A 47577-nucleotide genomic window follows, 5' to 3' on the forward strand; every position below is an offset into this window, starting at 1 on the left:
AGCCACTCGGTGCAACGGACGCACGCCAATTCGTCCCGGAGTACGATCCGGAGACAGCCATCACGGCGTGGTCGATTTACGGCGGCACTCCGTACTACCTGCAGACGATCGACCCCGACCAGCCGCTCGGAGCGAACGTCCAGGGGGCGATCCTCTCCGAGCGCGGTCTCCTGTACTCCGAACCCGAGTTCCTGCTCCGTACCGAACTCCGACAACCGAACACGTACTTCAGCATCCTCCGTGCGCTCGCTCACGGCCGGCGTACCCCAAACGAGATCGCTGGCATGGCCGGGGTGGAGTCCGGATCGCTCAGCACGTATCTCCAGAAGCTCCGCCGGCTCCGACTCGTCGAGCGTCACATCCCCGTGACGGAATCAGCAACCTCGTCGAAGCGCGGCCGATACCGCATCGCCGCACCGCTGTTCCGATTCTGGTTCCGGTTCGTGTACGGCAACCAGGACCAGCTTCGCATACTCGGCGACGGCGCATACGACGAACTCGTAGCACCCGAACTCGCGGACTACGTGAGCCCGCTGTTCGAACGACTCTGCCAACGGGCGTTGCCGACCCTCGTCGATCGGCAGTTCCGGGATGTGGGCCAGTGGTGGTTCAGGGAACACGAACTGGACGTTCTCGGCCTTACTGACGACGGACTCGTCGCTGGGGAGTGTAAGTTCACGTCCCGTCCCGTGAGCGAAGGGGTTCTTGCCGATCTCGAACGCACAACGGCGGAGGTCCGCTGGTCAGGGGAACCGGCAGACGGAGAAACGCTATACGTTCTCTTCAGCCGCTCCGGATATTCCGATGACCTCGAACACGTTGCGGAAACGCGTGACGATGTTCTCCTCTTCGAGTTGTCCGATCTGCTCACCGCCGATAATCACCGGAGCGACCGTCCTCGGTAGGTCACGGACTCACGGTTCCAGCCATGCCCCTCCCTTCTGAAAGGACGTCGTCGAGTTCCTCCTGACGGCAGATTCCCGTTGCTGACCGGAATGCGGGCACTCTGTGAAACTATTCCGCGTTGGTGCGGTATGATATCCGCTCAGAATGGGGACATGGGGGCGGGTGAGATACTCGGAAGGACCGCGATGAGTTAACCAACAGCAGGTCTCTGCCCCGGGAATCTGTTGGTTAACACCTGCGGTCTACCGAGTGCCACTGCGGAAAATCCACTCACACAGCCCCCGTAGAACGGTCACTCCCACTCGATCTGGGGTAGACTGGTGACCACCTGTGTTGTTTCGGAGATGATTCCTGTGTAAGATGTCTGTTTCACACCGCTCACAGTTCGTGACGAATGGTAGCAGCGATCTCTTGATTCGTGGGCTTCGAGGAGTCGTCAGGAGTCCAGTGGAGGGTGACCTCGTCGTCCGCATACCGTGGGACAACATGGACGTGTGCGTGGAACACTTCTTGGCCAGCTGCGGCCCCATTTGACTGGATGATGTTCACGCCGTCCGGGTCATACGCCGATTCAATCGCGTCGGCGACACGGCGAACAGTTTGGAAGACACTGGCCACAAGCGAATCCGCCATCTCGGTCAGCGTCTCGTGATGTGCTGTTGGAATCACCAGTGTGTGGCCGGGATTTGCCGGCGCGACATCAAGAAACGCAAGCGTCCGTTCATCCTCGTAAATCCGGTGTACCTGCCCCTCGCCAGTACCTATCTGGCAAAAGATGCAGTCAGACATGGCTGAAACTACACACCAGCTTCCCAAAAGTCCATCTCTGAGTGACACGTTCACTTCCCTCCCGGATAAGAGATTCACCGTCAGGTATATCGAAAACTGCCGCTGACTCAGGTGGTCTTCGACAGACGGTACTGGGAGAGTGGTAGATACAGGAATGCACGAGCCGGTAGATCCGGCATTTTCTTCAATAGCCTACGAGGGGTTCTCTGTGTGACCTACATCGTTCACGTCCTCTCACGAGCGGACTGGGAGACGTTCCGGGATCAAGGGGAATACCGCCCTCGATCGATCGATGAAGAGGGGTTCGTTCATTGTTCGAAACTCGGCCAGGTCGGACTCGTCGCCGATTACAACCACGCTGACGACGACGAATTGGTGCTCGTTCTATTGGATGAGTCTCGCCTTGATGCACCGGTTCGATACGAGACAGACGGCGAAGACGGCAAAAGCGCATTTCCGCACGTCTACGGGCCCCTGACTATGGACGCGGTTATCGAAACAGTTCCGTTTGAACAAGATGAAACTGGCTTCCGACTGCCCGAAAACCTACTGAATAACAAACTCACCACCCATAATTCGGAATGAATAATCCGCCTTTATCGAATACGACACACCGCTTTTCGTCGCTACGAGGGGACAAGTGAAAGTAGAATCCGCACAGACCCCTCGTCAAGAGTTGCAATGAACAGCGACTGCAACGGTTCAAACTATCACGAACTAATCGTATTTTCGTCCAACAAAGTTGTTATTCAAACCTGACATTATCTTATATTTCTACAGCAACTACCAAGGATGAATACCACGGTTATGGCCTATCAACCACGCACCCCCAGTAGGCTTATATTCTCGTTACACCCCTAGTGTTTATATGTCGAATATAGACGGATCGATGATGTGTCTTTCTGAAGACTACGTGGTCCTCCACGTAGATGATGATCCCTCTATTACCGAACTCACGTCTGATGCGCTCGAACGCGAAGACGAACGAATGACCGTTCTCACGGAGACAAGTCCCCGTAATGGGCTGGCTCGCCTCGAAGACGAGGATATCGATTGTGTTATTAGCGATTACCGGATGCCGGGCATGAATGGGATAGAGTTTCTCGAAGCGGTCCGAACCAAGTTTCCGGAACTACCGTTTATTCTATTCACTGGAAAAGGGACGGAGGAAGTCGCTAGCGATGCTATCTCGAAGGGGGCAACGGACTACCTCAAGAAGGAACTCGACACGGACCAATATACGCTGCTGGCGAACCGGGTGCGAAATGCGATAGAAGCCGCAGCGATGCGTCGGCAGGGGGATCGTCATCTCAAGGCGATCGAAACTGCACAGGAAGGGATTAGCATCCTCAACGATGTAGGGAGGTTTAGCTTCGTCAACGAGGCGTATGCGGATCTCTACGGCTATGACCCGGAAGAACTGCTCGGCGAGCGCTGGGACCTACTGTATCCGAAAGCCGAAATCCAGTTCGTTCGTGACGAAGTTCTCCCCGCGGTCGAAGCACACGGGTCGTGGCACGGGTATACGACGGGGGTCAAAGCTGATGGAAGTACATTCACCGAAGACCACGCCCTCTCGAAAACGGCGGAGGGCGATCTCATCTGTACGGTCAGTAAGGCCGACGAATCCGCGGAGTACAACAAAACGCTTCGAAAGTACGAGACACTCGTTCAGGGCATGGACGATCAGGTCTTCCTGCTGGACGAGAACCTGGTTTGTACGTTCGTCAACGACGCGGCCGTGGAGAATTCGCCGTATTCGTTTGACGACCTCGTCGGAACGAATCCGAAGGATCTGGTCGATAACGAGATAGTCGCGGATCCCCAACAGGTTGAGCGCTGCGAATCCTTACTCACGCAAATCATCGACGGCGAACGCGAGACGGCAACTCAGAAGATCACGTTATCGCTGCCCGAGGGGAACCGAGTCACCAGCGTCCGGATGTCCGGAGTCGAATCACAGGCGGGCGAAGTGATCGGGGCCGTTCTGGTGGCCCGGAACGTAACGGATCGGGAACGGCACCGCCAGAAGTTGGAAGCCCGGACGGAAGCGATCGAAGCGGCGAAAGAGGGGATCGCGATCCTCGACGAGACGGGGGAATATCGCTACGTCAATCGAGCCCACGCGTCCACCTACGGATACGATAGCTCCGACCCCTTCATCGGAAATACGTGGGAGATCTGCTACGAGGCCGAGGAAGCCACGCGACTCGAAGAGGAAGTGATACCGATCGTGAACGAGACCGGGGATTGGCGGGGAGAAGTCGTCGGCATGCGGCAAGACGGGAGTACGTTCCCCCAGGAACTCTCGCTTACCCACCTTAGCGACGGTGGTCTGATATGTGTCGTGAGGGATATCACCGAGCAGAAAGAGCATGAACAGCAACTTCAAGAGACGAATCAGCAGCTCGAAGCCGTACTGAACACGGTCGACGCCGCGATATTCATCAAAGACACGGAGCATCGATACAAGCTCATGAACGAAGAGTGCCGTCGACTGCTGGGGGTGGCTTCCGGCGAAGAACTCGACGGACAGACGGACCACGACTTCTTCCCGGCGGACGTCGCTAATCAATTGCAAGCTGATGACCAGCGCGTGCTCGACACCGAGCAATCGATCAGAGTCGAGGAAGAGATACTGACGCCGAACGGAACGCAGACGAACCTGACGATCAAATCGCCGGTCTACGATGACGGTGGAGAGCTATCAGGCCTGTGTGCTGTCTCGACGGATATCACCGAACGGAAGCGACAGGAGAAGAAGTTAGAGCGCAAAAACGTTCGTCTGGACAACTTCGCCAGTGTGGTGTCCCACGACCTCCGCAACCCCTTGAACCTCGCTCAGGGCCGCCTGGAGCTTGTCGAACAGGAGTGTGACAGTGTCCATCTTGACCAGATCGGGGACGCGCTCGAACGAATGGGACGGATCATCGACGACGTCCTGTGGCTGGCTCGGGAAGGAAAAGACATCGGTAGTACTGTCTCCGTGGATCTTCGGGAGAGCGTCGATGCTGCGTGGCAAGTAGTGGCCAATAAGGATGCTGCAGCCGAACTCGTCTACCACTCCCCTGAAGACGACCACCAGTATCTCATAAAGGCTGATCCGGATCGGTTCCGCCAAATGCTCGAAAACCTCTTTCGGAACGCTATCGAACACGGCGGCCCGGACGTAACGGTCCACACAACGCCCATAGTGGACGGATTCGCAGTTGCAGACGATGGACCCGGGATCCCGCCCGATGAACGCGACCGGATATTCGAAGCCGGGTATTCGTCAGCGGACAGAGGCACCGGATTGGGGCTGCATATCGTGAAACAGGTGGCCGACGCTCACGGTTGGAACATAGACGTGACCGAGAGCTCGACAGACGGAACACGGTTCGAAATCACCGGTGTGACCAGGCCAAAGCACTGATCTGCCCACCGCTGCAGCAGTGGATAGCTCAATCGACGACGACAGCGCCTTTCATACCGATTCCCTCGTGTGGCACACAGACGTACAGCACGTCCCCAGACTCGTCGAAGGTCCGCTCGTATGTCGCGCCTTCCTCGGATTTCTGTTCGCTCGAGAAGTCGGCACCGTGCTGTGCCACGACGTTGTGGGTGCTCCCCTGCCCGGTCCACTCCCAGGTAACCGTCGTCCCAGTGTCGATTCGGATCGCCGCCGGCCCGAACCCGTAGTATGCGCCGTTGGCCTCGACTCCGACGTCGACGGTGACGGAGTCGGAGCCGGTCTCGTCGACGACACCGTCGTAGTTGTCCGTTTCCGAGAGGAACTCCTCGACCGAGGGCGAACCCTGCGTCTCCTCCGGAGTTTCTGTGTCCGTCAACCCCGCGGTCGTCCGGCTGTCTTCGGGTTGGTCCGTGTCTTCGGTCGACGAACCGCCGTCACTGCAGCCGGCAACAGCGCTTGCAACCGCAACCCCCGAAGCGCGGAGGAGCGTTCGCCGACTAAATCCACTGGTCATGAGTAACATCATGCACAAACGAGGGCAGTACAATATGCATTTTGATGTCTAGGTTATACTATGAGACGAGTGTTTGCCTCTATATTAGATTGTGAGTTGGGGGACTCGGACTGATCACCGGGGAAAACGCTCGGATTCGGTGTTTGCGTTCCGAGCTACGGTCCAATTTGATGCGGTCGAGCAGAGTCGAAACCAGCATCTGTGCTGGGCCGTTTCCCGACGCTCGTCGGTATCTCGCGTAGGAAGTCGTTGCGCGAAGTGAGACGGGGAGTTTGAATATCACCCAAATACATAAGTGGCATCTAATATCATAATGTGTTAGACCATGACAAACGAGGGAATTACTGACAAGATCAAGCAAACGAGCCGGCGGCAGTTCATCGGAGCGATGAGTGTCGCGGCCGGTGTTTCGCTCGCCGGCTGTAATTCGGGCAGCGACGACGGCACGGAGACGGACACGACGACGTCCGACTCCACCACGACAACCGGAGAGACAACGACGACGCAGGAAGAGGAAGAAGAGCCGTCGGATCCGCCCGAACCGGGCGAACGAATCACCTCGGCCCGACGTGTGGGTCCCCGCGACGTGAGCGATTTCGGCTTTCAGGAGCTCTGGAGCTATCGAAAGCGCCAGGCGATCGAAGCGCTCGTCGCTGATCCCCGGGTCAACGACGTCGCCAGTAATTGGGTCGCCTCCTTTGAGGCGTACGACCCGCTGACGAACCGACTCGATGCCGTCAGCGTTCAGGGAACCACCGGGATGACCGTCGACGGCGGCCCCGACAACACGCCGTTCGAAGTCACTGCCGAGGAACGGCAGGTCGCCTACGGGCTCGTCGATCGAGTGACCGACGAACTCGTCGGGCTGAAAATCACCGAACCCACCGACGTAACCTGGACCAGGGGTGACTGGAACGAAACCCAGCGGGCGCGCCACGAGAAGATGCTGGACAAGGAGGAGATCTGGCAGCATCTCGAAGGCAACGAGTGGTACCCGATGGTCAAGGCCGCGGAGATCATCACCAGCTACGGGGATTACGCCCACGGCGAAGCCTCGAACCTCGCGTACTTCGTCATGGACGGGGGCGAACTGAAAGTCGTCAGCGGCTTCATGGACGTCACTGGCGACGAGGCGGAGTTGATCGACCTCCACATCGTCAACGACTTCGCTGAGCATCCGTCACACAGGATGGCCCAGAACACCGCGACCACGGGCGAGACCGCGCTCGGCGAGGTGCCGGAACCGCCGATGATGCAGCGGCCACAGATCACCGCGCCCAACGGCTACCACCGCATCGAAGAGCCGCCCGAGGAGTTCGAGCAGAACGGGTGGAGCATCAGTTGGAGCGGCCCCCGGACGGTCGGCGCGGAGGTGAGCGCCGACTTCAACGGGAAACCCGTGTTCTCGCTGACCGCTCCGTACTCCACGTCGACGTGTTACGATATGCCCGAGCGCAACGGGCGGAACACCCGGGAGTGGATGTTCCCCGACGACGAACCGGTCATCAGCGGCGAACTCATCTACTGGGACATCCACAGTCTCACGCTCGGCGGTCCCGGCATCCTCGGCAAGACGGAGTACCCCTCGAACCAGAGCCGTCCGGGCGGGTTCAACATCCGGACCCACTTCCACACCGGCGCGGTCCAGAACGCCCGCGACTTCCACTCCGGGCACCGCTTCGCGCCGTACAACTACTACATCAACTACCAGTTCTACGAGGACGGCGTCTTCATGCCCGTCTTCCAGCGGCACGGGCCCGGCTACGTCAACGAGTTCTACGAGTACCGGGAGCGTGAGAACGACGGGCCAGCCCAGTATTACCTCGAAAACTGGCTGACGAAGCCGACGCCGGGGACGACCGACGGCGTCGAGACGCGGGTATTCGACGGCAACGAGTGGCAGACGCCCGACTCCGAGTTCTACCTCGGAAGCGACGAGGTGAGCGAGGAGATGCAGGTTCGGTTCACCAACCCCGACGGACCCGAGACCATCGACATCCCGCTCGACAACATGAAAGAGGTCGTGGTCGTTCGACCGAAGGACGGCGAAATCGGGGAGGTCATCCGTGCGAACCCGGAAAACCCGGTCCCGGAGCTTGAGTTCTACCACCCCGCACAGTACGTCGACGACGAGCCGATCCAGGGCGAAGAAGTGTTCTTCTGGTTGCTGATGGAGGCTCCCACCGACGAAGTGCCCCACGCCTCGGGCATCACGTCCTACACGCAACTGGGCGAGTTCAACCTCAGCGGTTACTGACCCTCGCCCAGGTCCATCGTTATCGACTTCGTCTGGGTGTACTCCCGGAGCGTCTCCAGGGCGCCTTCCCGGCCGATGCCGGACTGTTTGTAGCCCCCGAAGGGCTGGCCCGCTGGCAGTCGGTTGAACGTGTTGACCCAGATATTCCCGGCCTTGATATCGTCGGCGATACGGTGCGCGAACGAGAGGTCGTCGGTCACTACCCCGGCGGCCAGCCCGTAGTCGACACCGTTTGCGCGGGCGATCATTCCGTCGTAGTCGTCCCACTCGATGATGACTTCGACCGGTCCGAAGATCTCCTGCTTTACGACCGCGCTGTCGGGGTCGACGTTCGCGACGACAGTCGGTTCCACGAAACAGCCTTCGGCGAGGATACCCTCTTCACCGATCCCCCCGCCCCGCAAGATGGTTGCATCGGAATGCTGGGCTATCCCGATGTAGTGGAGCGTCTTCTCGACTTCCGCACGGCTGATCTGGGGGCCGATATCGGTCGTTTCCGCCAGCGGGTCACCCAGCCGGAGGGACCCGATCTCCTCGAGGAACGCGTCGGTGAACGCATCCGCGATGCCGTCGTGGACGAACAGCCGCGTCCCGGCGCTACAGCACTCGCCGCCGTTGAAAAACATCGCGTCGACAGCGATCTCGGCCGCGTCGGTCGGGTCCGCGTCGGGTGCGATGACGAGGGGGCTTTTCCCGCCGAGTTCGAGTGTGATGTCGCTGAGGTTGTTCGCGGCGGCTTTCATGACGCCCTGACCGACTTCCGTCGATCCGGTGAACGCCACCTTCGGGATGCGCTCGTGGGAGACCAGCGGCGCGCCGGCTTCCGGGCCGAACCCGGTGGTAACGTTGACTACCCCGTCGGGCAACACGTCCGAGATCTCCCGCATAAACACGAGCACGGAGAGCGGGGTCTGCTCGGCCGGTTTGAGGACGACCGTATTGCCCGCGGCAAGCGCCGGGGCCAGTTTCCAGGTGGCGAGCAACAGCGGGAAGTTCCAGGGGACGATCTGTCCGACGACGCCGTAGGGTTCCCGTCTCGTCTTGATCTCCAGTTCCCCGTGTGGAACCGTTCGTCCCTCGATGGTACGGGCCGCGCCCGCGAAGTAGCGGAGGTGGTCGACGGCGAGTTCGATGTCCTGACGAGCCTCCGTGATCGGTTTCCCGTTGTCGAGGACCTCGATACGCGCAAAGTCCTCCGCACGCGCATCGAGTCGGTCGGCCATCGTCTGGAGTACCTGCTGTCGCTCCGCCGGCGTAGTCCCCGCCCAGCGCTTCTCGTATGCGTCCCAAGCGGCTTCGACCGCGCGGTCGACCTCGTCTTTCGTCCCCTCGTAGATGCTTACTAGCGGGTCTCCCGTCGTCGGATCGATCGACTGGAAGGTATCGGCGTCGCTCCCGGATATCCACTCCCCACCGACGAAGTGTTCCAGCGGTCCCGACGGGAGTAACGAATCAGCGAGGTCCGCGTGACGCCGCTTGATTCGGGGCGTGTCCGTCTCTGGTTGTGATGTCATTTTCCCCTACTCGGAGTGTCTGCTATGGTATCGCAGGACACTCTGTGAGAGCAACGGGGATAAGTGTTTCACTGGTTTACCGAAATCCGGTCGGTGTCCTCCCGTTCCAGCGCCTCCCGCTCGGCGGTCTCGGCGTACTCCTCGCCGCCCATCTCACGGAGCAGGTCGTCGAAAACGGCAGCGGCCGTCTCGAACTTGTGGACCGTCGGGAACGCCGTTTTGTCTATCTGCGCGATGAAGTCCCCGTACTCCCTGACGAACTCGTGTCGCCACGCCTCGCTCTGTTCCGGGGAGGCGAACTGCGCGACGAACTGCCACTCGTGGTAGTCGTCGGCGCTACAGAAGAGCATCACGTGGGGGTCGTCGAGCAGTCGCTTGTAACACCGTTCCCAGTTCTCGTCGAAGTTCGAATAATGGAAGGACACTTGGAAGAGGTAGTATTCGAAGATGTTCTGGTTCGGGACCGCACGCATCGAGAACACGCCCTCGTCACGCATCTCGTTCAAGATCTCGTTGACGCGATTATGAGAGAGTGAGATATCGAACTCCTCCTCTAAGATATCCCGAAGTTTACTGACGGGCTTGTCGGGATATTTCACTCTCGCCTTGAGAATAGCTGCGTCGCGTGGCGAGAGATCGAAGTTGAAATCGTTCCCATCGTGCATTGTGTTATGTTGTATTCCGGTCCGTTCGCTATCACAATAAGCGTTCTCCACCCATACTGTGTCAGTTTATACCGATATTCCGGGGAAATTCGATAGCCCGTCCCTCACCGGGTGAAATACTGTGCCGACACCTCCGTGGGGATCTGATTGAACGGCTACTCCCTATCCAACTCCGGTTCCGTAATGATAGAACCCTGTTTAGCGGGGCATATATGTTATTGTATCATCGTTATTCCTTCTATAGAGTGACGTATAATATAGTTTCAATTAATTATTTACAATGCCATGTCAAAGACTGCCATTGTCATCCCATGAGTACAGCTAGCGACGATTCCACAGGTACCGACAGCGAGATCAAACAACGGCACCGTGACGCCGCCGCCGACGTCGTCCCGGACAGCCTGAACCACTACATCGGCGGGGAGTTCGTGAGTGGGAACGGTCACGAAACAATCGAGACGCGGGACCCGACGACCGGCGAAGTGCTCGGTGAAGTACCGGCTGGCAACGCCGCCGACATCGACGACGCCGTCGAAGCGGCCCAGCGGGCGTTCGACGAGAACTGGAAAGGCGCCTCGCCGGGCGAGCGCCAGCGCGTCCTTTCGGAGATGGCCGCCACCGTCGAGGAGCATCAGGAGACCCTCGCCACGCTCGAAGTGCTTGACACCGGAAAGACGATCACCGAAGCGATGGGCGACATGGGGCTGGTCGTCGACCACCTCACGTACTACGCCGCCGCCGCCCGTAACGTCAACGGGGAGACGCGCCAGACGAACGACCTCTTCGACCGCGAGAAGCAGGTGTTCACCCTCAAGGAGCCCTACGGCGTCGTCGGTGCGATCGTCCCGTGGAATTTCCCGCTGCTCATTTCCATCTGGAAACTCGGTCCGGCACTCGCCGCGGGGAACTCCGTCGTCCTCAAGCCGTCCGAGGAGACGCCGCTGTCGATCCTGAAGCTGATGGAACTCGTCGACGACATCGTCCCCGATGGCGTCATCAACGTCGTCACGGGCTACGGCGAGGACGCCGGTGAACCCCTCTCGAAACACGAGGGAGTGCCAAAGATCTCCTTTACCGGGTCGACGGAAGTCGGCAAGGAGATCATCCGGAACTCGGCGGAGGATATCAAGAAGACGACGCTCGAACTCGGGGGCAAGAGCCCGGTCATCGTGTATCCGGACGCCGACCTCGAAGAGGCGGTCGAGGCGGCGATGATGGCTATCTTCTTCAACAAAGGGGAGTGCTGTGCCGCCGGCTCCCGCCTGTTCCTCCACGAGGAGATCAAAGAGGAGTTCCTCGAAGCGTTCACCAACGCTGCAGCGGGGATGACTGTCGGCGACCCCTTGCTCGAAGAGACGGACATGGGGCCGAAAGTCTCCGACGAGCAGGTCGAGCGGACACACGGCTTTGTCGAGGCCGCTCGCGAGAGCGGCGCGACGATCCGGACGGGCGGTGGGGTGCCGGACAACGATTCACTGGCCGGCGGTGCGTTCTACGAACCGACCATCATCGACGATATCGACCACGACCATCGATCGGTTCAGGAGGAGATCTTCGGGCCCGTCATGGAGACGTTCTCGTGGAGCGACGAGGACGAGGCTGTCAGGTTGGCGAACGATGTCGACTACGGGCTCGCCGCCGGCGTCATCGCCGGCGACGTGACCAAGGCGCTCCGGACCGCTCGACGGCTTGAGGCCGGCGTCGTTTGGGTAAACCACTACAACGACGTGTCGGCAGGCCAGCCCTTCGGCGGGTACAAGCAGTCCGGAACCGGGCGGGAGAACGCCATGGAAGCCATCGAGGAGTTCACCCAGACCAAAGCTATCAACGTCAACCTCGGCTGAAAGTAGGGGTTCTTCAGAAATCCTGTAGAACCTCTCGGGGGATTACTCGGTCACGAACTCGACACCGGAGATCTCGAATCGCGCCCCGCCCTCTGTACCGGTGGTCACTCGCACCCCCCAGTCGTGTGCCTCAGCGACCTGCTTTACGATCGCCAGTCCGAACCCGGTCCCATCCTCGGCCGTCGAGTAGCCCGTCTCGAATACCTCCTGGCGCGCGTCCTCGGCGATGCCAGGCCCGTTGTCTTCGATGTAGAACCCGTCATCCAGCTCTCCGACCGTGACCACGACATCGTCGCCGCCGTGTTCGACCGCGTTTCGCATGAGGTTCTCCAGGAGTTGCTGGAGCCGAGTTCCGTCGGCCCGAATTCGCCGGTCGAGGTCGGTTCGCAGGGACGTCTCGGCGGTCGCTACGTTCTGCCAGCAGTTCTGGACGAGCGTCCCGAGATCGACTGACTCGACGTCGCCCGTCCCCACGCCTTCCCGTGCCAGCGTGAGGAGATCAGTGATCAGCGTGTCCATGCGTCCGTGCGCCTGAGCAACAGCGTCCAGGTGGTCACTGTCGCACTCCTCCCGGGCCAGTTCTACGTGCCCCTCCGCGACGTTCAACGGGTTCCTGAGGTCGTGGGACACGATACTCGCGAACTCCTCCAAGCGCTCGTTTTGTCGCCTGAGCGTTCGCGCTTGGTCACGTTGGGCGGTGATATCGGAGATCGCGGTAACGACCTGTTCGTTCCCCGCCGTATCAGCTGTGAGCGGGGCCGCATTGACCGACAGCCATCGTTCCGTCCCGTCGGGCCACACGATCCCGTGTTCGTAGTCGAGAACCGTCTCACCGGTCCGTTCCACCCGCGCGAACGGGAGTTCGTCGTTCGGGATCGGCTCGCCGTCCTCGTCAACGATCTGCCACGCCAGATCGTCATACGTTCGCTCCGTGATCTCAGCTTCAGTGAGCCCGAGTACTTCCTCCCCGCGCTGATTCGCCTGCATGATTTCGCCATCGGAGTTGAGGATCGTAACGCCGACTGGAAGCGTCTCGAACAGCGTCGAGAGGAGCGTGTTCGCCGCTTCGAGTTCCTGTTCGCGGAACCGGAGCTGCTCGGTCCGTTCGGTCTGCTCGAACGCCGCGGCGATGGCATCCGCCAGGATCTCACTGAAGGCGATATCCTGCCGATCGAACGCCTCAGGGGTCTCCGACCCGGCCATGAGGATGCCGTAGTCGCCAAGCGGGACGATAAGCTCGCTACGAACCGGCGTTTCCGGGTTGTAGATGTCGGGGTCGTCGCGGACGTCGTCGAGCGCAAGCGTCTCCCCTCGGTCGTAGACACGCCCGGCGATGCTGTCCCCTCTCCTGAATGTCGGAATGTCGCCGACGAGATCGCGGGCGTAGTCCGTTGCCGCGATGGGGACGAGCGCGTCCGCCTCGCCGTCAAAGACGTGGATCGTACTCGCGTCCAATCCCAGGATCGTGGCTGCGGCTTCGACCCCGATCTCGCCGATCTCCTCACGCGTGTCGGCGGTCATCAGGGAGTGCGTGGTCTCGTTGAGGGCTGTGAGACTCGTCTCGCGTTGCTTGCGTTCGGTGATGTCACGGTCGGAGATGAGCAGCGACACGACCTCACCCGCATCGTCTGTGACTGGCCTGATCACTCCCTCGATGGTGTAGGGTTCGCCACTCGGGCGTACGAGGTCGGCTTCGAACTCGACGTACTCGCCGCGTGCGGCGCGGTCGATCCAGTCCCGGACGTCGTCCTGGAGCGATTCGGAGTGTGCGAACCAGGGGGTTTTCCAGAACGGCATGCCGGTGACCTCGTCGGGCGTTGCATCGACGTACGCCATGGCTGTCCGGTTGATGTTGAGGACGTTGCCGTCGGTGTCGATCAGTCCGACGAGGATGTTCGGGTCGTTGAACACGGCCTGATAGCGGCGCTCCTTCCGGCGGAGTTCCTGCTCCCGCTGTTTCCGCTCCGTGATGTCCCGGTTGTTCGTGATGATGCTCCCGATCGGCGGGTTTTCGAGGTGGTTCGTCCCACGGATCTCGAGCCAGCGCCACTCGCCGTCGGCCGTTCGGAACCGGGTTTCCTCGGTTATCGTCCCCCCGGGATTCCCAATGAGTTCGGTAAACGACTCGTAGGTATCATTCAGATCGTCGGGGTGGATGTAATCGAAGCCGTTTTCGCCGAGTAGCTCCCCGGGTTCGTATCCCAGAATCCGCGTGAGTGACGGGCTCTGGTATTTCACAGTCCCGTCCTCACCGAGGACTGTGATGATATCCGTCGATCCTTCGAGGTAGGCCTCGTATCGCTCCAACTCGCGTTCCCGTTCTATGCGCTCGGTCACATCGGTGCCGACTCCGAGAACCGCCCGTCTGTCGGTTCCGTGGAGTTCGTAGGGGAGAACCCGTGGCTCGATGACGTGGGGCTCCCCACGGGAATCCGGGATTTCAACCTCGTCGTACCGCGTCCGCTCCTCGGACGCGAGTACGTCGTGTATCCTCGCCTGAAACCGGTCGGCAATATCCCCATCGAGCAGGTCGGCGACGTGTGCTCCCTCGATCTCCTGGACCATCATATCGTGAAAGTCGGCGAGGGCCTCGTTCGCGAGCAGGTACCGGCCGTCTTCGTCAACGACGTACAGGAACTGCGGGAGCGCGTCAATGATCTCCCTGAGTTGCTCCTCGCTCCGCTCGATCATCTGCTGGGAGTGATAGTGTTCGATAGCGTTCCCGACGCGATTGGCCAGCACCGAGTACTGGTCCGTTCCGCCTTCCTTCTGGAGGTAGTCGGTCACCCCGGCGGAGATCGCGTCACTGGCGACTTCCTCCGACCCCTTGCCGGTAAAGAGGATGAAGGGGAGATCCGGATGGTCTTCGCGGACGGCTTGGAGGAACTCGATGCCGTTCCGCCCGGGCATGTCGTAGTCCGAGATGATGCAGTCGTAGTCCGTCTCGGCAAGGAGTTCCAATCCCTCGGTGGCGTTGCTGGCCGTTTCGACGGAGAGCGTGTCCCGTTCGCGTTCGAGGAACGTCGCGGTCAAGTCCGCGAGTCCGGGCTCGTCGTCGACGTGCAGGACCCTTTTCGTCTCCGTCGCGGTGTCTGCGAGCGGTGAGAGGACGCTCATCGGGCGTCCCCTTTGGCTGGCGTGATGCCAAGCCGGCCGTTGTCGGTCGTCACACGTACAGCGTCGTCTGTCGGGAACGGGAACTGCGAATCGGTGCCGAGCCGTGCGGGGATCGTCGCGCACAGCGTGGGAGCGTCGCCGCGTTCGAACATGCGGCTTGGGTGCGTGGTTACCATGGGTGTGAAGCTTTGGACACGGATGTGAACGCGGTTAGGAACTGCTGGTGTCTGAGAGAAACGGGCCCCGCGCATCCACAGCGTGTTCGAGTAGTACCGTATATAGCACCCCACGTGACATAGCTCTGTTGGGATAGAGGTTGTCACAATCTCACGGTTTTCGGACGATATCTGATCGCCGTACACGTGCCCGCTATTCGGCAAACGCCTCCGATTCGACGGTACTGTGTTCCATGCAACTAATGTAACTAGCTGATGATTGGTTGCCGGCTTGAATGCCGAACTGATCCACACCTTGGCCGCTCGGTGGATTGTCGGTCCCAGTGTCGGATTCTGGGGACCTATTCCCCTCTCAACACGGTGTCCCGGCGAGCCCTCAAGGTCCGATTGACTCGATCAGGCTGAGGATGTAGGGGCGAGTTTGTGGAAAGACGAGCAGGCTGTGCGCAAGGACAATCACGCCAGTAATCCGACTTTCCCCGCCGGTATTGAGCATCCCGACCCCCACGACGACAATCAGGAACCCCACCCCATAGACTACCGCCAGTACGACCCAGTCACGGGTCGTCGGAGCTAACATTCCCACGCCGGCCGCGCTACAACGTTCTGCGTGGTAAGAATGGTCCGATTACCGGCGTCGAACGCCCGGGACCTGTAGAATCACAGTCTATCCGAGTTTATTCGCGCAGCACTGTTTCGGACAGTATCGCTGGTCGGTGGACCCCCCTATTCGTCAACTGAACCGGAAGACAGCCCATTGACCGTGTTCGCATAGTCCTGAAGCACTGCCCACGTGAATTGGTCGTCCGGATACACACTGACGCTCGCGTTCCATTGCTCCGGGTCATCGACCGGATCAGTCGCGAAATCAAACGGGATCATGAACGTCCAGTTGAGCGCCCCGTTCACGTCGTGGGCCAGGAACTCGTCGAATATCTCGCGGTACTTGTCGGCCCGCTTCTCGTCTTGGGCTTTCCAGTCGTCGTCCCGACGATCGACCCGGAACTCCCCGTCGTCGTTACTCGGCGCGACCTCACCCGCATACAGCGGCTTTTCGAGGGTTTCGTGCGCATCGCTGGCGTGGTTCTCGACCCACGTTTTCCATCGCGGGACACCGTCCTCGTCTTCGGCCAGCAGCCCGTTTTTGTTGAGATACATGTGGAACGTGGCCGCGTCGATCGCATCGGGCTGGTGATTCTCGATGAAGTCCATCCCCTGATCCGATTTCCCCGGCAGGCTCTTGTCCCTCGATTCCTCGTAGTAGCCGATCTCCCCGGTCGAGAGAAGGTGATTCCCGTCGATGGATTTGATGAACGGTGCCATCTCCTCGATCCAGTCCTGCATGATCGACGTCGCTCCGTCGTTGTCCAGGAGGTCGGGTTCGTTCACGAGTTCCCACATCATGATCCCGGGGTCGTTGCGATATTCACGGCCGGTGAAGACGTTCACCCGCGTCAGCACCGCCTCGACGTACTCCTTGTAGAGCGCCCGGCAGTTGGGGTCGGTGTAGAAGTCGTCGTGACTCGACGCCGATGCGGTGTAGTGAACGAAATCGGTGATGCCGGTGTGGCTGTCGGTGTTGCTCAGGAGCGGCAGAACCAATCGAACGCCGGTTTCGTTTGCCTTGTAGATGGCGTAGTCCAACTTCCGCATCACGGTTTCGTTGAGCGGCGGCAACGACTCGACGGCGTCCGAACCGTCATCAGCGGGTTCGGGAAGTACTTTGTTGTTATTCCCTTTACAGGCGCCGACGAAGCACTTGCCGGCGTACACCCACGTCCGAAGTGCCGTTAGCCCGAGGTCGGACGCCTCGGCAAACACCCTGTCGACGTACCACTGGGGCGCTCGTCGGACCATGTCGTTGTTCCCGCCGCTGAAATAGAACGGTTCCCCGTCCCGGACGAAGTTCCGGCCCTCAGTCTGAATGAAGTGGTCGAGTTTTGGAACCTCGCCTCCGACTTCCAGATCACCACGAACCGCTTGGCCGTTCTCGCCCGCCTGGATGGTGAACGGATGGGTGCCGGCCACGAGACCGCCATCGATCGTAAAGGAGAGTGTCGCTGTCTCGCCCGGGTCGAGGTCGACCGGCTTCGAGTGTTCGGTTTCACCGAGGGCCAGCGAGACAGTGCTTGACCCGGCGCTCTCACCCGAATTCGTTACTGGCGTGCGGATCTCGAACGTCTCACCGGGAGCAATATCGGCGGGGTAGGTAGGCTGTCCGAACACGAATTCAGCGTCCGCGGGGGCTGTCGTTGTCGTCGACGTACTTCTCGTCGTATCAGTCTGGGTCGTCGTGTCCTCGTCCGTTTCCGTGTCGGGATTGGACTCACATCCCGCTAAAAGACTCGTAGAGAGAGTTGCAACCGCGAGGAACCGACGTCGCTTCATAGCGTATCTATCAAATCGAGGGTACAAATAATCTCGGTCAGTCGGGAGATCGGTCGGATCTTATATCGGCGTCAGAACCAGCCTGTCAGGTATATTCGGTGGGAATCACGTAACAGAAAGGCGGGGGACATCCGACCCGAGGCCAGTGAGGTCTGGTCACATCACCTTTCGGACAGACTGTGCCAGTTAGACGTATGGATCGAACATCTCCACCACGACCCACTATTAGCAATCGAGGGGGTTGCAAATCTGCTTGGGAGAATTCCCACTGTCGGCTTTTGATCTGCAACTAGTCGGCTACCGAATGGCAACGATGCAGAACCAGCTGTGACGTACGTTCATGAGTATTGCAGTTGGACTGGAATATCGTCAGATGAATTCCTTGGATAGCGGTCCGTCGGCACCGGCCCGAAATAGAAACGCAACGATCGCGGGGGTTTGCATGGTGCTGGCTGGGTTCATCGCGTTTATGGGAATCACCACCGCCGAAGTGCTCTACCCCGAGTATTCGACGAGACAGGACATCAGTGACTTGGGATCGACGATACCACCGAATCCGATCATCCACGAGCCGTCAGCGACGATATTCAACACGACGATGCTGGTAACAGGGGGACTCCTGCTGATTGGGGCGTTCTTCAGTTACCGGTTCGTGGATGGGCGTAGCTTCCCCGTGGCACTCACTCTGTTCGGATTTGGGGCGTTCGGCGTCGGGGTTTTCCCGGGCAATATCACTCCCTGGCATGGGTTGTTTGCCTTGCTTACCTTCTTCACCGGCGGCATTACTGTCGTGCTCTCCTCGCAAGTCGTGACCGGACCGTTCTCCGTTCTCTGTTGGCTCTTCGGCGGTATCTCCCTGCTCACGCTGACCAGTGTCTTCGTCTACGGGCTGGTTATCGGTGCCCCGCATCCACTCGCATTTCTCGGCTCCGGTGGCATCGAGCGCTGGGTGGCGTATCCGCTCATCATCTGGGTACTCGCTTTCGGTGGCTATCTGTTGGCAAGCCCGATCGCAACTGGCGAACTTTCTACGGAGTGAACTCGTGTTTCCCTGGTAAATAGTCCTCAAAGAGTAACGCTTTGTATCGTGCGACGGATTCAGGCGAACTACCGAATGAATCCGACTCGGTCGCAACTTCTCTCTCAGTTACGCCGCATGGACGAATACGACTTCGAGGAGTTGGTCGCTGACATCTGGGCGGAACGGGGCTGGCAGACAACCGTGACAACGGGCTCTAGCGACCGGGGGATCGACGTGATCGCCCGGAAACAGAGCCCGTTCAGGCAAAAACAGCTCATTCAAGCGAAGCGGTACGCCGCCGACAACAAGATCGGGAGTCCCGACATTCAGCAGTACAGCAGTCTCAAACGGCAGGAAGACGACGTCGATGCAGTCATCGTCATCACCACGAGTTCGTTTACGTCCCAGGCCGAGCGGACAGCGAACGACCTGAACGTGAAACTCATCGATGGCCCGGATCTCGCGGACGTGATTGCTGACCTCGATTCCGACGGGATCGTGTCTGCGTACTTTGGCGATCAGACGAAGACACCCCGTTCGAGTAGTGCCACTACGACAGACAAGTCTGAGGGGTCGTCCACAGACCAGAATTCACGCGCATCGCGGTCGGCCACTAGTAGCACGGACGCTACGGGAAGTAGTACATCGGCCGATCCGTCGGCGTTGCCCGACCGATTCGAGAAGGACGAACGGACGACCAAATTAGGAAAGAGCTGTCCGTACTGCAGCAGTTATAGATCGATCTGGAAGGGGAAAACCGCGAACACGGATCCACTGCTCGTCTGTGAAGACTGCGGGACGAAGTGGGTGAAGAAGACGGGGATCATCGCCTCGACGAAGTGGAATGCACTCGGCAAAGACGAGAAAAAGACGGCCTCGGAGTGGAAGAGCTGACTTTCCCTATCTTATCGAGGACAACGTAGAAGCCTCTCGAGGCCGATCTTTGCAATATGGGGTTCACAGCGTATTACGACGATCACGAGGAACTTGTCCAAACCGGTCTCGCGGTTGTGTTGGCGATTGTCGCGATCAGTTCCTTCCGGAAGGGGAAGCGATTGCGCGGGTTACTGGCGGGGCTCGGTGCTATCGGCGTCAGCTATCGGATGCAGGGCGAGTCCGAGACGTTGGGGGAGACTTTCGATATCAGTTCCTCCGAGACTGGTTCTCCGGGTGACGAATCCGGGGAAGGCGAATTGACCTGTGCTGCCTGTGGTGAACCGATCCACGTGGGGCAAGGGCGGGGTCCAAACGAGAACGACGAAATCGTCCACGATACCTGCAAGCAACCGTCTGAATAATTGATCCCATCCGACTCTGACCCGGGGCTTGGACAAGACAGGACTATCGAACGCCCGTCTCTCAGACTTCCCACTTTATCGCCGTCTCATCCGACCTAATATGCAGAATCACCTTATTACCGCCTTCGAGAAAATTCTCGTCTATGGAGATATCGCTGGACGCCGCTTCTGTGTCGTCGACGTGGACTTCGAAGTGATAGTTTCCAGGGTCGGATATGCCCGTGTCGACGGTCACATCCTCGTCAGGTTCTAAGACGTCGGAAAACACCTCTTCCGAATCCACCAATACCTTCACTTTGGCATCATTCGACCGGCTTTGATCCACTAACAGTTCAACGTGATTTCCAGAGCTAGTCTTAGCTGTCTCACCAGCCGTTCCGCTATCATCAAACAAACAACCGGATAGAGCCGTTGCCCCCACCACACTGGCCCCAATGAAGCTCCGTCGATTCACATCATGGCTTGACAGGGTCGAATTAAATTCTTTCTGTGTGATTCCGTCCATTACAAAATTCGATCTGGGCCTCTCGGAGTACTCGTCTGTCTTGGTGTTTGACCGGACTAGCCACTCAGTCATCACTTCTGTTGGTTCCTTCCTCGTTTTCTAGCACGGAGTACTGCACCGTCAAAATGTAGTAGAGGACACTTACGATCAAGCCACCGATGACCGACAGAAGCCAAACCTGAACTCAAGATCCGGGGTCATGAATGACGCCATCCGACATGATGATCGTATCGGTAGTATTGTGGAACGGAGCAACCATCGTTTCGGAAGAAACGGAAACACCCCCATTCCGTTTATGTCGCCCGACACGGATGACGGAGGTATGATACAGGATGCTCGGGTTCTCCAGCAGGAGTTCATCCCCAAGGAGATCGAGCACCGCCACGCCGAGATGAACCGGCTCTCGGACGCGCTCCGGCCGATCCTGGACGGCCAGCAACCGGACAACGTCTTTATCTTCGGCCCCACTGGAGCGGGCAAGACCTGTGTCGCACGATACTCGCTGGAGAAACTGCGCGAAGAACTGCTGGATATCCAGTACCAGTACATCAACTGCTGGCAGGACTACAACCGCTTTCGCGTACTCTATCGGATGCTCGAAGGCATCGACAGCACGCTCGACATTCACCGGCAGAGCACGCCACGGGACGAACTGTTCGAGCGCCTCCGGGAGTACGACGACATGCCGTACGTGGTCATTCTCGACGAGGTCGACCAACTCGAAGATATGGACGTCCTCTACGACCTCTACACGCTCCGGAACATCACGATGATCATGATCGCAAACGAGGAACTGGAGCTGTTCGCCGGCATGGACCAGCGGGTGAACAGCCGCCTCCAGAGCAGCCACCGGCTCCAGTTCGACGCCTACTCGAACGACGAACTGGTCGGGATCCTCAGCGACCGCGTGGAGTGGGGGTTCACGCACGACGCCATCAGCACGCGGCAGCTCGAAACGATCGCCGACGCCGCGGCAGGCGACGCCCGTGTTGCCATCGGAATTCTGCGGTCGGCGGCCCGGCAGGCCGAACAGGACGGTGCTGACTCCATCGCCGATACCACTATCACGCAAGCTATCCCGGCAGCACGGTCGGAACTCCACCAGCAGAACATCGAGAAGCTCAACGAGCATCAACAGACCGTCTACGACATCGTCGCGGACGCCGAAGTCATCACGCCGGGGGAGTTGTACGACCGCTACGAGGGGGCGGTTTCGGATCCGAAAACGAAGCGGACCGTCCGAAACTATCTGCAGAAGATGGTTCACTACGACCTCATTGAGTCTGAGGGCGAAAAGCGCGGACGGGAGTACAGGCTCAACACGCAGTGAGCTATCGAGCAGGACGCGCTCACGGCCACATGACGGTGTGAGTCCTCGGAAACGGAAGTTCCGGAAACACCACACCTCCGCTTTTGCACGGTGTCGCGTTTGGTTCCCGTATGGGATTTCGACAACCAGCCAACCGTTCCACGGACGTCCAGCTCCCCGACCAGGTACCGGATCTCAAGCCAGGCGTGACGCTTCTCGATGGCCCCGCGGACCGGTCGGTCGCACTCCACCAGCTCGTCCTGACTGACTTCGCGGACGAATCCGGGAACGCATACTGGATCGATGCCCGAAACAACGCCACGACGTACGCGTTCTACGAACTCGCGGGTGACCGAACCGACCTGTCCGGTCTCCGGATCGCTCGTGCGTTCACCGCGTATCAGCACCACTCGCTGGTCCGGCGGACCGCTCGCGTCGTCACGCCGAACACGGCAGCCGTCGCAGTGCCCTGCCTCCCGTCGCTGTATCGCGACGACGATGTGCCCGACCACGAAGCGGCGGATCTACTCGAATCGGCGCTCGCGATCCTGGCAGAACTCGCCGAGACGCTCGACATCCCCGTCGTCATCACTGCCAATACTGGGAGCGATCACGGCGAACTCGTCGCCGAGTACGTCGACCACGAGATCAACTGCCGCAAGACGGGACTCGGGCTCCAGTACTCCAGCGAGGACTTCACGACGGACGTCTACTGGCACGACGGCTTCTGGCAGACGACGATCCCCTACTGGGTCGACCTGTTCGGTGCCGTCTCGGAGACGGACACGGTTCGGCCGCGCCCCGAGACGCCGATTACGGAACTGGAGGTGGTCTGATGGGGCGCACGAACCCCACCTTCCGCGATTTCCTGCAGACGTTTCGATCGCAGTGGCAACCGTTCCGCCGAGGGTTGCGACGACAGGACAAACCACACTTCGACCGCCTGTTCGAGCACGCCGAGTCCCACGCGGACGCGGCAGGCTACATGAACGCGACCGACCCGGAGGTCGCGATCATCCTGTCGATGCTCCTCGCACAGGAACGTGAGATCCGGGAACTCCGAACGCAACTCGACGAGGCGCAGCGATGACGTTCAAAGTCGAGTTTCGGAACGGGACGTGTGTCGAGTGGGATCGGACTGCTGACGGTGTCAGCCGCACTGAGAACGAACGATACACGCCATCACTGTACATCGACGGTCCGGAGACGCCGCTAGCGGACCTTCGGACTGCATTGGAGCGTGATCCGAAGGTCACGGCCACCGCTATCGAACGCTGGTACACGAGCCTGCAAGACACCGCAAAAACGGACGTCCTTCGCGTCGATGTCGACCACGTCGCTGACGTCCGATCCGTGGCTACCGAGGTGCGAGGGGTTCACGAACGGGATAGCTACGCTCCGGGGACGTTCCGGCTCTACAACGTCGACCTGTCGCCACAGTTCCGATACTGCGTAGAGACTGGCACGGACCCGACGCCGGACCATGCGCTGTCGACCTTGTCGCTGCGGATCGGCGACCAGGCACTCGCCACAAAGGACGTGTCGTCGCTGACGGTCGACGGTGACGAGATCACAGGCTCACCGGCGGCCGTGCTTCAAGCAGTCTACAACCGTGTCCGGACGACCGACCCCGATGTCCTCATCGTCTCTCACGGGGACCTCGTGCCGGTTCTCTATGAGCAGGCCGACGAAGTCGGACTCTCGGAGTTTCAACTGGGCCGTGAGACCGGGTGGGACAAACTCGCTGGCGAGAGTACCTACGTGAGCTACGGCCAGGTGGGTCACTCGCCCGCTCGCTACGACGTGCCCGGCCGTGTCCTGCTCAATACCTCGAACAGTTTCCTCTGGGCGGAAACCAGCCTCAACGGTCTCGTCGACCTCGTCAGCCGGTCGTGGAAACCCCTGCAGGAGCTGGGGTGGGCGAGCATCGGAACAGTGCTGACGGCGATCCAGATCCGGGAAGCGCTCGAACGGGACGTCCTGATCCCGTGGGACAAGTGGGAACCGGAGGAGTTCAAAGATGTCCGGACGCTCCACGCGGCCGACCGCGGTGGATTCACGTTCGCTCCGCAGGTGGGGCTGCACGAGAACGTGTACGAAGTGGACTTCTCGTCGCTGTATCCCCGGATCATCTGCGAGTGGAACATCAGCCCCGATACGATCCGCTGCGACTGTCACAGTGACCGTACCGATATCCCGGAACTCGGCTATAACGTCTGTGACGACGACGGCTTCCTCCCGGCGGTGTTGCAACCGCTGTTGGACGACAGAGCTGCGATCAAACAGCAACTCCGCGAAACGGACGACCCGGAACGGGAAGCGGAACTCAACTCCCGTTCGGCGGCGATCAAGTGGATCCTCGTCTCCTGTTTCGGCTATCAGGGCTACCGCAATGCGAAGTTCGGCCGGATCGAATGCCACGAAGCCATCAACGCCGTCGCTCGCGATATCCTGCTTCGATCGAAAGAACGGCTGGAAGCCAACGGCTGGGAGATCGTCCACGGTATCGTCGACAGCCTCTGGGTGACGCCGATGGACAACACGGAGACGACACCGCTCTCGTCGGTCACCGATGCGATCTCCGACGATATCGGGATCACTCTCGAACGTGAGAGCAGGTACGACTGGGTGTGTTTCGTCCCGAAGCGGACGTCGAATGCCGGCGCTCTCACGAAGTATTTCGGGAAAGTAGCCGACACAGACGAGTACAAACTCCGGGGGATCGAAGCCAGACAGCGAAGTACCCCACCGTACATCGAAGCAGTCCAACGTGACCTGATTCGGATCGTCGAGACCGAGCGAAATCCAGAAGCGGTCTGCGATCGATTGCAGCGGTCGCTAACTGAACTTCGAGCCGGAGATGTTCCACCCGAGGAACTCGTCATCACGAAGCGGGCGTCCAAAGCACCCGAAGCGTACACGCAGCGGACCCAGACGGTTGCCGCGCTCGAACGTGCTCGGATGAAGGGACTCGATCCACAGCCCGGTGAGTCCCTCCAGTACGTGGTCGTAAACGACGACACTCGATCGCGGGACCGCGTCAGATTACAGTTCGAGGATATTTCGGAGTACGATACGGGATTCTACAGGGGCCAACTCGTCCGTGCGGCGGAAAGTATTGTCTCCCCGTTTGGGTGGGATGCGGAGCGGATCGAAACGTACCTGAACGATATCGACGACGTGAGCCTCGCCGCGTTTTAGACCCGTACGGACGGCAATGATACTGGCCATTGACGAAGGACTCGTTGGGACGGAGAACATCGACCCCGGGCCTGAAGGCGATATCTCGACGGCCCGGCTGCTAAGTGAAGGATTCAAATCCATCACCGAAAACGGCGTCCTCGGTGATCCAGCGAAGGCAACAACCGACGCAGGAGAAGTGAAATCCAGAACGTCGTGGAGACGTACGTCGAGCATATCAAACCCGAACGCGAGGCAGTCTGGTTGAGCGACGAGTGGTCAGCACATTACTGCCCGAGGCGAAGGAACCGTGCGCTGTCGAGGGCGGCAGTGGACTGGCCGGTGTCGAACAGCACGTCGTCGATCGCGGCTACGAAGCCCCACTCGCCGCTGAGTCCTGGCGCTGACAACACACGGCATATACCTCATGCCGTGAGCGACGATATCACCCGGTGAGAAAACAATACTACTGGGTTACGTTGCGGTCGATGGTAGACGCGACTCCGACGGAAGGGGCGAACCGATCGTCTGACGTAACTGGCTCGAGTGGGGGGCTTAGCCGACGCCGGTACCTCGCGCTCACCGGCGTCGTCACGGTGGGCACAGCGGCCGGGTGTATCAGCGGCTCCGGCGGCGGCGACGGTAATGGGGCCACCAGCGGCGGTGCCGGGAACGCCGACAGCGGCCCTGACCCGTTCAGTTCGGTGGAAGCTGACAACCAGAGGATAACCGCGACGATGGCCCAGGACAAGACTGCCGATGCGGTCAAGGTAGTCGACCCGAGCGGACAGGACCGCATGGAGGTCGAGGTGACGCGCGGGAGCGCGGAGATACCGGTGTCGACGGTCGGGGACTGCGGGTCCTGCGAGGAGTTTACGGTACATCTCCCGGGCGGCGAGTACGAACTCGTCGCGATCCGGATCCCCGAAGACGACGCCGAGAGACCGACCGAGGTCGGTCGGCGGCCGGTGACGGTCGAACGAAGTGCCGAGATCACTGCCGTGGATATAGCGGACGGAGAGGTGGCCGTAACCGTACGAAACACGGGCCAGTTCCTGATCCGCGCACGGGCGCTCCGGTACGAGCCGACCGACCCCGCGACGACCGCTGCGAGCGAGTTCTACTCCAGGAAACAGTTGCGGAAAAGAATTGGGATAGAGCGAACCGATACGCCGGACCACGAACTCCGCAAGACGGAGAGCAGGCCGGTCCTCGAACATATCGTGGTGCCGGGGTCGACCGGGACGTTCACGATGGGTTCCACGCGTCTCTATCGATCCGAGGAGTTGACGGAGGAGACCGCCTGCACCGGCCAGTCGGTCGACTTTCGGTTCGAGTTCCTCGGCCAAAGCGAGGATATGCGTGCCGCGGCGACGGGGACGATGAGGTTTAACGGCGGCGTCGAGACGGCGGATGACGAGTCGTTCGCTTGTAAGGAATCACGGATCGATAACGTCAGTTCGGTCGAGACGCAGGAGACGTCGTGATCACGGCCGACCAAACCGGGGCGTGACCCACCATCAGCCCTGAACCACGATGAAGCGTTGGCCCTCTCACGGGACGTTCCACCCGTCCAAGACGAATGTCGCGAACCCTATCATTAAGGGGACGTCCTCTCATTCCGAAGGCATGGACGCGGACGAGGTGCCGTGGATAGCCCTCGTCGAGGAACGGTTGGCGTTTCTCGATCGGCTGTCGGAGTCGCCCGCTCACAAGCCTCAACTGGAGACGGACCTCGACTGTTCGCGGTCGACCGTCGACCGCGCAATTCGACGCCTAGAAGCCGCGGGTCTGGTCGACCGGGTCGGCGACGGCTACGTCACGACGCCGACCGGGCGGGTAGCGGCCCACCGATATCGGTCCTACGTCGCCGACCAGCGGACCGTCGACGACGCACAAGCGGTGCTCTCCGTCCTCCCGCCGGACTGCGACGTTCCGCCGGAACTCGTCGCCGGGGGAACGGTCGCCACGGCCGACGACCGCCCCCACCGTTTGTTCGAACGCCTCGCTCGACACCTCCGCACGGCCGATCGCTATCAGGTCGCGCTGCCAACGCTTGCGGATTCGCGACACCTCCGCTTGCTCCACGCGCGGGTCCTTTCCGATGGACTGGACGCCGATCTGTTGGTCGCGCCCGCGCTAGCCGACCGCCTCAGAGAGGAGTTCCCCTCGCTGATCGGCGACCTATTCGCCACGGAGTCGTGTACGATCCGGCGCGCCGATGTCCCGCCGTTCGTGGTCGCCCTTTCGACGAGTGACCCGCCGACGGCGGATCCAGCGGCGGCATCGACGCGGGACGGCGGCGCGACAGCCATCGTCGCTACCCACGACGAAGGGGCGCTGGCGGGGACCATCGAAAACGACGCCGACGCTGCGATCGACCGAGCGCGCACGCTGTTCGCTTCCCTCGGAGAGAACGCCAGATCCCTCGTGAGTCCTCCCGCCGATCGTGATACAAGCACTCCGCTCCCGGCCGACGACATGCAGACCCACCGCGCCCTCGCCGACGCCGGTATGACCCGCCTCGACCGCGCGTATTTCACGGAGTGCACGCCCGGCGAACCCGAGACAGCCTGGAGACTGGGGTTCGACCTCGTCGACGCCTACTACGGGTACGCTGTCGGGCGGGTCGACCCATCTCTGGACGAAGGCAAGTCGAACGGCGACGCGGCCTCGAAACGGTTGCGAGACCCCGGCGACTTGGACGGCGAGTTCTCCCCATCCGAAACCGAGGCCGGTCTCGAAGCAGGCAGCGACTGGTCGCTACCGACCCCACCTGATGTCCCGCAGTCAGACCGAGCCGAATTCGAGGACGGCGTCGCTATCGGCGTCGGAAGCGAGAACGGGGAGACAAGCGGGGGCGAAGGCGATGGTGAACCCGACAAACCCCGGGCGAGTTCGAGCGGTTCGGTCGTGTCCTCGGTACTGGTCGACCGTCTGGCGGCCGGTGACGACCACGTCGTATTGGGTCCGCCGGGGTCCGGGAAGAGCACGGTCTGTCGCCGCGTCGCCTGCCGATGGGTGGAGGCCGGTCACGGCCCCGTCTTCTACCGAGAGGGGGACACGTCCGGTAGCGACTTGTCGGGCCTGAAACGAGTCGTGACAGCCGCGGAGGGCCACGCGCTCGTCGTCGTCGAGGACGCCGCCGGCCCGGTAACGGAGCCAACGCTCGAATTCCTGCGGACAGTACGGGACGACCCGGAGGTGACCGTCCTCCTCGAGGGGCGTGAAGGGGCGTGGCGCGGTGCTGTCGACGATGTCTCCGACCCCCGGTTGCGCGATCTCGCCCGGCGTGTGCTGAGGACTCACCGGCTCCCGGACGTCGACGAGAGGACGTGTCTCCGCGCGATCGCGGCGTTCGAGGCCGCGACCGGACTGGAAGTCCCGCTCTCCCCGGCCGCGCTCTACGACCGGGTGACGACCGAAGACGGGATCGGCGAGATGTACGTGCTGAGCCACCAGATCGTCGCTCACGCCATCTCGGCGCCGTGGCTCGACGACGCAACGGCGCCATCGGCGCTCGAGGGCGACGTCAGGGCCGTTTACGACGCGCTCGCACCTCCCGAGGGAGCCGCCGAGAAGGACTACGAGACGCTTCCGCTCGAGGTTGGGCTCCTCGTGGCTGTGCTTACCGCCGCCGAGCGGTCCGTCACGCCGGGGCTCGTCCACGCGGTCGCAGCCGAGCGCGCCGACGCCGAGCGCGCCGACCGGGCCCACCGTCGCGTCGAGGAAGTGCTCGACGACCTCGACGGCCGATTGCTCCTCCGACGCGAGGACTCGGACACTTACCGGACCCAACACCCGCGGTGGGCTATCCGGTTTCTCGAACATGCGACCGACCGGGCCGAACGTGAAACCGTCGCGCTGTTCGAACGTGCGATCAACGCCGTGCTCGCGCTCGCTGACGACCCCGAAAGGCGAGAACACGTCAGCGATTGGCTCGGTTTCGAACCGCCGTCAGTCAGTCGGCTGGCGGAGACCGAATCGGTCGACGAACTCGTCGAATCGCTCTTCGGGCTCGCGTTCTCCCACTCGACGCTCGCGCCGCTTTTCGGGACGACCAAACACTCGGGCATCGACCTGCCGGACGCCTGTTCGACGGCGGCCCGCCTCGAGTCGATCTCCTGTCGCGGGAAGATGTGGTACGACCACGGCGACGCCGACCGCGGCGAGACCGAACTGTCGATACTCTGTGACCGCGCGGCGGAGGCGACCGACGAGGGGACGCGCTCGACGTATCTCGCGGAGGGGTACCGGGGACTGGGGGAGGTCGTGGTCGACCGCGGCGAGACCGAGACCGCACGCGAGTTCCTCGACCGCAGCCTGGCGGCCGCCCGCGACGGGGACGACCCCCGGCACGAGGTCGGCGCACTGAACTCCCTGGCGTGGGTCGCGATGACCGACGACGATTACGAGCGCGCACAGGAGCACCTCGACGAGGCGCTCGCTGTCGCCGAGGACCTCGGGCCCTGCGGCGACTACTCGGACACGCTGTACTATCTGGCGCGTCTCGAACGCTCCCGCGGCGATCTGGCCAGCGCCGAGGAGCGACTCACCGAAACCATCGCCCTCGATCGCGCGATTGGCAACCGACAGAACATCTCGTCGTCACTCAAACTGCTCGCCGAAATCGCCGCCAAGCAGGGCGGCGATGACCGCGCCGAGCGCTACTACCGTCGAAGTATCGAACTCAAACGCGAAGTCGGCGACCGCCCGGGGTTGGCGAAGGCCCTCTACGGGTACGGTGACCTCGTCCGATCCGGCGGCGATACCGACGCCGCCGAGAGGGCCTTCGAACGGAGCCTGGAGCTCGCACAGGAGAACAATATGCGCCGTCACGAGGGGCGTGTCCTCGGTGGACTGGGCCGTCTCGCCCTCGACCGTGCGGACCTCGACGCCGCTGCCGATCGGTTCCGCGACCAGCGGGCGATCCACGCGGATCTCGGCTACCGGCGCGGCGTCGCGGACGCGACCGCCGGGCTGGGTGACGTCGCGACCGAACGAGACGCGCTCGAACGGGCGCGTGAACGCTATCGCGAGAGCGTCGGGGAGTATCGCGAGGTCGGCGACCGGCGTCGCGCCGCGGAGCGGATGGACGACCTGATCGAGGTCTGTCGGGCGACCGGCGACGAGGCCGCCGCTCTAGAGTGGGCCGAAACCGCCGTTGCACTCTGTTCCGAGGCGGAACTGCCAGACCTGACGGAGACGTTTCGTGACCACCGCGACGCTTGCGCTCCCGAGAGTGGGCAGGACGACTGAGACCAGCGGACAGGGACTGGCTATCGTCGTAGCAAAGTCACCTGGTTCGCTCTCAGCTCCCAAAGCTGGACGGTTCCGGCGAGTGACGAGACCAAGGCGGCCACCCGTCGTGAACAGCAGTGTGAATTTTGATTAACTGAATTTCTGCCCCTGCCTCGTTGCGTCCCATTATCGGAACACCCGTCGACCAAGCCACTACAACCCGAGGTCCCAGCGCTGACTTGTATGCCGCTTCAACTCGTCGCTCGCGCGGTCGGAGATACGATACGTCCGACCCTGCTCGACGACGGCGCCCGCCCGCTCTAGATGTTCGAGGTGAGCGTACGCCTCGCCCGGCCCATGGAGGATGTGAATGCCGTCCAGATCCCCGAACAACTCGGCGCTAACCTCCCACGTGTCGAGCGGGCCCGATCCTTCGAGCACCTGCAGCACGCGCAGCGCCCGTTCCTCGTGATGGTGGATGATGTGTTCGGCCCGGGCGGTCGGATCGTCGATGGGGTCACGATGGCCGGGCCATGCGCGAGCGTATTCCGCGTCCGCGATGGCCCGGAGTGCGCGAAGATACTTTTCGAGCGGTTCGTCCACCCGTACGTCAGCACCGCCGACGTTCGGTGTGTACTCGGGGAGCAGTGCGTCCCCCGTGAAGACGACGTCGGCCCCGTCGAGGGTCGTCTCGAACAGGCACAACCCCGCAGCGTGCCCCGACGTGTGGACGACGCGCAGGTCGTGGCCGTTGACGGCGAACGTATCGCCGTCCTCCATCGGAGTCACCTCCGGTGAGTCATCCATCGACGGCAGGGCCATCCGTTCCCGGAGCGTGGCCTGTTCGGGGTCCGGGATCCCCCACTCGTCGAAATACCGCTCCTGCATTCCGTGTAAGGCTTCCCACTCCTCCACGTCCCCGGCGACGAGCGGAGCGTCGTCGGCGTGTACGTACACTTCCGCGCCACTTCGCGATTGGATCGCTCCGGCCAGGCCGGTGTGGTCGGGGTGCCAGTGGGTCAGGAAGATCCGGTCGATATCCTCGATGGCGACCCCGTGGTCGGATAATGCCTCTTCCAACTGCGCTCGTGTCGCATCCATCCAGTCGCCCGTATCGATGAGCACCGTTTCGGGCCCGTCGTCGAAGAGGTACGCGTTGTTGTTTCCCTCGAACGCGGAGTTCGACAGCGTGATACGGTCCATACCAACCGTAACCAACCCCTGGGTTTTGGTTGTATCGTCGGAGCCAGGTGACCCTCGTCACGACGACCAGTGTGGATTGATGTCCCCTACTGAGATGGGCCGGTATAGCGAAACGAACCGGGTTTGAAACGAAATCATTCACCGGATCGATACTAACGGTAAGTACGTTTCAAACTGTCTCGGGAAAATCAGCTGATGGATAAGGTGGTAAACTGAACACCACAAACCTGCGCGAATGAAGCCTTTCTGTATAGGGATTCTACATAATCCCGGATGTGAGTGAGAATGTCTCCTAATAACGATCCCGCTGACGAGTCAGGAGAACAGTCACTAACTGATATCCCCTTATCCCTTGACGCGATTCTCGACATTCTGGCGAATCACCGTCGTCGATTCCTCTTGGAATATCTGTGGGACCAGCCCGAGAATGTCGGGTCCTTTGAGGAAGCAACTAAATATACAGTGCTGAAAATGGGGCGAAAGCAAGGTGTACAACCAAATCACGACGACGTTCAGGTTGATCTCCAGCATCACCACCTACCAAAGATGGCTGACGCTGGCGTCATTGAGTACGATATCCGGAGTCAAACGATCCGCTATCACGAAAACGAACGCCTCGAGACGGCCTACGAACGAGTGAACGAGCTTACCGTGACCTGACCTTCGAACCGTTGCCCGTCTACTCTATTCTTCCGGCTTTTCGACACAGACGGAGCCGTCACCGCTGACGTTGACTACGTATCCATTGTAGGAGAAGGACAAGTGTCCACGTCTTCGTTCGTTGGACGGCGTGGGGGCAAAGACTCTGTCTATGGCATCCGGGTCGATTACTTCGTACAACGGGGGAGTAAGTTCCATCGGGTCGACGCTCTCTGCTTTGGCCATCGCTTCAACTACCGATTCGCTAAGATTCCCGGCCTCTGCTGTTGCGGTCTGAACCTGGTTCATTGAACCACCGTACGCCATCCCCCTTCTTGAACCTGTCGTCTATTGTACATTTCGCAGACTGGCTTAAGAGCGACTGCGAATTACCCAGTGTCCCCCTCGGTCGTGTACTCCTTTCCCAGATCGTCAAAAGGCTGGGTCCGTTCCCGCTTCATCATCTCTATCCGTTCAATAGTAACACCAAGTTCTTTCAGTTCGTCGAGGGCTGACTCGATATACTTCCGTGAGTAGCCCACCAGTTCGATAGCGACGTTCTGTTTGTTGGTCAGCAGTTCCCGAATGCTCACTACCCCCGACACCGCAAGAATCTGTTTGCCCAGTGTCCCCCGACGCCCGTACGGAACTGTGCCGATGGCGAGCAGGTGGTGGTCCAGCCCAGCCTTCTCATAGTTGACGGTAGGGTGATATCCAGTTATAACACCGTTTTCCTCCAGCTTCTGGATCCGATTCCCGACCGTACTGGAGGAGACACCTACCTTCTCAGCTATACCAGCCGTCGTATTGTCCCGGGCATTCTGCTGGAGAAGATACAGAATGCCTTTGTCGACGTTGTCGAGTTTATCCAGAACCATTGCTAAACTTCACAGGCCGCATTCTGAAGTGCTTTGGCCCCACCCTGCCCTACAGCCATTACACGAGTGCCATTTTCTATCGATGCATCATCTGTACAGGGTTATTGAGATACGCCCTCTGTTATCGGAGGTGACCGTACTCTCCGATAAGTTCCAAGCTCCCCTGTCGAATCTCCTTGGACCAGGGAGAGGGGAGCGGACGAACGGCAGTGGGGCGGCCCGGTCTCAGATTCGTCGCGCTGACGTACCTTCTCGGCCAGCGATGCAACCACGAACCTGCGCCGGGCGTTGGCGAGGAGTTCGAAGAGGGCGTCCGTTTCTACGTCGAGTTTCCTAGGAACGAATAGTCAGTTTTCGTGTGTTCTTTCACCACCTGCTTCTATGCCGCCACGCTGAAACGGGAACTCAGTAGATCGACCAGCGGCGGCTATATCAGTTGTCCTTCCAGATAAGCCCGTAAATCATCGCGTCCAGCACTACGTCCTCGGCTTCGTTCTCACAGGTAACGTCCCACGTCAACTCGAAGCGGTCGTCCCGTTCGACGACGGTCTCGTAGGTCGCATAACAGACGACTCGCTCACCCGTGTACACTGGTTGGTGGAACTCGAACTCCATTTCCGTCGCCAGCACCTCGTGGTCACCACCTAACTTGGTGGGCATCGTTGCCGTCAGGAGGCCCTGAACCATCACTCGGCCGTCGTCGTCCGGTTCGACGTGTCGGGGCTGGTCATCACCGGAGAGAGACGCAAACTGTTGGACCTCTTCGACGGTGAACGTCCGTTCGTACGTGATGGTCCGTCCCTGCTTGGGTTCCTCCATCGTCCGAATCTCGGGGCTCCCGAGGTTAAAATATCCGGAGACAGGCGTCGTCCGCAGCCCCTGTCAACCCCGCCCCCAGCGATCCCCCGCCGCCCTCGCTCTTGTGACCAGACCTTGTCAGCAACCGCCGGATGCGTGGAATTGGGTTGGTCCTGTGAGCGGTTAGACCCTCTTTGGGGAGTTAGCGGTCCGGGGCATCACTCACCGCTGTCACCAGCAGTTTCCGGGGCTTCACCGGGGATACGATCCCGACTCGTAGAGTGCGCTCCGCCGGCGTTTCTGTGGAAGAGAGAATTGAAAGTGGGTGTCGTGGGGCAGCGGCACGAACGACTTGGAGTCGGTCCGCTTTCGCGCCGGGCATGGCCGTATCACACGGTTGGACAAGCCGCGCCAGAGCCCGGGTCGACGCCTGTCTCGTACGTGCCGTTAGAGGGTACGTCGACGGAAGAGATATAGATTCGGCTGGTAACAATGTTCATCAACGAACTACCATAGTAGAACCCGACTGCTCCCGAGAATTATCAGTATCCTATCCGAATCCGGTGCCGTGCGTCGCCGCAAGCATCTCGCCCTCACAGCCGGCTTGGCTGCCATGGCCGACTGCTCGGAGGACGGGCCACCCGCCCCGGCGTCGTTCGAAGTCGCCAGCCTGGATGCGCCGGCGACGATCGACACGCAGTCTGAAGCGGCGGCCACGGTGTCCGTCGGATCCTTTCTCCCGTTGCTGTAGTGGCGGAGACGTTGGTCTATTCCGAAACGACTTCGCGTTGAACACATGGCCACACCGTTGTACGTGGTGAGTACGCGAATCCAACTCGCAAATAGCTATATCCGAGTGCATCAACCAGGGCGAGTTAGCCATTATCTGCCATACAAAACGCCACGGTGAGTCGGTTGGATCTCCGGTGACAGTATCGACGAATCCCCCAGAGGGAACTGTATCGGTCGGGGGCGAGCCCCGAATCACGAGGCGACCATGCAGATCAGACATGAGCATAATCGCTGAGCTTACGATCCCGACATCGGAGTTCGCGCTTGGGCAGACACTACAGGCGATACCCGACATCACAGTCGAGTTCGAGCGGGTCGTCACCCATAGCCAGGAGTGGGTAATGCCGTTCCTCTGGGTGAAAACGGACGATATGGAAACCGTACACCGCGAGATCACCGCCGATCCCACGGTAGAAGAGGCCACCGTCGCCGACCAGTTCGACGGGGTCGTTCTCTACCAGATCCGCTGGAGTGCGGAGATCCGAGAGTTGATCAACGCGATCTTCGACCAGTCCGGCGTCCTGATAGAGGGGACTGCCAACGCGTCCAACTGGGACATACTGGTGCAGTTCGACAATCACCAGAGCCTCGGCAAGATCAAGGAGTACTTCCAGCCGGGACGGACTGCATTCACGCTGGAGCGACTCTATTCGCCCGAGACACCACGGGAGGTGGAGTTCAATCTCACGGCTGCCCAGCGGGATACGCTCGTCATGGCGATCGAACGGGGCTTCTTCGAGGTTCCCCGGGAAACGACGCTAGAGGACCTCGCCTCGGAGCTGGATATCACCAGCACCGCCGTCTCGGAGCGTCTCCGCCGGGCGATCTGCACGCTGGGGAAGAACGCGCTGAGTATCGAGGACGAGATCGAGTAGGGACGGTCAGGCCGACCGGATAAACCCCTTGAGTGAGACGGCCACGGACTGTTCGCTACGGAGGGTGTACTGCAGACCGTAGTAATGGCCCGCAAGAACGACCCTGTAGAGATCAGTAGCCTCGCCCCGACGGGAGAATCCAGTGCTGAGCACCGTATCGAGTGTACCGACGACGCGTGTCTGTACCGTCTTTCCGACACGGAGAAGCCGAGTGAGGGAGTCGCCACCGCGGTCAACACCCACCTCGAACGCACCGGGCTTGATCTATCGCTCGCTGAGCAGACGCCGCTCTACGACGCTATCGACCCCGACGCGTTGAATAGCCTCTTTTCGCCCCGCGACGCCCCAACGCAACAGATCTCGTTTTCCTATCACGGGTATAAAGTAAGGGTCACCGGTGACGGAGTGATCTTTCTGGACAGAGGGGACGACATCGGAAGTAGACGGTAGGGATATCGCCCCTTCTTCCGGATCGTATCTCTCACTGGACTAGCCGTGTGCGGAGGCTTCTCAACGAACACCTGACTCGACGGGGCCGTTACGCTCGCACCATCCGAACTGGAGATTCGGATCCATTACCGGATCGTCACCCACGAACTCGCTGAAATCATCCGGCTGGGCGTCATCCCTGCCGGTTGGATTGCTGTTCGGAGAAGCCTGCTTGTGATACGACCGTGCCGATGATACTTGGATCGGGAGAATGGAACCGGAGGGAGTCTATCAAGCCGAAGACCCATTCGGACTGTTGACGAGAACCCATTTATCACTACGGATTCAACCCGTTAGCTATGGCGGAAACGCTCACAGCCCTCTCCCAGCGGAACGAAACGTTCTGGATCGGTTTGGTCGTATTCCTTCTCGGGGTGGCGACGCCGGAGAATCTCCTGCTCGGAGGTGTTGCGCTCTCGAGGGCGCTGATCGTGCTTGGTGGAGGAATCCTTCTGGTGAGGCTCTTTGTCGGTGTCTATAGAATCCTCAAGACGACGGCGGAGGCAGGGACGGACGGATATCGTGATGGGAAGCGTCCCGACGAGTAGACGAACCGTCTCTACCGTCCTCGGAGACCGACGGAATCGTGCGAATTTCGAAGCCTCAGACGGTTAACTTCCTGTTAACTGATAACTACAGCGTCTCAGGTAGATTCATTTCTGCGCGCTAATTATCGGCGACCATGAAGTGGACGACGTTGCTCGCGGTCGGATTATTCGTTCTTGCCTGGCTCATGATGATTTATCGATCACGGAAAGATAGCTGGCATACGAGCCGAATCGTCGGGATGTTTGTTTTCCTCGCTGGTGCTACCTGTGGAGTGTTTCTTGACAACTTGCTTTCCGCCGAGTCGTCGCTTCTTCCGTGGATAGAACCTATCTCAGCCGTAATTATGCTCGTCGGGCTATACATCGCGTGGGGTTGGAAATCCGAAGGGGACAACCCTCAGACACAATAGATGCAAGCTCCGTATCCACCGTCGTCGGAGACGACGGATTCGGCGCGGACTTTCGAGGCCTCAGACGGTTGATCTCTTGTTTAGCGTAGCCGGCAGAGCAGAACCAGCATACGGCATCGGGATCCGTCTTCTCATCGATAGATCAACGTCCCGACAGTGGCCGGACTAGTTGCGGACATGGTGGTGGGTGTACGCCTGCGCCGCACTCGGTTCCTACGGGCCGTCGTGGTCGTGGTGGCGCGAGGCGTCGCGTTCGACGCCGTGGAACTCGAAGCGCGCGCCGCCGGCGTCGCTCTCCGTGAGCGTGATGTCCCAGCCGTGTGCCGACGCGATATCGTGGACGATGTTCAACCCGAACCCGGTGCCCTCGTCGTGCGTCGTGTACCCCACGTCGAACACCTGGTCGCGGTCCGCTTCGGGGATCCCCGGCCCGTTGTCCGCGACGAAAAACCCGTCGTCGAGCACGCCGACCGTCACCGTCACGTCCGCGCCGCCGTGCTGTCTCGCGTTCCGGAAGAGGTTCTCCAGAAGCTGGCCGAGTCGGCTCGGGTCACACGCCACCGTCCCGAGGCCGTCCTGGGTGTGGAGTGTCGCCGAATCCGTGCCCGCAACCCCCCAGGCGTCGTCGACGACCGCCGCGAGGTCCGCGGTCTCGAACTCGTCGATGTCCGCGCCCTGCCGGGCAAGCGTCAGGAGGTCCTCGATGAGGGCTTCCATCCGGTCGAGGGCGTCGCGCACCTGCTGGAAGTCCGCCTCGTCGCCGCTCTCCCGGGCGACTCCGAGATACCCGTCCGCGAGGTTCAGCGGGTTCCGGAGGTCGTGGGACACGACCGCAGCGAACTTCTCGAGTCGCTCGTTCTGTCGTGCGAGTTCGCGCTCGCGGGCCGCCAGGAGGTCGACCAACTCGATCGAAGCGATGGCGTGACCCATCGACTCGCCGACCTCGGAGAGGACGTCGCTCTCGCGCTCGTCGAACACGTTCCGTCGGTCCGCGTAGATGCTGAAGAAGCCGTAGACGGTGTCGTCGTGGACGACCGGGACGACGGCGAGCGACTCGACGCCGTGTTGCTCGAAGAGCTCCCACCACGGCTCCATCGACGGGTCGGCGTACACGTTCGGGACGGTCTGGATTTCGCCCGTCCGGATCGCTTTCCCGCCCGCGCCGCCGCCGGTTTCGCTCTCGTCAACCGTGACGACGATGGACTGGACGTAGTCGTCGGGGAGGCCCGCCCACGCCGTCGGCCGGACGACTTCCTCGGCTTCGTGGTAGCGCCCGATCCAGACGCCGTCGTACGGTTCGGACTCCGCGAGGCGCTCGCAGACTGCCTGCTCGAGTGCCTCCCGGTCGTCCGCCTCGACCATCTCCTGTGTCGTGATGCGCAGCGTCTCGTTGATCCGGCTCAGTTGGGCGATCGAGCGCTGCTGGACGATCCGTCGCGCGTCGTAGACGCCGACGAGGAAGCCGACGAGCACGCCGAACGGCGTCACGCCGAAAAGCGGCGCGAACTCGCCCGGTACCGGGACACCGAAGATATCGACCGTCGGCGGCAAGGTGAACCCCCGAGCGAGGACGCCCGAAAGGATCCACGCATCGAGCGCCACGATGGCGACGATGCCGCCCACCGTCCACGCGAACGCGCGCCCGGCGAACTCGGGCGGGACGAGGCGTTCGTCGGCGACGGCGACGCCGACCACGACGACGGCGAGCGAGGCGACGAGCGGGACGGCGCTGAGCGCAACGAGGATCGGCCGTTCGTGCAGGACGAACACGCCGCTGAGGTGGATAACGACGAAGACGGCCCCTATTGCGGCGATCAGTCCGCCGACGACACGGGATAAAAGCCCGGATATTATCGGGGGCTAGGGGTGTCGGGTAGATGACACCCGGAACGGGGAGTTTGCGACTCCCGGGGTCCAGCAAGGGAGTCGTCGAAATCGGCTACATCAACCGACATGGACGGAACGTTGAACGGGCATCCTCGCCGTCCGCAGTCCGTCTCACTGGTCTCGCCCCCCGACTGGTGCACTCGTGGCCAGTTGCCCCGGATGGGGGAAGACGAACCCCCGCCTACAAACGCCAACCAGCGGGGTACATCATTTCGGGGCGGACGGGCTGACCGAACTGGGGGCATCGTTGATAGTGAACAAACTCCACGCTACCGTTATAGAATCTTTCATAAGATCGCCAACGGTTCACCGCGGCAGTGATTCGTGTTCCATCGTCGAGTTTGTCCCTCTCCCAGGTTGCGGAGTCGAGATTCGGATCAGGTGTTCGTATCGAAGTGCGACGCCAGTCCGTCCGAACTGCTACTCCGGGGTCCGCAACCGGAGACGGACTGTCGTCCCACCCCCCTCGGCTTCCTCGACTGCGACCATGCCGCCCGACAGTTTGAGGACCCAGTAGACGTACCACAATCCCATTCCCGTCCCGTGGTTCAACGGCTCGACCACCTGAGTCCCCTCCAGGATCGCTCGCTCTTCGGCCGGCAGTCCAGGCCCGGAGTCCCGAACCGCCACTACCACCTGGTCGTCAACGGCCTCGACGGAGACGACCACTCGCGGCTCAACGCCGCCGTCGTGGATGATGGCGTTCGTGATCACCTCCTCGAACGCCGTCGCCACCGCGGGAATCACGCTTACTCGCGTCTCGTCGTCGACACCGGACTCGACGGTGATTGCAGCAGCCGGGTGGTCGGCCCGGACAGCATCGACCGCCTGCTCGAGGAGCGAGTTGATAGCCCTCGGTTCAACGGCCGGGCGCTCGTTTAACAGCGCGACGATCGCGCGGTGCGTATCGGTCACCGACAGCAACTGGTCGGCCTCCTCGACGATCATTCGGGCGGCCGCGGCCTGCTCCCCGCTTGTCGTCTCGGCGAGGTCCTCGGCTGTCCCGCGGATGATGCTCATCTGATTGGCCAGGTTGTGCCGCAACACCCGGTGCAACACCCGCAACTGGCGGGTCGCCTCCACCCGATCGCTTACGTCCTGCTGGAATCCGACGTAATTGCTGATCCGCCCCGCCTCGTCCTCGACTGGCGCGATAGAAACCCGGTTCCAGAACTCCGTCCCGTCCTTCCGGTAGTTCCGCAACTCCACGGACACCGGTTCGGCGGCGTCTATCGCCCGGCGCATCTCGGCAACGGGGGCCTCAGAGGTGTTTTCTCCCTGGAGGAACCGACAGTTGTGGCCCAGGGCCTCGTCGGCGTCGTACCCCGTCAACTCCTGAAACTGCTCGTTGACGTAGATGAGCGGATTGTCCGCTTGATCGGGGTCCGAGAGCGTGATACCGATGGGGGCAGCCTCGATGGCGCGATACGTGAGTTCGAGTTCGCGTTCGCGTTCCCGGCGGTCGGTGATGTCACGGGTGATCCACAGACGGCCGAGGTGGTCGCCGCCCTCGCTGGTAACCGGGCGGGAAATGCCCTCGACGACCCGTCCGTCAGTCAATGCGAGTTCCTCGTGGACGGACTCGGTGGAGGTGGGCGTCGACCGTTCGGCGACGTGGGCCACCGCCGCCGGGTTCGCAAGCATCGGCTTGATGTGATTCCGGACGTCTGCGAGCGTGCCGGAGGCCAGTACGTCCTCCGGGAGGCCCCACAGTTCTCGGAACCGGTCGTTGTACGAGCGAATATCGCCGTCGGTGTCGACGACCAACAGCCCGTCCGGCATCGACTCCTGTTGGGCCTCCAGGAGCGACCGCTGATACTCCAGTTGTTCCCGCTGGCGTGCCTTCTGGTGGTTCGAGTACGCCCGGTGGAAGATATCGGCGATGTGGGTGGCCAACTCGGTCTCTGTGCTGGTCCACTCGCGTGGGTGGTCCGTCTGCTCGTGACAGACCATGCCGATGATCTCCCCTTCGTCCCGGATGGTCGCGTCCAGCAGCCCGTAGATGTCGTTCGGCTCTAAGTAGTCAGCGGCGAGTTCACTGGTACGCTCGTCGCTGCGGGCGTTGGTCGCTGCCAGCGACCGATGCGACCGTAACGCCTCGATGTAGTCCGGCACCGCGGCTGTTGGGAGTGGCAGGAGCGAACCGTGGGTGTCGGTCGCCAGGTCGTAATGGTCGAGGCAGGTAACCCGGTCGGCCGTGTCGTCGAACAGCCAGACGTTGACGCGGGGAACGTCCAGAACGCGAGCGGCAGTTTCGGTGATGGTCCGGGCCGCGGCCTGAAGGTCGCCCTCGACGATCGGATCGGCCGTGATAAGCTCCAGCAGCCGCTGATGCTGGGAGGATCGGGGAGCGCCGTTCGAGGGCGAGTCGTGCGGCATCCTGAAGTCCACGTAGTACTGGTGCTGGATTATTCTTTCGGCTGATACAAAAGGAGTTTAATATCCCATGTTTCACTAGCCTTAGACAGCAACGGGGGAGAACGCCAAAGCGGTTTGTTCGAGTCGACAAGTTCCCCGCTACCTGAAGGGATTATCCCCCTTGACCACCGAGGATCTGTATGCAGTGGCACGAGCAGTCGAGGAGCGCACCGAGAAACGAGGGCGTACCGGCCCGAACTCGAATGCCGGGAGGGGACTAGCGTGGCTGCTGACCCACTCCCGAACGAGCACCTTTCGCCACTCGCCACGCTCGTCGACGAAGTGCTCGCAGGCGTGGGCTACGAGATGGCGGCCGCGACGGACGCGATAAACGACGCCGTCCCGGGCTACGGCGGCCTCTTCGATCCGGAGACCACGTCGGACGAGTTGCGTGCCGCGCTCGAAACCCTGCTGGAGTCGGGACTCGCCCGACCACCCACCGCCGAAGCGACGGGCGACGGGTTCGTCCTCTACGTCGACGGGAGTTCCCGCGGCAACCCGGGCCCAGCGGGTGCGGGCGCCGTCATCATGGACGCTGCCGAGAACCAACTCGCGCGTCTGGGCCGTCCCGTTGGGTCCCGGGCCGGGAACAACACCGCCGAATACGTCGCCCTCCAACTCGGTCTCTCCGAACTGCTGGCCCGCTACGAGCCGGCACAGCTGGAAGTGCGTATCGACTCGATGACGGTCATCCGGGACGTCTGGGGTGGCGAGGACCCGACGGAACCGGGCGTCGAGACGTACAGCGAGGCCGTCGCGACGGCACTTTTGCGTTTCCCGGACCACCGGTACACGCACCTGGCCGACAGCGACCCGAACCCCGCCGACGCGTTGGCGACGGTGGGGGCCGATATCGCGGCCTTCGGGCCTGGATAGCGGCGTTCCGTCGTTTCGTGTTCCAATTGCCCCGCTCGGGAGAGCGACGGATCTCTCGGGGACTCCGGTCAGTCTCGCTCGGAGATCTTCTGTGGGCTTTCGGTTATCCGGGTGCGGTCGGTTGTGCCCTTCGTCGACATTCGATACTCGATTCCTTGCCGCGTGACTTCGAAGAGGAGATACCGTTCGTTCCCTTCCTCCGGTTTCCACGTGACCGCTTCACGAGGGCCGTTTTCAACGCTAAGGACGACGGTAGGGGCCGACTCGCTGTCGATGACGTTCTCGGACACCCACGTCGCACCGGGCCCGACCTGTCGCTCCAGTTCGGAGTCCTCGAATTCGATTCTCACTGTAACGTCCGCGTTCACACTACTTTCCACGCCTACGTCCATCGCGGAACCTTCCCGTCCCCATGGAGCGGGAGCACCGTCCCCGGCAGTAGTGGTGTCCGGACTCGATGACGGGATGACGTTCATGCATCCAGCAGAAACTATCGAAAGACCAACTGCGAGGATCCCCCGACGAGAGGACATACGGTGGCTACTTGGAGGTGCCTGTATAGGCTTTCGGGTCGACATCCCGGAGGCTTACAGACGTGAATCCTCAAAACGATGCCCTGTATCTACCGCTATCGGAGAAACACGGGATCCCCGGCGCGTTTCGAGTTACTCTATAGTGAATCGGCTGTTCAGTAGAGGGGCGAATTGAATATGGATCCCACCCCGAACGGGTAATCCCTCCCCACCACACGGCTCTCGGGCTATGCGGACAGCTATCAGGAGTACTCGGAAATACGTCGACGCTCACGGACGTATACCGGCCCCGACAAAAGAAACACCCGTCCGTGCGTCGAACCGGACGGCATGCCCGACTACGACATCGTCGTACTCGGTGGGGGAACGGGGAACAGAGTCGCCGAGGCGGCGGCCGACGCGGGGATGGAGACGGCGCTCGTCGAGCGCGGTCGCTTGGGCGGCACCTGTCTGAATCGGGGTTGCAACCCCTCGAAAAAACTCATTCACCGCGCGGACGTCGCCGAGGCGGTCCGTCACGCCGACGAAGTCGGCATTGAGGCATCCGTCGACGACGTCGCGTTTGCGGACATCGTGGCCGACGTGACGGAGACGGTCACCGAAGCGGCGGAGGAGAAGGCTCGCCGCGCGCGCAATCGGAGCGGGCTTACCTTCTACCAGGCAGAAGGGCAGTTCGTGGACGCGCACACCGTGGAAGTCGCCGGCGGCGACGGGTCGAGCGGCGACCGACTCACGGCGGAGCGGATCGTCCTCGCCGGCGGATCGCGGCCGATGGTGCCGGACTCCATCGACGGGACCGACGAAACACCCTTCCTCACGAGCGACGACGCGCTCCGGCTGGACACGCTCCCGGACCGGCTCGTCGTGGTCGGCGGCGGCTACATCGCCGTCGAACTGAGCCACTTCTTCTCCCAGATGGGCAGCGACGTAACGATCGTCGGGCACGGCGAGACGCTCGTCGACCGGGAGGACGCGGCGGTCGCACAGCGACTCACCGAGGCGTACCGGAAGGAACACGAACTGCACCTCGGGTTCCGCGTGACTGCGGTGGCTGAGGACGACGGCGAGCGCGTGGTCACCGCCGAAACCGAGGACGGCGAGGGGATCGAGGTCCCCGGCGACCGGCTCTTGATCGCGACCGGGAGGACACCGAACAGCGACAGCTGGAACGTCTCGGCGGCCGGTATCGAGACCGACGGGAAAGGGTTCGTCGAGACCGACGAGCAACTCCGCACGTCAGTCGACAGCGTCTACGCGATAGGCGATATCGCGGGCAACTACATGTTCAAACACTCGGGGGACAAGGAAGCCGAGTACGTCGTCGGGAACGCCGTACACGGGCGTGAACGGTCGGTCGAATACCCCGGAATGTCCCACGCCATCTTCGGCTCGCCACAGGTCGCCAGCCTCGGGCGGACCGAGAGCGACATAGACGACGGAGTCGACTACGAAGTGGGGACCTGCGCCTACGACGACACGGCACTCGGCGCTGCGCTGCGTGACCAGGGCGGCTTCGCGAAGGCGCTCGTGGGGAGCGACGGCGAGGTGATCGGCTGTCACGTGATCGGGCCGGAGGCGTCGACGATGATCCACGAGGTGAACACCGCCGTCGCCGCCGGTGCCGACGCCGAACGGATCGCGGAGACGATCCACATCCATCCAGCGATATCGGAGGTCATCCAGGGGGCTTTCCGCGACGCCTGCGACCTTGGCTCTCCCGGGATTTGATCAGCCAGGACATGGCGTCGAAGCACTTCCACGACCCGTACGACCAGTCGACGATGCTTCGCTTTCCCCGCCGACACTCGGTCTCGGTATATGCAATCACGGAAACTTCAGTCAAAGAGTCGCCTTCAAACCCGGCGATGAGACTGGCGAATATCTCCGCATCCCCTATCGGGATCGAGACCCTCCGTCCCGGTTCCGAGAACGGGAAGGTCGTCCGTTGACCCGTTCGACTCGACAGCTATTTCACTTGCCGCTCTCGGCGGGGGGATTATAAAATATCTGTAATTATAACTAATACTCAAAAACATTTTTAAACTCACTAACCAACTGTTTAGCCACATGCCCGATGCATTCCTCGTCAAACAGCGGATCGAACCCGGGAAGACGGAGCGTGCAAAGGAGGTCTTCCGAAGCGTCGGGGAGATCAAAAGCTCCGACGCAGCGCAGAACGTACTGAAAAAGGAAGGTGTCCACACCGAGTCCGCGTTCCTCCAACGAACCGATGACGGGGAGTACGTCCTATACTACATCGAAGCGGAGGACGGCGGAGAGGTCTACGACGTCTATCAGGAGGTCATGGCCGATCCGGGAGGGGAAGCAGAGGGGCTCGAGGAGTTCTTGGAGGAGTTCCAGGACGTGGTCGCCGGTGATCCTTTCGTCGCCGACGTGGAGTTCCTGTACCACGTAACCACGCCTGATCGTCCCTGATCTAGAATGGCGGACGATACTGACCGTCCGGAGAGCCACGAGGAGATCATGTGGGCCACCCATCAGGCACTCTGCACGCACGGATACGCCGACCTGACGATGCGAAAGATCGCCGCGGAGTCATCGAAAAGTCACTCGCTGCTCGCCTACCATTATAATACCAAAGACGAGTTGATAGCGGCGTATCTGGATTTCCTCACCGACCTCCTACACGCCGATCTCGAAGAGACGGACGGTGCTGATCCGCTAGAGCGTCTCGAGGGGTTCCTCGACTACTTCACCGTCGGAACCGAGGTGTACCCCGAACGCCTGCAGGTAGCGTTCCTCGAACTGCAGATGGTGGCCCTCAGGAACGAGGAATTACGTGAGAAGATGGCTGAACACGACACCGAGAACTTCGGCCTTCTAGCGGGGATCATCGACGACGGTATTGAACAGGAGGTGTTCCGCGCGGACATCGACAGCGAGGCGTATGCAAAATTCATCCTGCTCTCCGTGATGGGAGCGAGCGAACACGAGACAACCACCGGGATAGAAGGCCTCACGGACGACGTGAGGGCCCTGTTACGCACGGACGTCGTTGAGGCGCTGCTCATCGACTCATCCGGTGACAGCGATTCACCGTTCTCGTAACGACTACGGGGCAGTTCAGATCACTCCGTGAAGCGAACTACCTCGGTCACACAACTGAGGTCCTAGCAGAGATAGGTAGTGACTGACCGTCAGGGGTATCTATGTCACCGGCCGCTGTATTGACACTATACCACGAGCTTCGGTTGTACACCGGATCGGTGTTTCTTCGCAGACCCAAACACATTTCCCGCATCCCTCGGATCCCTCTAGAAAATGGCGGACGTCAGCCACGAGGGAGACCTCCACGATACCCTGGAGAAATTAACGCGATTACAGGAGTTCGAAGTTGACCTGAGCGAGTCCGATGCAGTGATTGCATCCGACCGGGTCGCTGTGGACACTCCCGTGAGGTGGTTAGAGTTCGAAGTGCAGGCGAACGAAGATCACGGCACTGAACACGACCGCCACGACCCATCCGAGAACGTCTATGTGAACATGTGGCTTATCGACCGGTACACTATCGTTCACACCCAGGACGGGACGGGCGAGGACGCCAGCCATAGAATCGACGTACACAAAACGCAGGCCGAGGAGCGAGCGATCGAACTGGTGGCACACGGAATCCCGGAGCGACGTGCTGAAATCGCGGCACTGCGAGAACAGGGGCTAACGTACAGTGAGATCGTGAAAGCTACTGGGAAGAACGGGCCAAACCACCGTGGCGGCGTATCGAACCACCTACAACGGTACAACGAACAGGTCAAGCAAGCACGCTGGTTAGCCGCGAATGCCCCTCCCCTCGACTTGGGCAAACCCTACGACGAGTCGGACAGCAATTCGGATTGAACGGCTCCGGTGGTCCTTACCATCGCAATCCGTTCGTCCAGATCAAGCCATCTTAAACCCCGTTTTCGGAGGGGACGAAGGGAAAACGGACGGGGGAATCGTGAGGTTACGACGGCTCGGAGATCTCTAGCACCTGGCCGGCGGCGATGGTCTGGCCCATGTCACGGACGGCAAAGGAGCCGAGCTCGGGGATCTCCGAGGAAGGTTCGATACTGAGGGGTTTCTGCGGGCGCACCGTGACGACCGCTGCGTCGCCGGACTGGATGAAGTCGGGGTTCTCCTCCTGAGTTTCGCCGGAGGACGGGTCCATCTTCCTGTCGATGGACTCGATCGTACAGGCGACCTGCGCGGTGTGGGCGTGGAACACCGGTGTGTAACCCGTCGTAATGACGGATGGGTGCTGCATGACGACGATCTGCGCCTGGAACGTCTCGGCGACCGTCGGCGGGTCGTCGGCAGGGCCACAGACGTCGCCCCGGCGGATGTCGTCCTTGCCGATACCGCGGACGTTGAACCCGACGTTGTCACCGGGCTCGCCCTTCGGCACTTCCTCCTGATGCATTTCGACACTCGTGACCTCGCCACCGGCGTCGGACGGCTGGAAGCTGACGTTGTCACCGGGTTCCATTTCGCCGGTCTCGATGCGTCCGACCGGGACGGTCCCGATGCCGTCGATGGTGTAGACGTTCTGGATGGGGAGCCGGAGATCGGTGTCCGTCGGCGGCTGCGGTTCCGGTAGGCTATCGAGGGCTTCCAGCAGCGTCGGGCCATCGTACCAGGGCGTGTCGTCCGAGCGTTCGGCGACGTTATCGCCCTCGAAGGCAGACGTCGGGATGAACGAGGCGTCGTCCGTATCGAAACTGACCTGCTTGAGGAGGTCCTCGACCTCGGAGACGACCTGCTTGTACTCGTCCTCGCCGTAGTCGACGAGGTCCATCTTGTTGACGCCGACGATCAGTTCGTTGATGCCGAGCGTGCGGGCCAGGAACACGTGCTCCTGTGTTTGGGGGGCGACACCGTCGTCGGCGGCGACGACGAGGACGGCGTTGTCGGCCTGGGAGGCGCCCGTGATCATGTTCTTCACGAAGTCGCGGTGGCCCGGACAGTCGACGATGGTGAAGTAGTACTCGTCGGTGTCGAACTCCTGGTGGGCGATGTCGATGGTGACGCCGCGCTCGCGCTCCTCGGCGAGGTTGTC

The 47577-nt window shown here is 61.1% G+C and carries 41 protein-coding genes and 1 pseudogene (1 of these 42 cut by a window edge); 25 read left to right on the forward strand and 17 right to left on the reverse strand.

The window, feature by feature from the left end; translation table 11 throughout:
* Positions 1 to 905, forward strand: partial view of an ATP-binding protein gene (locus EYW40_RS14540; RefSeq protein WP_135822374.1) — the 3' portion only. Its footprint begins 493 nt before the window's first position; only the last 905 of its 1398 coding nucleotides appear in the window; its start codon lies off the left edge, out of view; the stop codon is at positions 903 to 905.
* Positions 906 to 1284: 379 nt separating this feature from the next.
* On the opposite strand, the gene EYW40_RS14545 is transcribed toward EYW40_RS14540, so the two are convergent.
* Complete coding sequence (locus EYW40_RS14545) at positions 1285 to 1695, reverse strand: HIT family protein (protein WP_135822375.1); 411 nt, start codon at positions 1693 to 1695, stop codon at positions 1285 to 1287.
* 210 nt (positions 1696 to 1905) lie between these two features.
* On the opposite strand from EYW40_RS14545, the gene EYW40_RS14550 reads away from it, so the two are divergent.
* Positions 1906 to 2280 carry a DUF952 domain-containing protein gene (locus EYW40_RS14550; protein ID WP_161973220.1) on the forward strand — a complete coding sequence of 125 codons (375 nt, stop codon included), beginning with the start codon at positions 1906 to 1908 and terminating at the stop codon, positions 2278 to 2280.
* A 283-nt stretch (positions 2281 to 2563) separates the two neighbouring features.
* Positions 2564 to 5110, forward strand: a complete 2547-nt coding sequence (locus tag EYW40_RS14555) for a hybrid sensor histidine kinase/response regulator (protein WP_135822377.1) — start codon at positions 2564 to 2566, stop codon at positions 5108 to 5110.
* Positions 5111 to 5138: 28 nt separating this feature from the next.
* Here EYW40_RS14555 and EYW40_RS14560 read toward each other — a convergent pair whose 3' ends face one another.
* Complete coding sequence (locus EYW40_RS14560; RefSeq protein ID WP_237560621.1) at positions 5139 to 5675, reverse strand: halocyanin domain-containing protein; 537 nt, start codon at positions 5673 to 5675, stop codon at positions 5139 to 5141.
* Between the two features lie 313 nt (positions 5676 to 5988).
* Here EYW40_RS14560 and EYW40_RS14565 point away from each other — a divergent pair, with 313 nt between their 5' ends.
* Complete coding sequence (locus tag EYW40_RS14565; protein ID WP_135822378.1) at positions 5989 to 7920, forward strand: hypothetical protein; 1932 nt, start codon at positions 5989 to 5991, stop codon at positions 7918 to 7920.
* Here the strand turns inward: EYW40_RS14565 and EYW40_RS14570 are convergent.
* Together EYW40_RS14570 and EYW40_RS14575 are read right to left on the reverse strand one after the other, a co-directional pair.
* Positions 7914 to 9434, reverse strand: coding sequence for an aldehyde dehydrogenase family protein (locus tag EYW40_RS14570; RefSeq protein WP_135822379.1), 1521 nt, complete (start codon positions 9432 to 9434; stop codon positions 7914 to 7916). The genes EYW40_RS14565 and EYW40_RS14570 overlap by 7 nt on opposite strands.
* Positions 9435 to 9502: 68 nt before the next feature.
* On the reverse strand, positions 9503 to 10099 hold the full coding sequence (locus EYW40_RS14575) for a helix-turn-helix domain-containing protein (protein WP_135822380.1): 597 nt from the start codon (positions 10097 to 10099) through the stop codon (positions 9503 to 9505).
* Between the two features lie 311 nt (positions 10100 to 10410).
* Between EYW40_RS14575 and EYW40_RS14580 the strand changes: the two genes are divergently transcribed.
* Positions 10411 to 11943, forward strand: a complete 1533-nt coding sequence (locus tag EYW40_RS14580) for an aldehyde dehydrogenase family protein (RefSeq protein WP_135822381.1) — start codon at positions 10411 to 10413, stop codon at positions 11941 to 11943.
* A gap of 42 nt (positions 11944 to 11985) precedes the next feature.
* Here the strand turns inward: EYW40_RS14580 and EYW40_RS14585 are convergent, their stop codons facing one another.
* From EYW40_RS14585 to EYW40_RS14590, 3 genes are all read right to left on the reverse strand, one after another.
* Entirely contained in the window at positions 11986 to 15060 is a 3075-nt protein-coding gene (locus tag EYW40_RS14585) for a PAS domain S-box protein (protein ID WP_135822382.1), read from the reverse strand.
* Positions 15057 to 15212 (reverse strand): hypothetical protein, encoded by a 156-nt coding sequence (locus tag EYW40_RS19660; protein WP_161973221.1) that lies wholly within the window; start codon positions 15210 to 15212, stop codon positions 15057 to 15059. The genes EYW40_RS14585 and EYW40_RS19660 overlap by 4 nt, the downstream gene beginning before the upstream one ends.
* Before the next feature lie 750 nt (positions 15213 to 15962).
* The gene (locus tag EYW40_RS14590; protein ID WP_135822383.1) at positions 15963 to 17624 is read right to left on the reverse strand and encodes a cellulase family glycosylhydrolase; all 1662 of its coding nucleotides are present in this window, start codon (positions 17622 to 17624) and stop codon (positions 15963 to 15965) included.
* A gap of 340 nt (positions 17625 to 17964) precedes the next feature.
* Here EYW40_RS14590 and EYW40_RS14595 point away from each other — a divergent pair, with 340 nt between their 5' ends.
* From EYW40_RS14595 to EYW40_RS14605, 3 genes are all read left to right on the forward strand, one after another.
* The gene (locus tag EYW40_RS14595; protein ID WP_237560622.1) at positions 17965 to 18663 is read left to right on the forward strand and encodes a DUF998 domain-containing protein; all 699 of its coding nucleotides are present in this window, start codon (positions 17965 to 17967) and stop codon (positions 18661 to 18663) included.
* A gap of 117 nt (positions 18664 to 18780) precedes the next feature.
* On the forward strand, positions 18781 to 19539 hold the full coding sequence (locus EYW40_RS14600) for a restriction endonuclease (RefSeq protein WP_161973222.1): 759 nt from the start codon (positions 18781 to 18783) through the stop codon (positions 19537 to 19539).
* 56 nt (positions 19540 to 19595) lie between these two features.
* Complete coding sequence (locus tag EYW40_RS14605; RefSeq protein WP_135822385.1) at positions 19596 to 19943, forward strand: DUF2892 domain-containing protein; 348 nt, start codon at positions 19596 to 19598, stop codon at positions 19941 to 19943.
* Positions 19944 to 20004: 61 nt separating this feature from the next.
* Here the strand turns inward: EYW40_RS14605 and EYW40_RS14610 are convergent, their stop codons facing one another.
* Entirely contained in the window at positions 20005 to 20520 is a 516-nt protein-coding gene (locus tag EYW40_RS14610; protein ID WP_135822386.1) for a hypothetical protein, read from the reverse strand.
* 250 nt (positions 20521 to 20770) lie between these two features.
* Here EYW40_RS14610 and EYW40_RS14615 point away from each other — a divergent pair, with 250 nt between their 5' ends.
* The 5 genes and pseudogenes from EYW40_RS14615 to EYW40_RS14635 all read left to right on the forward strand — a co-directional run.
* Entirely contained in the window at positions 20771 to 21778 is a 1008-nt protein-coding gene (locus tag EYW40_RS14615; protein ID WP_135822387.1) for a Cdc6/Cdc18 family protein, read from the forward strand.
* Between the two features lie 110 nt (positions 21779 to 21888).
* On the forward strand, positions 21889 to 22593 hold the full coding sequence (locus EYW40_RS14620) for a hypothetical protein (RefSeq protein ID WP_135822388.1): 705 nt from the start codon (positions 21889 to 21891) through the stop codon (positions 22591 to 22593).
* Complete coding sequence (locus EYW40_RS14625) at positions 22593 to 22847, forward strand: DUF8156 family protein (RefSeq protein WP_135822389.1); 255 nt, start codon at positions 22593 to 22595, stop codon at positions 22845 to 22847. Before EYW40_RS14620 ends, EYW40_RS14625 begins: the two co-directional genes overlap by 1 nt.
* Positions 22844 to 24958, forward strand: coding sequence for a type B DNA-directed DNA polymerase (locus EYW40_RS14630; protein ID WP_135822390.1), 2115 nt, complete (start codon positions 22844 to 22846; stop codon positions 24956 to 24958). The genes EYW40_RS14625 and EYW40_RS14630 overlap by 4 nt, the downstream gene beginning before the upstream one ends.
* Positions 24959 to 24968: 10 nt before the next feature.
* Positions 24969 to 25198: pseudogene (locus EYW40_RS14635) on the forward strand (creatininase family protein); the annotation flags it as partial.
* A gap of 26 nt (positions 25199 to 25224) precedes the next feature.
* Here the strand turns inward: EYW40_RS14635 and EYW40_RS20335 are convergent.
* Positions 25225 to 25350, reverse strand: coding sequence for a hypothetical protein (locus EYW40_RS20335; protein ID WP_259370032.1), 126 nt, complete (start codon positions 25348 to 25350; stop codon positions 25225 to 25227).
* Between the two features lie 75 nt (positions 25351 to 25425).
* Here EYW40_RS20335 and EYW40_RS14645 point away from each other — a divergent pair, with 75 nt between their 5' ends.
* Together EYW40_RS14645 and EYW40_RS14650 are read left to right on the forward strand one after the other, a co-directional pair.
* A complete protein-coding gene (locus EYW40_RS14645; protein ID WP_135822391.1) occupies positions 25426 to 26424 on the forward strand; it encodes a hypothetical protein in 999 nt (332 codons plus the stop codon).
* Between the two features lie 142 nt (positions 26425 to 26566).
* A complete protein-coding gene (locus EYW40_RS14650) occupies positions 26567 to 30196 on the forward strand; it encodes a tetratricopeptide repeat protein (protein WP_161973223.1) in 3630 nt (1209 codons plus the stop codon).
* A gap of 195 nt (positions 30197 to 30391) precedes the next feature.
* Here EYW40_RS14650 and EYW40_RS14655 read toward each other — a convergent pair whose 3' ends face one another.
* The gene (locus EYW40_RS14655) at positions 30392 to 31381 is read right to left on the reverse strand and encodes an MBL fold metallo-hydrolase (protein ID WP_135822393.1); all 990 of its coding nucleotides are present in this window, start codon (positions 31379 to 31381) and stop codon (positions 30392 to 30394) included.
* Between the two features lie 285 nt (positions 31382 to 31666).
* Between EYW40_RS14655 and EYW40_RS14660 the strand changes: the two genes are divergently transcribed.
* Positions 31667 to 32041: a DUF7344 domain-containing protein gene (locus tag EYW40_RS14660; RefSeq protein ID WP_135822394.1), complete on the forward strand. Its 375-nt coding sequence runs from the start codon at positions 31667 to 31669 to the stop codon at positions 32039 to 32041.
* 24 nt (positions 32042 to 32065) lie between these two features.
* Here the strand turns inward: EYW40_RS14660 and EYW40_RS14665 are convergent, their stop codons facing one another.
* The 3 genes from EYW40_RS14665 to EYW40_RS14675 form a co-directional block, all read right to left on the reverse strand.
* Entirely contained in the window at positions 32066 to 32329 is a 264-nt protein-coding gene (locus EYW40_RS14665) for a DdfA family disk-determining factor (RefSeq protein WP_135822395.1), read from the reverse strand.
* 80 nt (positions 32330 to 32409) lie between these two features.
* Positions 32410 to 32898: an Lrp/AsnC family transcriptional regulator gene (locus EYW40_RS14670; RefSeq protein WP_135822396.1), complete on the reverse strand. Its 489-nt coding sequence runs from the start codon at positions 32896 to 32898 to the stop codon at positions 32410 to 32412.
* A gap of 432 nt (positions 32899 to 33330) precedes the next feature.
* Entirely contained in the window at positions 33331 to 33717 is a 387-nt protein-coding gene (locus EYW40_RS14675; RefSeq protein WP_135822397.1) for an FAS1-like dehydratase domain-containing protein, read from the reverse strand.
* A gap of 592 nt (positions 33718 to 34309) precedes the next feature.
* On the opposite strand from EYW40_RS14675, the gene EYW40_RS19665 reads away from it, so the two are divergent.
* The 4 genes from EYW40_RS19665 to EYW40_RS14690 all read left to right on the forward strand — a co-directional run bounded on the left by EYW40_RS19665 (position 34310) and on the right by EYW40_RS14690 (position 36400).
* Entirely contained in the window at positions 34310 to 34447 is a 138-nt protein-coding gene (locus tag EYW40_RS19665) for a hypothetical protein (protein WP_161973224.1), read from the forward strand.
* 259 nt (positions 34448 to 34706) lie between these two features.
* Positions 34707 to 35363, forward strand: coding sequence for a helix-turn-helix domain-containing protein (locus tag EYW40_RS14680; protein ID WP_135822398.1), 657 nt, complete (start codon positions 34707 to 34709; stop codon positions 35361 to 35363).
* Positions 35364 to 35447: 84 nt separating this feature from the next.
* Complete coding sequence (locus EYW40_RS14685) at positions 35448 to 35813, forward strand: HalOD1 output domain-containing protein (RefSeq protein ID WP_135822399.1); 366 nt, start codon at positions 35448 to 35450, stop codon at positions 35811 to 35813.
* 338 nt (positions 35814 to 36151) lie between these two features.
* Entirely contained in the window at positions 36152 to 36400 is a 249-nt protein-coding gene (locus tag EYW40_RS14690) for a hypothetical protein (protein WP_135822400.1), read from the forward strand.
* A 623-nt stretch (positions 36401 to 37023) separates the two neighbouring features.
* On the opposite strand, the gene EYW40_RS14700 is transcribed toward EYW40_RS14690, so the two are convergent.
* Entirely contained in the window at positions 37024 to 38580 is a 1557-nt protein-coding gene (locus EYW40_RS14700; RefSeq protein ID WP_202614552.1) for a receiver/sensor box histidine kinase, read from the reverse strand.
* A gap of 537 nt (positions 38581 to 39117) precedes the next feature.
* A complete protein-coding gene (locus EYW40_RS14705; protein WP_135822403.1) occupies positions 39118 to 41076 on the reverse strand; it encodes a PAS domain S-box protein in 1959 nt (652 codons plus the stop codon).
* 261 nt (positions 41077 to 41337) lie between these two features.
* Between EYW40_RS14705 and EYW40_RS14710 the strand changes: the two genes are divergently transcribed.
* Positions 41338 to 41991 carry a ribonuclease HI family protein gene (locus EYW40_RS14710; protein WP_135822404.1) on the forward strand — a complete coding sequence of 218 codons (654 nt, stop codon included), beginning with the start codon at positions 41338 to 41340 and terminating at the stop codon, positions 41989 to 41991.
* Between the two features lie 68 nt (positions 41992 to 42059).
* Here EYW40_RS14710 and EYW40_RS14715 read toward each other — a convergent pair whose 3' ends face one another.
* Entirely contained in the window at positions 42060 to 42383 is a 324-nt protein-coding gene (locus EYW40_RS14715) for a hypothetical protein (RefSeq protein ID WP_135822405.1), read from the reverse strand.
* Between the two features lie 471 nt (positions 42384 to 42854).
* On the opposite strand from EYW40_RS14715, the gene EYW40_RS14720 reads away from it, so the two are divergent.
* The 4 genes from EYW40_RS14720 (at position 42855) to EYW40_RS14735 (ending at position 46379) form a co-directional block, all read left to right on the forward strand.
* Positions 42855 to 44252 carry a dihydrolipoyl dehydrogenase family protein gene (locus EYW40_RS14720; protein WP_135822406.1) on the forward strand — a complete coding sequence of 466 codons (1398 nt, stop codon included), beginning with the start codon at positions 42855 to 42857 and terminating at the stop codon, positions 44250 to 44252.
* Between the two features lie 339 nt (positions 44253 to 44591).
* Positions 44592 to 44960 carry a DUF6176 family protein gene (locus EYW40_RS14725; RefSeq protein WP_135822407.1) on the forward strand — a complete coding sequence of 123 codons (369 nt, stop codon included), beginning with the start codon at positions 44592 to 44594 and terminating at the stop codon, positions 44958 to 44960.
* 6 nt (positions 44961 to 44966) lie between these two features.
* Positions 44967 to 45593 (forward strand): TetR/AcrR family transcriptional regulator, encoded by a 627-nt coding sequence (locus EYW40_RS14730; RefSeq protein WP_135822408.1) that lies wholly within the window; start codon positions 44967 to 44969, stop codon positions 45591 to 45593.
* Positions 45594 to 45806: 213 nt separating this feature from the next.
* The gene (locus EYW40_RS14735) at positions 45807 to 46379 is read left to right on the forward strand and encodes a hypothetical protein (RefSeq protein WP_135822409.1); all 573 of its coding nucleotides are present in this window, start codon (positions 45807 to 45809) and stop codon (positions 46377 to 46379) included.
* Positions 46380 to 46485: 106 nt separating this feature from the next.
* Here EYW40_RS14735 and tuf read toward each other — a convergent pair.
* Positions 46486 to 47577, reverse strand: a 1092-nt coding sequence (gene tuf, locus EYW40_RS14740; protein WP_135822410.1) for a translation elongation factor EF-1 subunit alpha, incomplete at its 5' end; no start/stop codon positions are given.

The organism is Halostella litorea, from assembly GCF_004785955.1.
Taxonomy (GTDB): domain Archaea; phylum Halobacteriota; class Halobacteria; order Halobacteriales; family Natronoarchaeaceae; genus Halostella; species Halostella litorea.

Coding starts and splice junctions, on each gene's coding strand:
- EYW40_RS14605 (WP_135822385.1), top strand. CDS start 19,596: ATGGGGTTCACAGCGTATTACGACGATCACGAGGAACTTGTCCAAACC.
- EYW40_RS14565 (WP_135822378.1), top strand. CDS start 5,989: ATGACAAACGAGGGAATTACTGACAAGATCAAGCAAACGAGCCGGCGG.
- EYW40_RS14735 (WP_135822409.1), top strand. CDS start 45,807: ATGGCGGACGTCAGCCACGAGGGAGACCTCCACGATACCCTGGAGAAA.
- EYW40_RS19660 (WP_161973221.1), bottom strand. CDS start 15,212: ATGTTCGAACGCGGCGACGCTCCCACGCTGTGCGCGACGATCCCCGCA.
- EYW40_RS14670 (WP_135822396.1), bottom strand. CDS start 32,898: ATGGTTCTGGATAAACTCGACAACGTCGACAAAGGCATTCTGTATCTT.
- EYW40_RS14680 (WP_135822398.1), top strand. CDS start 34,707: ATGAGCATAATCGCTGAGCTTACGATCCCGACATCGGAGTTCGCGCTT.
- EYW40_RS14665 (WP_135822395.1), bottom strand. CDS start 32,329: ATGAACCAGGTTCAGACCGCAACAGCAGAGGCCGGGAATCTTAGCGAA.
- EYW40_RS14610 (WP_135822386.1), bottom strand. CDS start 20,520: ATGACTGAGTGGCTAGTCCGGTCAAACACCAAGACAGACGAGTACTCC.
- EYW40_RS14685 (WP_135822399.1), top strand. CDS start 35,448: ATGGCCCGCAAGAACGACCCTGTAGAGATCAGTAGCCTCGCCCCGACG.
- EYW40_RS19665 (WP_161973224.1), top strand. CDS start 34,310: ATGGCCGACTGCTCGGAGGACGGGCCACCCGCCCCGGCGTCGTTCGAA.
- EYW40_RS14545 (WP_135822375.1), bottom strand. CDS start 1,695: ATGTCTGACTGCATCTTTTGCCAGATAGGTACTGGCGAGGGGCAGGTA.
- EYW40_RS14625 (WP_135822389.1), top strand. CDS start 22,593: ATGGGGCGCACGAACCCCACCTTCCGCGATTTCCTGCAGACGTTTCGA.
- EYW40_RS14690 (WP_135822400.1), top strand. CDS start 36,152: ATGGCGGAAACGCTCACAGCCCTCTCCCAGCGGAACGAAACGTTCTGG.
- EYW40_RS14730 (WP_135822408.1), top strand. CDS start 44,967: ATGGCGGACGATACTGACCGTCCGGAGAGCCACGAGGAGATCATGTGG.
- EYW40_RS14580 (WP_135822381.1), top strand. CDS start 10,411: ATGAGTACAGCTAGCGACGATTCCACAGGTACCGACAGCGAGATCAAA.
- EYW40_RS14570 (WP_135822379.1), bottom strand. CDS start 9,434: ATGACATCACAACCAGAGACGGACACGCCCCGAATCAAGCGGCGTCAC.
- EYW40_RS14600 (WP_161973222.1), top strand. CDS start 18,781: ATGGACGAATACGACTTCGAGGAGTTGGTCGCTGACATCTGGGCGGAA.
- EYW40_RS14650 (WP_161973223.1), top strand. CDS start 26,567: ATGGACGCGGACGAGGTGCCGTGGATAGCCCTCGTCGAGGAACGGTTG.
- EYW40_RS14595 (WP_237560622.1), top strand. CDS start 17,965: ATGAGTATTGCAGTTGGACTGGAATATCGTCAGATGAATTCCTTGGAT.
- EYW40_RS14720 (WP_135822406.1), top strand. CDS start 42,855: ATGCCCGACTACGACATCGTCGTACTCGGTGGGGGAACGGGGAACAGA.
- EYW40_RS14560 (WP_237560621.1), bottom strand. CDS start 5,675: ATGATGTTACTCATGACCAGTGGATTTAGTCGGCGAACGCTCCTCCGC.
- EYW40_RS14615 (WP_135822387.1), top strand. CDS start 20,771: ATGATACAGGATGCTCGGGTTCTCCAGCAGGAGTTCATCCCCAAGGAG.
- EYW40_RS14585 (WP_135822382.1), bottom strand. CDS start 15,060: ATGAGCGTCCTCTCACCGCTCGCAGACACCGCGACGGAGACGAAAAGG.
- EYW40_RS14715 (WP_135822405.1), bottom strand. CDS start 42,383: ATGGACGTAGGCGTGGAAAGTAGTGTGAACGCGGACGTTACAGTGAGA.
- EYW40_RS14630 (WP_135822390.1), top strand. CDS start 22,844: ATGACGTTCAAAGTCGAGTTTCGGAACGGGACGTGTGTCGAGTGGGAT.
- EYW40_RS14675 (WP_135822397.1), bottom strand. CDS start 33,717: ATGGAGGAACCCAAGCAGGGACGGACCATCACGTACGAACGGACGTTC.
- EYW40_RS14645 (WP_135822391.1), top strand. CDS start 25,426: ATGGTAGACGCGACTCCGACGGAAGGGGCGAACCGATCGTCTGACGTA.
- EYW40_RS14725 (WP_135822407.1), top strand. CDS start 44,592: ATGCCCGATGCATTCCTCGTCAAACAGCGGATCGAACCCGGGAAGACG.
- EYW40_RS14705 (WP_135822403.1), bottom strand. CDS start 41,076: ATGCCGCACGACTCGCCCTCGAACGGCGCTCCCCGATCCTCCCAGCAT.
- EYW40_RS14655 (WP_135822393.1), bottom strand. CDS start 31,381: ATGGACCGTATCACGCTGTCGAACTCCGCGTTCGAGGGAAACAACAAC.
- EYW40_RS14590 (WP_135822383.1), bottom strand. CDS start 17,624: ATGAAGCGACGTCGGTTCCTCGCGGTTGCAACTCTCTCTACGAGTCTT.
- EYW40_RS14575 (WP_135822380.1), bottom strand. CDS start 10,099: ATGCACGATGGGAACGATTTCAACTTCGATCTCTCGCCACGCGACGCA.
- EYW40_RS14660 (WP_135822394.1), top strand. CDS start 31,667: ATGTCTCCTAATAACGATCCCGCTGACGAGTCAGGAGAACAGTCACTA.
- EYW40_RS14555 (WP_135822377.1), top strand. CDS start 2,564: ATGTCGAATATAGACGGATCGATGATGTGTCTTTCTGAAGACTACGTG.
- EYW40_RS14620 (WP_135822388.1), top strand. CDS start 21,889: ATGGGATTTCGACAACCAGCCAACCGTTCCACGGACGTCCAGCTCCCC.